Origin of the sequence: Xylophilus rhododendri, from assembly GCF_009906855.1 — a bacterium.
Lineage (GTDB): Bacteria > Pseudomonadota > Gammaproteobacteria > Burkholderiales > Burkholderiaceae_C > Xylophilus > Xylophilus rhododendri.
On sequence record NZ_CP047650.1, the window covers coordinates 3144169 to 3198865 of the forward strand.

Annotated in this window: 57 protein-coding genes and 1 tRNA gene (2 of these 58 running past the window's edge); 39 read left to right on the plus strand and 19 right to left on the minus strand. The window is 68.8% G+C overall.

What is annotated here, in order from left to right; all coding sequences use genetic code 11:
* The 5 genes from rpsC to GT347_RS14485 form a co-directional block, all read left to right on the plus strand.
* Positions 1 to 273, plus strand: the 3' portion of a protein-coding gene (rpsC, locus tag GT347_RS14465) for a 30S ribosomal protein S3 (protein WP_160552863.1). The gene continues 654 nt to the left of window position 1, outside the view; 273 of the gene's 927 nt are visible here — the last part of the coding sequence; the start codon falls outside the window, past its left edge; its stop codon occupies positions 271 to 273.
* Positions 274 to 297: 24 nt separating this feature from the next.
* Positions 298 to 714 carry a 50S ribosomal protein L16 gene (gene rplP, locus GT347_RS14470; protein WP_160552864.1) on the plus strand — a complete coding sequence of 139 codons (417 nt, stop codon included), beginning with the start codon at positions 298 to 300 and terminating at the stop codon, positions 712 to 714.
* 14 nt (positions 715 to 728) lie between these two features.
* Positions 729 to 926, plus strand: coding sequence for a 50S ribosomal protein L29 (gene rpmC / locus GT347_RS14475; protein ID WP_160552865.1), 198 nt, complete (start codon positions 729 to 731; stop codon positions 924 to 926).
* Positions 927 to 935: 9 nt separating this feature from the next.
* On the plus strand, positions 936 to 1205 hold the full coding sequence (rpsQ, locus tag GT347_RS14480) for a 30S ribosomal protein S17 (protein WP_160552866.1): 270 nt from the start codon (positions 936 to 938) through the stop codon (positions 1203 to 1205).
* 99 nt (positions 1206 to 1304) lie between these two features.
* Positions 1305 to 1817: a peroxiredoxin gene (locus GT347_RS14485; RefSeq protein ID WP_160552867.1), complete on the plus strand. Its 513-nt coding sequence runs from the start codon at positions 1305 to 1307 to the stop codon at positions 1815 to 1817.
* Here the strand turns inward: GT347_RS14485 and GT347_RS14490 are convergent.
* Positions 1814 to 2302, minus strand: coding sequence for a GNAT family N-acetyltransferase (locus GT347_RS14490; RefSeq protein WP_160552868.1), 489 nt, complete (start codon positions 2300 to 2302; stop codon positions 1814 to 1816). The two genes, GT347_RS14485 and GT347_RS14490, sit on opposite strands and share 4 nt — an antisense overlap.
* A gap of 55 nt (positions 2303 to 2357) precedes the next feature.
* A complete protein-coding gene (locus tag GT347_RS14495; protein WP_160552869.1) occupies positions 2358 to 2852 on the minus strand; it encodes a TlpA disulfide reductase family protein in 495 nt (164 codons plus the stop codon).
* A 128-nt stretch (positions 2853 to 2980) separates the two neighbouring features.
* Here GT347_RS14495 and GT347_RS14500 point away from each other — a divergent pair, with 128 nt between their 5' ends.
* The 4 genes from GT347_RS14500 (at position 2981) to ptsP (ending at position 6053) form a co-directional block, all read left to right on the plus strand.
* Positions 2981 to 3526, plus strand: a complete 546-nt coding sequence (locus GT347_RS14500; RefSeq protein WP_160552870.1) for a hypothetical protein — start codon at positions 2981 to 2983, stop codon at positions 3524 to 3526.
* A 63-nt stretch (positions 3527 to 3589) separates the two neighbouring features.
* On the plus strand, positions 3590 to 4036 hold the full coding sequence (locus tag GT347_RS14505; RefSeq protein WP_160552871.1) for a PTS sugar transporter subunit IIA: 447 nt from the start codon (positions 3590 to 3592) through the stop codon (positions 4034 to 4036).
* Positions 4005 to 4274 carry an HPr family phosphocarrier protein gene (locus GT347_RS14510; protein ID WP_160552872.1) on the plus strand — a complete coding sequence of 90 codons (270 nt, stop codon included), beginning with the start codon at positions 4005 to 4007 and terminating at the stop codon, positions 4272 to 4274. Before GT347_RS14505 ends, GT347_RS14510 begins: the two co-directional genes overlap by 32 nt.
* Positions 4275 to 4283: 9 nt before the next feature.
* Positions 4284 to 6053, plus strand: coding sequence for a phosphoenolpyruvate--protein phosphotransferase (gene ptsP / locus GT347_RS14515; protein WP_160552873.1), 1770 nt, complete (start codon positions 4284 to 4286; stop codon positions 6051 to 6053).
* Between the two features lie 13 nt (positions 6054 to 6066).
* Here ptsP and GT347_RS14520 read toward each other — a convergent pair whose 3' ends face one another.
* From GT347_RS14520 to GT347_RS14540, 5 genes are all read right to left on the minus strand, one after another.
* Positions 6067 to 6696 (minus strand): cysteine dioxygenase family protein, encoded by a 630-nt coding sequence (locus GT347_RS14520; protein ID WP_160552874.1) that lies wholly within the window; start codon positions 6694 to 6696, stop codon positions 6067 to 6069.
* A 106-nt stretch (positions 6697 to 6802) separates the two neighbouring features.
* Entirely contained in the window at positions 6803 to 7801 is a 999-nt protein-coding gene (lipA, locus tag GT347_RS14525) for a lipoyl synthase (protein WP_160552875.1), read from the minus strand.
* Positions 7802 to 7832: 31 nt separating this feature from the next.
* Complete coding sequence (gene lipB, locus GT347_RS14530; protein WP_160552876.1) at positions 7833 to 8522, minus strand: lipoyl(octanoyl) transferase LipB; 690 nt, start codon at positions 8520 to 8522, stop codon at positions 7833 to 7835.
* 5 nt (positions 8523 to 8527) lie between these two features.
* Positions 8528 to 8812, minus strand: a complete 285-nt coding sequence (locus GT347_RS14535; RefSeq protein WP_160552877.1) for a YbeD family protein — start codon at positions 8810 to 8812, stop codon at positions 8528 to 8530.
* An 8-nt stretch (positions 8813 to 8820) separates the two neighbouring features.
* Positions 8821 to 9999: an MBL fold metallo-hydrolase gene (locus tag GT347_RS14540; RefSeq protein ID WP_229722317.1), complete on the minus strand. Its 1179-nt coding sequence runs from the start codon at positions 9997 to 9999 to the stop codon at positions 8821 to 8823.
* A 177-nt stretch (positions 10000 to 10176) separates the two neighbouring features.
* On the opposite strand from GT347_RS14540, the gene GT347_RS14545 reads away from it, so the two are divergent.
* The 12 genes from GT347_RS14545 (at position 10177) to GT347_RS14600 (ending at position 22320) form a co-directional block, all read left to right on the plus strand.
* Entirely contained in the window at positions 10177 to 10656 is a 480-nt protein-coding gene (locus GT347_RS14545) for an ATP synthase subunit I (protein ID WP_160552878.1), read from the plus strand.
* A gap of 52 nt (positions 10657 to 10708) precedes the next feature.
* On the plus strand, positions 10709 to 11587 hold the full coding sequence (gene atpB / locus GT347_RS14550; RefSeq protein ID WP_160552879.1) for a F0F1 ATP synthase subunit A: 879 nt from the start codon (positions 10709 to 10711) through the stop codon (positions 11585 to 11587).
* Between the two features lie 108 nt (positions 11588 to 11695).
* Complete coding sequence (gene atpE, locus GT347_RS14555; protein ID WP_160552880.1) at positions 11696 to 11944, plus strand: F0F1 ATP synthase subunit C; 249 nt, start codon at positions 11696 to 11698, stop codon at positions 11942 to 11944.
* A gap of 34 nt (positions 11945 to 11978) precedes the next feature.
* A complete protein-coding gene (locus GT347_RS14560; protein ID WP_160552881.1) occupies positions 11979 to 12449 on the plus strand; it encodes a F0F1 ATP synthase subunit B in 471 nt (156 codons plus the stop codon).
* Between the two features lie 12 nt (positions 12450 to 12461).
* On the plus strand, positions 12462 to 12995 hold the full coding sequence (locus tag GT347_RS14565; RefSeq protein WP_160552882.1) for a F0F1 ATP synthase subunit delta: 534 nt from the start codon (positions 12462 to 12464) through the stop codon (positions 12993 to 12995).
* A 41-nt stretch (positions 12996 to 13036) separates the two neighbouring features.
* Positions 13037 to 14590, plus strand: a complete 1554-nt coding sequence (atpA, locus tag GT347_RS14570) for a F0F1 ATP synthase subunit alpha (RefSeq protein ID WP_160552883.1) — start codon at positions 13037 to 13039, stop codon at positions 14588 to 14590.
* Positions 14591 to 14626: 36 nt separating this feature from the next.
* Positions 14627 to 15496: a F0F1 ATP synthase subunit gamma gene (atpG, locus tag GT347_RS14575; RefSeq protein ID WP_160552884.1), complete on the plus strand. Its 870-nt coding sequence runs from the start codon at positions 14627 to 14629 to the stop codon at positions 15494 to 15496.
* A gap of 37 nt (positions 15497 to 15533) precedes the next feature.
* On the plus strand, positions 15534 to 16958 hold the full coding sequence (gene atpD, locus GT347_RS14580; protein WP_160552885.1) for a F0F1 ATP synthase subunit beta: 1425 nt from the start codon (positions 15534 to 15536) through the stop codon (positions 16956 to 16958).
* Between the two features lie 74 nt (positions 16959 to 17032).
* Complete coding sequence (locus GT347_RS14585; protein WP_160552886.1) at positions 17033 to 17452, plus strand: F0F1 ATP synthase subunit epsilon; 420 nt, start codon at positions 17033 to 17035, stop codon at positions 17450 to 17452.
* A 222-nt stretch (positions 17453 to 17674) separates the two neighbouring features.
* Complete coding sequence (locus GT347_RS14590; RefSeq protein WP_160552887.1) at positions 17675 to 19573, plus strand: hypothetical protein; 1899 nt, start codon at positions 17675 to 17677, stop codon at positions 19571 to 19573.
* 63 nt (positions 19574 to 19636) lie between these two features.
* Positions 19637 to 20668, plus strand: a complete 1032-nt coding sequence (locus GT347_RS14595; RefSeq protein WP_160552888.1) for a ligase-associated DNA damage response exonuclease — start codon at positions 19637 to 19639, stop codon at positions 20666 to 20668.
* Positions 20665 to 22320 (plus strand): ATP-dependent DNA ligase, encoded by a 1656-nt coding sequence (locus GT347_RS14600; protein ID WP_160552889.1) that lies wholly within the window; start codon positions 20665 to 20667, stop codon positions 22318 to 22320. Before GT347_RS14595 ends, GT347_RS14600 begins: the two co-directional genes overlap by 4 nt.
* A gap of 12 nt (positions 22321 to 22332) precedes the next feature.
* Here the strand turns inward: GT347_RS14600 and GT347_RS14605 are convergent, their stop codons facing one another.
* The gene (locus GT347_RS14605; protein ID WP_160552890.1) at positions 22333 to 26175 is read right to left on the minus strand and encodes a hypothetical protein; all 3843 of its coding nucleotides are present in this window, start codon (positions 26173 to 26175) and stop codon (positions 22333 to 22335) included.
* A 105-nt stretch (positions 26176 to 26280) separates the two neighbouring features.
* On the opposite strand from GT347_RS14605, the gene GT347_RS14610 reads away from it, so the two are divergent.
* On the plus strand, positions 26281 to 29040 hold the full coding sequence (locus tag GT347_RS14610; protein ID WP_160552891.1) for a ligase-associated DNA damage response DEXH box helicase: 2760 nt from the start codon (positions 26281 to 26283) through the stop codon (positions 29038 to 29040).
* A 120-nt stretch (positions 29041 to 29160) separates the two neighbouring features.
* On the plus strand, positions 29161 to 30120 hold the full coding sequence (locus GT347_RS14615) for a PDDEXK nuclease domain-containing protein (protein WP_229722318.1): 960 nt from the start codon (positions 29161 to 29163) through the stop codon (positions 30118 to 30120).
* A gap of 12 nt (positions 30121 to 30132) precedes the next feature.
* Here GT347_RS14615 and GT347_RS14620 read toward each other — a convergent pair whose 3' ends face one another.
* Positions 30133 to 30669, minus strand: a complete 537-nt coding sequence (locus GT347_RS14620; RefSeq protein ID WP_160552893.1) for an RBBP9/YdeN family alpha/beta hydrolase — start codon at positions 30667 to 30669, stop codon at positions 30133 to 30135.
* A gap of 77 nt (positions 30670 to 30746) precedes the next feature.
* Here GT347_RS14620 and pdeM point away from each other — a divergent pair, with 77 nt between their 5' ends.
* Complete coding sequence (gene pdeM, locus GT347_RS14625; protein ID WP_160552894.1) at positions 30747 to 31415, plus strand: ligase-associated DNA damage response endonuclease PdeM; 669 nt, start codon at positions 30747 to 30749, stop codon at positions 31413 to 31415.
* Between the two features lie 2 nt (positions 31416 to 31417).
* Here pdeM and GT347_RS14630 read toward each other — a convergent pair whose 3' ends face one another.
* From GT347_RS14630 to GT347_RS14640, 3 genes are read right to left on the minus strand one after another with little or no spacing between them, the layout of a single operon-like run.
* Complete coding sequence (locus tag GT347_RS14630; RefSeq protein WP_160552895.1) at positions 31418 to 31957, minus strand: TPM domain-containing protein; 540 nt, start codon at positions 31955 to 31957, stop codon at positions 31418 to 31420.
* Positions 31958 to 31962: 5 nt separating this feature from the next.
* On the minus strand, positions 31963 to 32961 hold the full coding sequence (locus tag GT347_RS14635) for a TPM domain-containing protein (RefSeq protein ID WP_229722319.1): 999 nt from the start codon (positions 32959 to 32961) through the stop codon (positions 31963 to 31965).
* Positions 32962 to 32975: 14 nt separating this feature from the next.
* A complete protein-coding gene (locus GT347_RS14640) occupies positions 32976 to 33581 on the minus strand; it encodes a LemA family protein (protein WP_160552896.1) in 606 nt (201 codons plus the stop codon).
* A gap of 111 nt (positions 33582 to 33692) precedes the next feature.
* On the opposite strand from GT347_RS14640, the gene GT347_RS14645 reads away from it, so the two are divergent.
* Genes GT347_RS14645 through GT347_RS14655 form a run of 3 tightly spaced genes read left to right on the plus strand, consistent with a single transcriptional unit; the run spans position 33693 to position 35796 of the window.
* Complete coding sequence (locus tag GT347_RS14645; protein ID WP_407704096.1) at positions 33693 to 34235, plus strand: YybH family protein; 543 nt, start codon at positions 33693 to 33695, stop codon at positions 34233 to 34235.
* Positions 34236 to 34240: 5 nt separating this feature from the next.
* Positions 34241 to 35233 carry a YheT family hydrolase gene (locus tag GT347_RS14650; RefSeq protein WP_160552897.1) on the plus strand — a complete coding sequence of 331 codons (993 nt, stop codon included), beginning with the start codon at positions 34241 to 34243 and terminating at the stop codon, positions 35231 to 35233.
* Positions 35234 to 35268: 35 nt separating this feature from the next.
* Positions 35269 to 35796, plus strand: a complete 528-nt coding sequence (locus GT347_RS14655; RefSeq protein WP_160552898.1) for a DUF2946 family protein — start codon at positions 35269 to 35271, stop codon at positions 35794 to 35796.
* Positions 35797 to 35805: 9 nt separating this feature from the next.
* Here the strand turns inward: GT347_RS14655 and GT347_RS14660 are convergent, their stop codons facing one another.
* The 5 genes from GT347_RS14660 to GT347_RS14680 form a co-directional block, all read right to left on the minus strand.
* Entirely contained in the window at positions 35806 to 36894 is a 1089-nt protein-coding gene (locus GT347_RS14660) for a glycosyltransferase family 4 protein (protein ID WP_229722320.1), read from the minus strand.
* 165 nt (positions 36895 to 37059) lie between these two features.
* On the minus strand, positions 37060 to 37965 hold the full coding sequence (locus GT347_RS14665) for a c-type cytochrome (RefSeq protein WP_160552900.1): 906 nt from the start codon (positions 37963 to 37965) through the stop codon (positions 37060 to 37062).
* A 124-nt stretch (positions 37966 to 38089) separates the two neighbouring features.
* Positions 38090 to 39556, minus strand: coding sequence for an efflux transporter outer membrane subunit (locus tag GT347_RS14670; protein WP_407704164.1), 1467 nt, complete (start codon positions 39554 to 39556; stop codon positions 38090 to 38092).
* On the minus strand, positions 39549 to 42731 hold the full coding sequence (locus tag GT347_RS14675; RefSeq protein ID WP_160552902.1) for an efflux RND transporter permease subunit: 3183 nt from the start codon (positions 42729 to 42731) through the stop codon (positions 39549 to 39551). The genes GT347_RS14670 and GT347_RS14675 overlap by 8 nt, the downstream gene beginning before the upstream one ends.
* Before the next feature lie 14 nt (positions 42732 to 42745).
* Positions 42746 to 43993: an efflux RND transporter periplasmic adaptor subunit gene (locus tag GT347_RS14680; RefSeq protein WP_160552903.1), complete on the minus strand. Its 1248-nt coding sequence runs from the start codon at positions 43991 to 43993 to the stop codon at positions 42746 to 42748.
* 204 nt (positions 43994 to 44197) lie between these two features.
* On the opposite strand from GT347_RS14680, the gene GT347_RS14685 reads away from it, so the two are divergent.
* Complete coding sequence (locus tag GT347_RS14685; RefSeq protein ID WP_160552904.1) at positions 44198 to 44872, plus strand: TetR family transcriptional regulator; 675 nt, start codon at positions 44198 to 44200, stop codon at positions 44870 to 44872.
* Between the two features lie 37 nt (positions 44873 to 44909).
* Positions 44910 to 44985, plus strand: a tRNA-Arg gene (locus GT347_RS14690).
* Positions 44986 to 44994: 9 nt separating this feature from the next.
* Here the strand turns inward: GT347_RS14690 and GT347_RS14695 are convergent.
* Positions 44995 to 45987 (minus strand): LysR family transcriptional regulator, encoded by a 993-nt coding sequence (locus GT347_RS14695; protein WP_229722321.1) that lies wholly within the window; start codon positions 45985 to 45987, stop codon positions 44995 to 44997.
* Positions 45988 to 46065: 78 nt separating this feature from the next.
* Here GT347_RS14695 and GT347_RS14700 point away from each other — a divergent pair, with 78 nt between their 5' ends.
* The 9 genes from GT347_RS14700 to GT347_RS14740 are packed head-to-tail and all read left to right on the plus strand — an operon-like array spanning position 46066 to position 52969.
* Positions 46066 to 47046 (plus strand): Bug family tripartite tricarboxylate transporter substrate binding protein, encoded by a 981-nt coding sequence (locus tag GT347_RS14700; protein ID WP_160552905.1) that lies wholly within the window; start codon positions 46066 to 46068, stop codon positions 47044 to 47046.
* Entirely contained in the window at positions 47043 to 47282 is a 240-nt protein-coding gene (locus GT347_RS14705) for an AtzG-like protein (RefSeq protein WP_160552906.1), read from the plus strand. Before GT347_RS14700 ends, GT347_RS14705 begins: the two co-directional genes overlap by 4 nt.
* A complete protein-coding gene (locus GT347_RS14710) occupies positions 47279 to 48697 on the plus strand; it encodes an AtzE family amidohydrolase (protein ID WP_160552907.1) in 1419 nt (472 codons plus the stop codon). The genes GT347_RS14705 and GT347_RS14710 overlap by 4 nt, the downstream gene beginning before the upstream one ends.
* 15 nt (positions 48698 to 48712) lie before the next feature.
* Entirely contained in the window at positions 48713 to 49117 is a 405-nt protein-coding gene (hpxZ, locus tag GT347_RS14715) for an oxalurate catabolism protein HpxZ (RefSeq protein ID WP_160552908.1), read from the plus strand.
* Positions 49118 to 49121: 4 nt separating this feature from the next.
* Positions 49122 to 50354 (plus strand): GTP-binding protein, encoded by a 1233-nt coding sequence (locus tag GT347_RS14720; RefSeq protein WP_229722322.1) that lies wholly within the window; start codon positions 49122 to 49124, stop codon positions 50352 to 50354.
* Positions 50341 to 50973, plus strand: coding sequence for a nitrile hydratase subunit alpha (locus tag GT347_RS14725; RefSeq protein ID WP_160552909.1), 633 nt, complete (start codon positions 50341 to 50343; stop codon positions 50971 to 50973). The genes GT347_RS14720 and GT347_RS14725 overlap by 14 nt, the downstream gene beginning before the upstream one ends.
* Positions 50966 to 51598 carry an SH3-like domain-containing protein gene (locus GT347_RS14730; RefSeq protein WP_160552910.1) on the plus strand — a complete coding sequence of 211 codons (633 nt, stop codon included), beginning with the start codon at positions 50966 to 50968 and terminating at the stop codon, positions 51596 to 51598. The genes GT347_RS14725 and GT347_RS14730 overlap by 8 nt, the downstream gene beginning before the upstream one ends.
* A gap of 3 nt (positions 51599 to 51601) precedes the next feature.
* The gene (locus GT347_RS14735) at positions 51602 to 51976 is read left to right on the plus strand and encodes a cupin domain-containing protein (RefSeq protein WP_160552911.1); all 375 of its coding nucleotides are present in this window, start codon (positions 51602 to 51604) and stop codon (positions 51974 to 51976) included.
* 24 nt (positions 51977 to 52000) lie between these two features.
* Positions 52001 to 52969 (plus strand): tripartite tricarboxylate transporter substrate binding protein, encoded by a 969-nt coding sequence (locus GT347_RS14740; RefSeq protein WP_160552912.1) that lies wholly within the window; start codon positions 52001 to 52003, stop codon positions 52967 to 52969.
* 52 nt (positions 52970 to 53021) lie between these two features.
* Here GT347_RS14740 and GT347_RS14745 read toward each other — a convergent pair whose 3' ends face one another.
* On the minus strand, positions 53022 to 53942 hold the full coding sequence (locus GT347_RS14745; RefSeq protein WP_160552913.1) for a LysR family transcriptional regulator: 921 nt from the start codon (positions 53940 to 53942) through the stop codon (positions 53022 to 53024).
* Positions 53943 to 54199: 257 nt separating this feature from the next.
* On the opposite strand from GT347_RS14745, the gene GT347_RS14750 reads away from it, so the two are divergent.
* A protein-coding gene (locus tag GT347_RS14750) for an NAD(P)H-dependent flavin oxidoreductase (protein WP_160552914.1) crosses the window boundary here: on the plus strand, positions 54200 to 54697 show its 5' portion. The gene runs 474 nt beyond the window's last position; the window shows 498 of its 972 coding nt (coding positions 1–498); its start codon is at positions 54200 to 54202; its stop codon lies off the right edge, out of view.

Genomic DNA, 54697 nt, shown 5'->3' on the forward strand with positions numbered 1-54697 from the left:
CCCCGTGACGAGGAACGCCGTCCGCGCGGTCCCCGCCGCGATGGCCGCCCGGGCGACCGTCCGGGTTCCGACCGCCGTGGTCCGGGCGCTGGTGCTCCCCGCCGTGATGGCGGCCGTGCCGACGCGCCCCGCGCCTTCGGTGGCAATGTCGCCCCTGCCGATGGCAGCGACAAGCCCGCCGGTGCCGGTGGCGCCGCCGATCCCTCTTCCGTTAAGCGCGTCCGCAAGGTAGCCGCGCCCGCTGCAGCAGCGGACGGTGCACAGGCCGAGTAATCGGTCTTTTAAGGAACCAACATCATGCTGCAACCCGCTCGCCGCAAATATCGCAAAGAGCACAAGGGCCGCAACACCGGCATCGCCACCCGAGGCAACTCGGTGGCGTTCGGTGACTTCGGTCTGAAGTGCACGGACCGCGGCCGCCTGACGGCCCGCCAGCTCGAAGCCGCACGTCGTGCGATTTCCCGTCACGTCAAGCGTGGCGGCCGTATCTGGATCCGTGTGTTCCCCGACAAGCCGATCTCCACCAAGCCCGCAGAAGTGCGGATGGGTAACGGCAAGGGCAACCCCGAGTACTACGTCGCTGAAATCCAGCCCGGCAAGATCGTTTTCGAGATCGTCGGTGTTCCGGAAGAACTGGCCCGTGAAGCGTTCAAGCTGGCAGCCGCCAAGCTGCCGCTGCGCACCACGTTCGTCGCACGCCAGCTCGGCGCCTGATCAGGAGAATGGAAATGACCAAAGCTGCTGACCTGCGCCAAAAAGACGTTGCCGGCGTGGAAGCCGAAATCAAGGACCTGCAGAAGGCCCATTTCGGTCTGCGCATGCAGAAAGCCACGCAACAACTCACGAACGTCCGTTCGCTGCGCATCACGCGCCGTGACATCGCTCGTGCGAAGACCATCCTTGCTGAAAAGCAAGCCGCCAAGTAAGGAGCCGACATGACGGAAGCTAAAAAATCCCTCAAGCGCACCTTGATTGGCAAGGTGGTCAGCGACAAGCGTGCCAAGACCGTGACTGTGCTGGTCGAACGCCGCGTGAAGCACCCGGTGTACGACAAGATCGTCGCCAAGTCGAGCAAGTACCACGCTCACGACGAAACCGGTGAATTCCACACCGGCGACGTCATCGAGATCACCGAGAGCCGTCCGCTCTCCAAGACCAAGAACTGGGTTGCGACCCGTCTGGTCCAGAAGGCTGGCCTGGTCTGATCGAGACCTGCCGCACTTTTGTGCTGATCTGAAAAACGGCCCACCTCGTGTGGGCCGTTTTTTATTGTCCAATCGGTTTTTCAACCAGAAGGAAATCACATGATCAAGGTAGGCGACAAGCTGCCCGGCGGCACGCTGATGGAGTACTCGGAAGTCGAAGGCAACGGCTGCAGCATCGGCCCGAACGCGGTGGACATCGAGAAGGCGCTCGCAGGCAAGACGGTCGCGATCTTCGCGGTGCCCGGCGCCTTCACCCCGACCTGCTCGGCCAAGCATGTGCCGGGCTATGTCGAGAAGGCCGCCGAATTCAAGGCCGCGGGCGTGGACGAGATCTGGTGCCTGGCCGTCAACGACGCCTTTGTGATGGGCGCCTGGGCGCGGGACCAGAAGACCGGCGACAAGGTCCGCATGCTGGCCGACGGCAGCGCCGTGTTCGCCCAGGCGCTCGGCCTGACGCTGGACCTGCAGGCGCGCGGCATGGGCGTGCGCAGCGCCCGTTATTCGATGCTGGTGAAGGACGGCGTGGTCAAGACGCTGAACGTGGAAGCCGCCGGCAAATTCGAGGTGAGCGACGCCGACACCATGCTCGGCCAGGCCAAGGCCGCTGCCTAGATCTCGGCCTTGAGGTAATGGGCCCCGGCAATGGGGTTGTGGTAGTAGGGCGGAATGTCCTCGAAACCCAGGTCGGCGTAGAGCACACGCGCCGACTCCATTTCGTCCAGCGTGTCGAGCAGCACGTTGGCATAGCCTGCGCGGCGCGCCAGGTCCAGTGTGGCCTCGGCCAGCTGCCGGCCCAGGCCGAAGCCACGGAAGGCGCGGCGCACGAAGAGGCGCTTCATCTCGCAGGCGTTGGGATAGTCGGACAGATCCATAGGCCGGATCGCGCAGCAGCCGGCGACTTCACCATCGACCAGGGCCAGCAGCAGGCCGCCACGCGGTTCGGCGTATTCGCCGGGCAGGGCGATGAGCTCGGCCGAGACGTCCTGGAACGTCAGGTCCACGGCGAGGCTCTCGACGTATTCCTGGATGATTTCGCGCGCGGCATCCAGCTCCTGCGGAGTGGAGGGGGAAATCAGTTCGATCTGGGGTCTGGACACCGGTGGACGACGGAGGCTGGCGGAAGCGCAGTTTAGCGCCCTCGCATGACAAGGCTCAGGCGGCCAGCAGCTTCTCGATCAGGCTGTGCAGTTCCGCGAAGTCCGGCTCGCCCACGTAGCGCTTGACGATACGGCCCTGCTTGTCGACCAGGTAGCTGGTGGGCGTGAGCTGCACGTCGCCCCAGGCCTTGGCCACGGCGCCGGTGTTGTCGATCGCCACCTTGAAGGGCAGTTTGCGGGTCTCGGCGTAGTTGACGACGTAGGCCGGCGGGTCGTAGCTCATGGCCACGGCCAGGGTTTCGAAGCCCTGGCCCTTGTACTGGTCGTAGGTGGCGATCACCTTGGGCATCTCGGCCACGCAGGTGACGCAGCTGGTGGCCCAGAAGTTGACCAGCGTGACCTTGCCCTTGAGGTCCTCGGTGCTGTGCCTGGAACCGTCGAGCAGCACGAAGGTCGAGGCGGGCGCCGCCGCCGCGCCGCCGCTGAAGAAGGCTGCCGCGCCCAGTGCGATGACGGCGGCGCCGACGACGGCATAGATCGATTTTTTCATGGCGGCAATGGCGAGGACGGCGCCGGTGAGGCGGAGTGGCGCAGTTTAGGTGTTTGCGGGCTTTCCTGCTTTCAGAGGGGATCGGCGGGATTTGGTTCCTGCGCTGTGCGGGTTTGGATAATGGCCGCATGCGTCTGTGTCTCCACCTTCTGGCCCCTGCCTTCGCCTGCATGGGCCTGGCCGCCTGCAGTCCCGAGTTCAACTGGCGCGAGGTGCGCCCCGCCGGCACCCGCCTGCAGGCGCAGATGCCCTGCAAGCCCGAGGAAGCCACCCGCGCCGTGCCGCTGGCCGGCACCACGGTGCAGATGCACCTGGCGGGCTGCGACGCGGGTGGCGCGACCTTTGTCATCGGCTGGACTTCCCCGGCCGCATCACGCGTGGGGGCCGTGCTGGGCGACTGGCAGGACTCGACCCTGTCCAGTGCCGGCATCGCGGCCGGGCCGGATGCTCCCGTGGGCCGTCCTTTCGGCCCGCCGGGCGCCATGGCCCTGCCGCAGGCGGTGCGGCTGAAGGTCCAGGGCCATGCGCCGGACGGGGCGGCCCTGCCGCTGGAGGCCGCCTGGTTCGCCGCCGCCGGCGAGGCCGGCCCCGAGGCCCTGTTCGCAGCCGTCTACCGACAGCCCGAACGCCCCGAAGCCAGCGACACCTTCTTCACCGGCTTGCGCCTGCGCTGAAGAAGCCGCAGCAAGCGGCGATGCCGCACCTCATAATGCTGCGCTGCCCCCCAGCAAGCCCTCATGACCAACCGCATTTTCCTGATCGCCCATGCCCCCCTGGCCCATGCCCTGCGCCAATGCGCGCTGCATGTGTTTCCCGACTGCGGCAATGGCGTGCTGGCGCTGGATGTTCAGCCCAATGTCTCGCCCGAGGAAACGCTGGCTTCGGCCCGCATCATCATGTCGCAGCACCGCGGCGGCGGCACCCTGGTGCTGACCGATGTCTTCGGCGCCACGCCGTGCAACGTCGCCCAGCGGCTGGTCGACGGCGTCCACTCCAAACTCGTCACCGGCGTCAACCTGCCCATGCTGCTGCGTACCGTCAGCTACCGCCACGAACCGTTGGACGCCCTCGTCTCGCGCGCCGTGGTCGGCGGCACGCAGGGCGTGATGCAGGTCGCCATCACCGCGCCGCAGAACCAGGCCCGCAGAAAACATGATCCAGAACACCATCACCATCAGCAATAGGCTGGGCCTGCATGCCCGCGCCTCGGCCAAGCTCACCAAGCTGGCCGGCAGCTTCCCCTGCGAGGTCTGGCTCTCGCGCGGCGAACGCCGGGTCAATGCCAAGAGCATCATGGGCGTGATGATGCTGGCCGCGGGCATCGGCACCCAGGTGATGGTCGAGACCAACGGCGCTTCCGAGCAGGAAGCCATGACCGCCTTGCTGGCCCTGATCAACGACAAGTTCGGCGAAGGCGAATAAGGTTCCGGCATGACATTCGCCGTCCACGGTCTTCCTGTCGCGCGTGGCATCGCCATCGGCCGGGCGGTGCTGGTGGCGTCGAGCCGCGTCGATGTGGCGCATTACTTCGTCGAGCCCGGCAACGTCATGCGCGAGATCGGCCGGCTGCGCGATGCGCGCGATGCGGTGGTCGAGGAGATCCAGCGCATGCAGGCCAGCGTCGCGCAGATGAGCCCCAAGGACGCGCCGCAGGAACTCTCGGCCATCCTCGATGTGCACCTGATGCTGCTGCAGGACGAGGCGCTGGAAGAAGGCGTCAAGCACTGGATCACCGAGCGCTTCTACAACGCGGAATGGGCGCTGACCACCCAGCTCGAATCGGTGGCCCGCCAGTTCGACGAGATGGAAGACGCCTACCTGCGCGAGCGCAAGGCCGACCTGGAACAGGTGGTCGAGCGCATGCTGCGTTTCATGCGCGGCGTGGCTTCCCCGGTGGCGCCGCCGCCCACCGCCCGCCCGCCGCGCAGCCAGGACCTGAAGCTGGCCGACACCGCCGACGTACCGCTGGTGCTGATCGCCCACGACCTCTCGCCGGCCGACATGCTGCAGTTCAAGCAGAGTGTGTTCGCCGGCTTCGTCACCGACGTGGGCGGGCGCACCTCGCACACCGCCATCGTGGCGCGCAGCATGGACATCCCGGCGGTGGTCGGCACCCGCAGCGCCAGCCAGCTGGTGCGCCAGGACGACTGGGTGATCATCGACGGCGACGCCGGCCTGATGATCGTCGACCCCTCGCCGATCATCCTGGCCGAATACGGCTTCAAGCAGCGCCAGGGCGAGCTGGAGCGCGAGCGCCTGGCCAGGCTGCGCCACACGCCGGCCATCACCCGCGACGGCGAGCCGGTGGAGCTGCTGGCCAATATCGAGCTGCCCGAGGACGCCATCGGCGCGGTCAAGGCCGGCGCCGCGGGCGTGGGCCTGTTCCGCAGCGAATTCCTTTTCATGGGGCGGCACGGCAAGCTGCCCGACGAGCAGGAGCAGTTCGAGGCCTACCGGCGCGCGGTGGAGAACATGGAGGGCCTGCCGGTCACCATCCGCACCGTGGATGTCGGCGCCGACAAGCCGCTCGATGCCTCGCACCGCGACGACGCCCACCTCAACCCCGCGCTCGGCCTGCGCGCGATCCGCTGGAGCCTGGCCGACCCGGGCATGTTCCGCACCCAGCTGCGCGCCATCCTGCGCGCAGCGGCGCTGGGACCGGTCAAGCTGCTGATCCCCATGCTGGCCCACGGCAGCGAGATCCGCCACACCCTGGCCCTGATCGACCGCGCACGCGCCGAGCTGGACAACGCCGGCATCGCCTACGGCAACCCGCAGCTGGGCGCCATGATCGAGATTCCGGCGGCCGCCTTGTCGCTGCCGCTGTTCCTGCGCTATTTCGACTTCCTGTCGATCGGCACCAACGACCTGATCCAGTACACCCTGGCGATCGACCGCACCGACGAGTCGGTGGCCCATCTGTACGACCCGCTGCACCCGGCCGTGCTGCGCCTGGTGGCCGACACCATCGCCGCCTGCCGCGCGGCCGGCAAGGATGTCTCGGTGTGCGGCGAGATGGCCGGCGATACCGCCATGACCAAGCTGCTGCTGGGCCTGGGCCTGCGCAGCTTCTCGATGCACCCGGCGCAGATCCTGTCGGTCAAGCAGGAGGTGCTGCGGGCCGATGCGCTGCGCCTGGCGCCGTGGGCGCAGGAGGTGCTGGTCGCCGAGGATCCGGCCGGGGTGCTGGCCGGTCTCTGAACAAGGCTCGCGGTCAGGCGGCCGCGGCTTCGCTCGGCTTCATCTGCGTGGCGTTGTAGTTGACGACGGCGCCCGTGTCCGGATCCACGCCGATGCGGCCCGTCAGCGTCTCCAGCGGCCGGCCGTACAGGTGGAAGTGCAGCGTGGGCGTATCGCCTGCCACATGGATGCTGTGCAGGTCCTGCGCCAGAAAGGCGATGGGCGTGCCCGGCTCCACCGTGAGTTCACGCTCGACCTCCAGCCGGATGACGGAGCCGTCGGCGTTCTGCCCCACCCGGCGGTAGACGCGGTTGAACTCCTGCCCCTCGATGGCCACGATCACCGCCCAGGTGTCGTGGTTGTGGGGAATGGTCTTCTTGCCCGGGTTGATCGAGTTCAGGTAGAGGGCGATGTCCTCGTCGCCGTCGTCCGGATTCAGGCGATAGCGGGTGGAGGCGCCCACGCCGGCTTCGGCTGCCGGTGGCGGGAAGTCGGCGCGGGAGAAGAGTTCGGCCCGGGCGGCCAGGACGGCCAGCCGCGCGGCGATGCGATCGAGTGCCGCGCGGTCAATCTGCGCGGCAGAGAGCCGGCGGATGTCGGCGAGGGTGTCGGCCACGGCGCCGCGGCGGGCCTGGCGCAAGTCTTCGGGGGAGGCGGCTGTCATCGTGGGCTCCTTGGGGCGAAGCGGCCATCTTGGGACGCCCGGCTCGGCCCGGTCAAGGAGGATTTCCTGATATGCCCATGCGGAGCCCGTTGGCCCGCGCGGGTCCTCAGGCGCCGCGGATGGCTTCGAGGCCGGCGGCGTGGGCCTGCTCGTCGGCGTGGTAGCTGGAGCGCACCATGGCACCCACGGCCGCGTGGGTGAAGCCCATTTCGTAGGCCTTCTCCTCGAACATCTTGAAGGTGTCCGGGTGCACGTAGCGGCGCACCGGCAGGTGGGAGTTCGAGGGCGACAGGTACTGGCCGATGGTGAGCATGTCGATGTCGTGGTCGCGCATGTCCTGCATCACCTGCAGGATCTCCTCGTCGGTCTCGCCGAGGCCGACCATGATGCCGCTCTTGGTCGGCACGCTGGGGTGCAGGGCCTTGAACTTCTTCAGCAGGTTCAGGCTGAACTGGTAGTCGCTGCCCGGGCGCGCTTCCTTGTAGAGGCGGGGCGCGGTTTCCAGGTTGTGGTTCATCACGTCCGGCGGGGCGGCCTTGAGGATCTCCAGCGCGCGGTCGTCGCGGCCGCGGAAGTCGGGCACCAGGATCTCGATCTGCGTGCTGGGCGAGAGCTCGCGGATGTTGCGGATGCACTCCACGAAATGGCCGCTGCCGCCGTCGCGCAGGTCGTCGCGGTCCACGCTGGTGATCACCACGTACTTCAGGCGCAGCTGGGCGATGGTGCGGGCGAGGTTGAGCGGCTCGTCCTTGTCCAGCGGATCGGGCCGGCCGTGGCCCACGTCGCAGAAGGGGCAGCGGCGGGTGCACTTGTCGCCCATGATCATGAAGGTGGCCGTGCCCTTGCCGAAGCATTCGCCGATGTTGGGGCAGGAGGCTTCCTCGCACACCGTGTGCAGCTTGTTGGCGCGCAGGATGTCCTTGATCTCGTAGAAGCGGGTGCTGGGGCTGCCGGCCTTCACACGGATCCACTCGGGCTTCTTCAGCACCTCGCCCTGCACCACCTTGACGGGGATGCGCGAGAGCTTGGCCGCGGCCTTCTGCTTGGCCAGCGGGTTGTAGGTGTCGAGGGATTGAACCTCGCGGACGACGTCGGTGGTGCTCATGGGGCGGGTCGGGATGGGCTTGTCTGGACGGTCAGGGCATCAGGTAGATGCCCAGCTTGCCGGCCAGCACGAAAGCGGCCTCGTCCCAGGTGGCGGAGATGCCGATTGTAGAAAGGTCCACCGTCTTCAGTCCGGAGTAGCCGCAAGGGTTGATCCGCGAGAAGGGTTCCAGGTCCATGGCCACGTTCAGCGCCAGGCCGTGGTAGGTGGTGTGGCGGCTGACCTTGATGCCGAGCGCGGCGATCTTGCCCAGGCCGCGGAAGGGGTCGCCCTCGGGCTGCGGGCCGGTCAGCGCGGCGTGGGAAAACGGGTCGTCCAGCCGCACGTAGATGCCCGGCGCGCCGGCCACGCGGTGGCCGGTGGCGCCGAAGTGCGACAGGGTGGCGATCACGGCTTCTTCGAGCCGGTGCACGTACTCCTTGACGAAGTAGCCGGCGCGCCGCAGGTCGATCAGCGGATAGGCCACCACCTGGCCGGGCCCGTGGTAGGTGACCTGGCCGCCGCGGTTGGTGGCGATGACGGGGATGTCGCCCGGCATCAGCAGATGGTCGGGCTTGCCGGCCACGCCCTGGGTGAAGACGCGGTCGTGCTCGCAGATCCAGAGCGCGTCCGCATCGTCGGCCTGCCGCGCGGCGGTGAAGGCCTGCATGGCGGCGTAGGTCGATGCGTAATCGACCCGGCCCAGATGGGTGGCCGGCAGCGCCGCGACGGTCGTGTCCATGGCGGCTACAGCACCACCTTGACCATCGGGTGCTGGCTCAGCGCGGTGTAGAGCGCGTCGAGCTGCTCGCGGCTGGTGGCGGTCACGTGGATGGTGATGCCCAGGTACTTGCCGCCGCTGCTGTCGCGCAGCTCGATGGTGGCGGCGTCGAAGAAGGGATCGAACTCCCTGGCGGTGGCGGTGACGGCATGCACGAAGCCGTCGGTCTTCTCGCCCATCACCTTGATGGGGAACATCGACGGGTATTCGATCAGCGAGTCCTTGCGGGCGACGGGTTCCGGTGTGTCCATGGTGGTTCTCAGGCAGGGTTTTGAATGGGGGTGCGGCGCGGCAGGCGCAGGGTCTGGCCGATGGGCACGGTGCCGAAGGCGCCCTCGGGCAGGCCGGCGGCGCGGCTGGCCGTGGCCAGGTCCTTCGGTGGCTGGTCCGAGGGCTCGTCGGTCAGCGCGAAGGTGCCCCAGTGCACGCCGATGCTGCGCTTGGAATCGACCTCGCGATGGATGCGCACGGCCTCCTCGGGGTTCACATGCTGCTGGGCCATGAACCAGCGCGGCTCATAGGCGCCGATGGGGACCAGGGCCAGGTCGAAACCGCCGCCGTTCGCGGGTGTGTGGCGGGCGGCGAAATGGGCACCGATGTCGGCGAAGTCGCGCGAATAGCCGGTGTCGCCGGCGAACCAGAAATGGAAGTCCGGCGCCAGCAGGGCGTAGCCGCCCCACAGGGTCTGCAGCCGGTCGCCCAGCCCGCGGCCGCTCCAGTGTTGGGAGGGGGTCAGCGTGACTTCTGCGACGGCGCCGTCGCGCTCGATGCGGTGGCTGTCGAACCAGTCGAGTTCGACCGCGCCCGGCACGCCGTGCGACTGCAGCCAGGCACCGATGCCCAGCGGCACCACGAAGAGCGGCGGGCCGCCGGCCTGCGCGGCCAGCGCCCGCACCGAGGCTTCGTCGAGGTGGTCGTAGTGGTTGTGGCTGATCAGCACCAGGTCGATGTGCGGCAGATCGCCCAGCGCCATTCCCGGCGCCTGCGCACGTTTGGGGCCGATGAAGCTCAGCGGCGAGGCGCGCTCGGAGAACACCGGATCGGTCAGCACCTGCAGGCCGTGCTCGCCCAACGGGATCTGCAGCAGCGTGGTCGCATGGCCGATGAAGGTGATGCTGGGCTGCATGGCCGCGCCCGCCCTGGCGTTGGCCTGGATGAAGGCGAGGTCCGGCGTGGTGGTCGGTGGCGGCGCGGCGGGCGGGCGCGGCAGGTCCTGGCGCCAGGCATCCCAGCGCCAGCGTGCCAGCTCGGCCAGGCCCTTGGGCTGGAACTCCAGATAGCGGTTCTGGAAACCATCGGGCCGGTGATGCGGCTTGCTCGCGTCGTAATAGGGGTTCACGTGTTGGCATCCGGCCAGGAGCGGCATGGTGGCGGCCAGCGCGCAGGCGGCCAGGAGCCGCAGCAGGCTGCGCGCAGGACGAGGGGGCGCAAGTGGCATGCGGGACAATGAAGGTGGGTTCGCGACTGCTATGGATCGACCATTGTCATCCGCACAAAACCGCCGCGAGACGAAGCAATTCCGAAAACCCGCTCGGGCATGGCGGGAGCCGCTGTAGTTCTACCTATAATCAATGGCTTTGCTGAACTTTTGCAAACGTAACAGGCTTTGGAAAACATGAGACCTGTAACGGATTGGGAAGAGCTAGAGGCAGATGCCCCGGATTTCAAGCCGCTGACCGCCGAAGAGGCGCGACTGCTGCGAGAACGCCATCCATCCGTATCGCCGTGGTGGGTCATCCTGGGGCAGGCGACGGTGGGTTTCCTGGCCGCATGGGTGGCCTGGGCGATCACCGGGGAGGCCCGTACGGGGTGGTCGGCAGCCTGGGGCGCGCTGGCGGTGGTTCTTCCGGCCGCTGTCTTCGCGCGGGGTGTCACCCGCCGGCGGGAGGGATCGAATCCGGCTGCTGCGGTAGCGGGATTCTTGGGATGGGAATTCGTCAAGATTGCGTTGACGCTCGCCTTGCTGGCCTTGTCTCCCAAGGTCGTGCCGGGTTTGAGCTGGCTGGCCCTGGTGGCCGGCATGGTCGTGACGGCGAAGACCTGGTGGCTTGCATTTCTGGTTCGCGCCGCCCTCCGCAAAAGGAGGGGGCGATGAACGACAACGCATCATGGATTGGTGCCCCCGAGGGCAAGAAGGATGGAATTGAATGGCTGCTGAAGAACACGGGCAAACCGCTGGCCAGTACATCGTTCACCACCTGCAGCATCTGCAGAACGTGAAGCAGGGAAAGATCGTCGACTTTTCCGTCATCAACTACGACTCGATCGTCGTGGGCGGGCTGCTGGGCCTGTTCGCCATCTTCGTGCTCTGGCTGGCCGCCCGCAAGGCGACCTCCGGCGTGCCCGGCCGCTTCCAGGCGGCCGTCGAGATGCTGGTCGAGATGGTCGACAACCAGGCCAAGGCCAACATCCGCAACGCCGAGAGCCGCAAGTTCATCGCCCCCCTGGGCCTGACCGTGTTCGTCTGGATCTTCCTGATGAACGCCATGGACATGCTGCCGGTCGATCTGCTGCCCAAGCTCTGGGGCCACGGCTACGAAGCCGCCGGCATGAACCCGCACGAAGCCTTCCTGCGTGTCGTGCCCACCGCCGACCTCTCCACCACCCTGGGCCTGGCCCTGGCGGTGCTGCTGCTGCGCTTCTGGTACAGCCTCAAGATCAAGGGCGCCGGCGGCTGGGCCCACGAACTCGTCTCGGCGCCTTTCGGCACGAGCAAGAACCCCATCTTCGCGATCATCCTGGGTGTCATCAACCTGGTGATGCAGATCATCGAATACACCGCCAACACCGTCTCGCACGGCATGCGGTTGTTCGGCAACATGTACGCCGGCGAGCTGGTGTTCATGCTGATCGCGTTGATGGGTGGCGCCGCCGCGCTGTCGATCTCGGGCACGCTGCTGCCGCTGGGTCACATCATCGCCGGCACCATCTGGACCTTGTTCCACATCCTGGTGATCACGCTGCAGGCCTTCATCTTCATGATGCTCGCGCTGATCTACCTCGGTCAGGCACACGAGCACCACTGAAAAAGGGGCGCCACGGACCGCAGGCGGCTTTTGGCCGCACGGTCCGCCGGACGCTCGCGCATCTGTTTCCCTTTCACTAAACCAACCTTTTCATCTCAAGGACTCATCATGGAAAACGTTCTCGGCTTCGTCGCTCTGGCTTGCGGCATCATCGTTGGCCTGGGTGCCATCGGCGCCTCCATCGGCATCGCCATCATGGGCGGCAAGTTCCTCGAGTCGTCGGCTCGCCAGCCGGAACTGATCAACGAACTGCAGACCAAGATGTTCATCCTGGCCGGCCTGATCGACGCTGCATTCCTGATCGGCGTCGCCATCGCCCTGCTGTTCGCCTTCGCCAATCCCTTCGTTGTCGCCTGATACCGGTCCGACGTCTTTCTAGAAAGGTGTTGCCGTGAGCATCAACGCGACCCTGTTCGTTCAGGCGATCGTCTTTCTGATCCTGGTGTGGTTCACGATGAAGTTCGTGTGGCCCCCGATCGCAAAGGCGCTCGATGAACGGGCCCAGAACATCGCCGAAGGCCTCGCTGCCGCCGATCGCGCCAAGTCCGACCTGGTCGCCGCCAACCAGCGCGTCGAGAAGGAACTGGCCGAGACGCGCAACGCGACCGCCACGCGCCTGGCAGACGCCGAGCGCCGCGCCCAGGCGATCATCGAGGAAGCCAAGGCCCGTGCGTCCGAGGAAGGCAGCAAGATCGTTGCCGCCGCCCACGCCGAAGCCGAGCAGCAATCCGTCCGTGCACGCGAAGCGCTGCGCGAACAGGTCGCGGTGCTGGCCGTCAAGGGCGCCGAGCAGATCCTGCAGAAGGAAGTCGACGCGAACGTTCACGCCGACCTGCTCGCCCGCCTGAAGACCGAGCTCTAAGGAGACGCACGCATGGCCGAAATCGCCACCATCGCGCGTCCCTACGCCGAAGCGCTGTTCCAGGCCACGCCTGCGGACCAGCGCGACGCGGCCCTCGCCTGGGTCGATGAGCTCGGCGCCATCGCGGCCGATCCGCAGATCGCGCAGCTGGCGCACGACCCCAAGGTCGACGCCGCCCAGCGCTTCGAGCTGATCGCTTCCGTGGCCCGTACGCCGCTGCCGGAGGCCGCCCGCAATTTCCTGCGGGTGGTCATCGACAACGGCCGGCTGGCCGCGCTGCCCGAGGTGGCGCATCAGTTCCGTGCACTGCGCAATGCGCAGGGCGGATCGTCCGATGCCGTCGTCTACAGCGCCTTCCCCATCGGGGATGCCGCCCTGGCGGACCTCGGCGCGACGCTGCAGAAGCGTTTCGGCCGTCCGCTCAACCTCAGCGTGGTGATCGATTCCTCGTTGATCGGCGGCGTTCGCGTCGCCGTCGGCGACGAAGTGCTCGACACCTCGGTACGCGCCCGCCTCGACCATATGAAGGCTGCCCTGGCCGCGTAAGCGCCAGGTCCGGCCGCAACCCCTAAGAGAAGGAAAGAGTCATGCAACTCAATCCCGCAGAAATTTCAGAACTGATCAAGAGCCGCATCGAGGGGCTCGCGGGCGGTGCCGACATCCGCAACCAGGGCACCGTCGTGTCCGTGACCGACGGCATCTGCCGCGTGCACGGCCTGTCCGACGTGATGGCCGGCGAAATGCTCGAGTTCCCCGCGGGTTCCGACGGCCAGCCCTCCTACGGCCTGGCGCTGAACCTCGAGCGCGACTCGGTCGGCGCCGTGATCCTGGGCGAGTACGAGCACATCTCCGAAGGCGATGTGGTCAAGTGCACCGGCCGCATCCTGGAAGTGCCCGTCGGCCCCGAGCTGCGCGGCCGCGTGGTCAACGCCCTGGGCCAGCCGATCGACGGCAAGGGCCCGGTCAACGCCAAGCTCACCGACGTGATCGAGAAGGTCGCGCCCGGCGTGATCGCCCGCAAGTCGGTCGACCAGCCCCTGCAGACCGGCCTGAAGTCCATCGACTCGATGGTGCCGATCGGCCGTGGCCAGCGCGAGCTGATCATCGGCGACCGCCAGACCGGCAAGACCGCCGTGGCGATCGACGCGATCATCAACCAGAAGGGCCAGAACGTCACGTGCATCTACGTGGCCATTGGCCAGAAGGCTTCCTCGATCAAGAACGTGGTGCGCTCGCTGGAGCAGGCCGGTGCGATGGACTACACCATCGTCGTCGCCGCCTCGGCTTCCGAGTCCGCCGCCATGCAGTACGTGTCGGCCTACGCCGGCTGCACCATGGGCGAGTACTTCCGCGACCGCGGCGAAGACGCGCTGATCGTGTACGACGACCTGTCCAAGCAGGCCGTCGCCTACCGCCAGGTCTCGCTGCTGCTGCGCCGCCCGCCGGGCCGCGAAGCCTTCCCCGGCGACGTGTTCTATCTCCACAGCCGCCTGCTCGAACGCGCAGCCCGCGTGAACGCCGACTACGTCGAAGCCTTCACCAAGGGTGAAGTCAAGGGCAAGACCGGCTCGCTGACCGCACTGCCGATCATCGAGACCCAGGCCGGCGACGTGTCCGCCTTCGTCCCGACCAACGTGATCTCGATCACCGACGGCCAGATCTTCCTGGAAACCTCGCTGTTCAACGCCGGCATCCGTCCCGCCATCAACGCGGGTATCTCGGTGTCGCGTGTCGGTGGCGCAGCCCAGACCAAGATCATCAAGAGCCTGTCGGGCGGCATCCGTACCGACCTGGCCCAGTACCGTGAGCTGGCTGCGTTCGCGCAGTTCGCTTCCGACCTGGACGACGCCACCCGCAAGCAGCTCGACCGCGGCGCCCGCGTGACCGAACTGCTCAAGCAGCAGCAGTACAGCCCGCTGTCCATCAGCCTGATGGGCGCGACCCTGTTCGCGGTCAACAAGGGCTTCATGGACGACATCGAAGTCAAGCAGGTGCTGCCCTTCGAACACGGCCTGCACCAGTTCCTGAAGACCAGCCACGGCGCCCTGCTCGACAAGATCGAGGCGGCCAAGGCCATGGACAAGGACGCCGAAGCCGAAATGACTGCTGCCGTCACCGCCTTCAAGAAGTCGTTCGCCTAAACGCGGACGTCGAAACTTCAAGGCATAGGAGCACACATGGCAGCAGGCAAGGAAATCCGGGGCAAGATCAAATCGGTGGAGAACACCAAGAAGATCACCAAGGCCATGGAAATGGTGGCCGCCTCGAAGATGCGCAAGGCGCAGGACCGCATGCGTGCCGCTCGTCCCTACAGCGAGAAGGTGCGCAACATCGCGGCCCATCTGGGCCAGGCGAATCCGGAGTACGTGCATCCGTTCATGAAGACGAACGACGATGCCAAGGCTGCCGGTTTCATCGTGGTCACCACGGACAAGGGCCTGTGCGGCGGCATGAACACCAACGTGCTGCGTGCGGTCACCGCCAAGTTGCGCGAGCTGCAGTCCCAGGGCGTCAAGTCCGAGGCCGTGGCCATCGGCAACAAGGGCCTGGGCTTCTTGAACCGCATCGGCGCGCACGTGGTCAGCCACGTGACCGGCCTGGGCGACACGCCGCATCTCGACCGCCTCATCGGCCCGGTCAAGGTGCTGCTCGACGCCTATGCCGAAGGCAGGCTGTCGGCTGTCTACCTCTGCTACACCCGCTTCATCAACACGATGAAGCAGGAGTCGGTGGTGGAACAGCTGCTGCCCCTGGCACCGCCGGTGGCCGACGAGAGCGCCAGCAAGTCCAGCTGGGACTACATCTACGAACCCGACGCGCAGAGCGTGATCGACGAACTGCTGGTGCGCTACGCAGAGTCGCTGGTGTTCCAGGCAGTCGCCGAGAACATGGCTTCCGAGCAGTCCGCCCGCATGGTCGCGATGAAGGCTGCCACCGACAACGCCGGCAGTGTCATCGGCGAGCTGAAGCTGGTCTACAACAAGACCCGCCAGGCCGCGATCACCAAGGAACTCTCCGAGATCGTCAGCGGCGCCGCAGCCGTCTGACGACCGTCTGGTCCCGAACACCTATTTGGAGCAAACAATGGCTCAAACGCAAACTCAAGCTGGCACCCAGGGCAAGATCGTCCAGTGCATCGGCGCCGTGGTCGACGTGGAATTCCCGCGCGACAAGATGCCGAAGATCTATGACGCACTCAAGCTCGAAGGCTCCGCGCTGACGCTGGAAGTCCAGCAGCAGCTGGGCGACGGCGTGGTGCGCACCATCGCGCTGGGCTCGTCCGACGGCCTGCGCCGTGGCCTGATGGTCACCAACACCGCGGCCGCCATCACCGTGCCGGTCGGCAAGGCAACCCTGGGCCGCATCATGGACGTGCTCGGCGCGCCCATCGACGAACGCGGCCCGGTCAGCCAGGAACTCACCGCCGGCATCCACCGCAAGGCTCCCGCGTACGACGAACTGTCGCCCTCGCAGGAACTGCTGGAAACCGGCATCAAGGTGATCGACCTGGTCTGCCCGTTCGCCAAGGGCGGCAAGGTGGGCCTGTTCGGCGGCGCCGGCGTGGGCAAGACCGTCAACATGATGGAGCTCATCAACAACATCGCCAAGGCGCACTCGGGCCTGTCCGTGTTCGCCGGCGTCGGTGAGCGCACCCGCGAAGGCAACGACTTCTATCACGAGATGGCCGACTCCGGCGTCGTGAACCTGGAGAACCTGGAAGAGTCCAAGGTCGCCATGGTCTACGGCCAGATGAACGAGCCCCCGGGCAACCGCCTGCGTGTGGCCCTGACCGGCCTGACCATCGCCGAGTCGTTCCGCGACGAAGGCCGTGACGTGCTGTTCTTCGTGGACAACATCTACCGCTACACCCTGGCCGGCACCGAAGTGTCCGCACTGCTGGGCCGCATGCCTTCGGCCGTGGGCTACCAGCCCACGCTGGCCGAGGAAATGGGCCGCCTGCAGGAGCGCATCACCTCGACCAAGGTCGGCTCGATCACCTCCATCCAGGCCGTCTACGTGCCTGCCGATGACTTGACCGATCCCTCGCCCGCGACCACCTTCGCCCACCTGGACTCCACCGTCGTGCTGTCCCGCGACATCGCCTCGCTGGGTATCTACCCCGCGGTCGATCCGCTGGACTCCACCAGCCGCCAGTTGAGCCCCGACGTCGTCGGCGAAGAGCACTACGCCGTGGCCCGCGCCGTGCAGGGCACCCTGCAGCGCTACAAGGAACTGCGCGACATCATCGCCATCCTGGGCATGGACGAATTGGCGCCGGAAGACAAGCTGCTGGTGTCGCGGGCTCGCAAGATCCAGCGTTTCCTGTCGCAGCCTTTCCATGTCGCCGAAGTCTTCACCGGCTCCCCGGGCAAGTACGTGCCGCTGGCGGAAACCATCCGTGGTTTCAAGATGATCACGGCTGGCGAATGCGACCACCTGCCCGAGCAGGCCTTCTACATGGTCGGCACCATTGACGAAGCTTTCGAGAAGGCCAAGAAGCTGGCTTGAGCTGGAGAGGCGGTCGCCGCAAGGCCGCCGCCATTCCCGCCCCAACCCTTCCAGCCCACTCCTAGGAATCCCAGATGGCCAACACCATTCACGTCGACGTGGTCAGCGCGGAAGAGTCGATCTTCTCCGGCGAAGCACGCTTCGTCGCGCTGCCGGGTGAATCCGGCGAGCTCGGCATCTATCCGCGCCACACGCCGCTGATCACCCGCATCAAGCCCGGCACCGTGCGCATCGACATGGCCGACGGCAGCGAAGAGTTCGTCTTCGTCGCCGGCGGCATTCTCGAAGTGCAGCCGGATGTGGTCACCGTCCTGTCCGACACCGCCATCCGCGGCAAGGACCTGGACGAAGAGAAGGCCAACAAGGCCAAGGTCGCCGCCGAGGAAGCCCTCAAGCACGCCAAGAGCGACCTCGACCTGGCCAAGGCCCAGTCGGAACTGGCCGTGATGGCCGCGCAGATCGCCGCGCTGCGGCGCTTTCGCGACAAGCGCTGAAAACAGCGCTCCGGCGCTTCGAAAAGCCACCTTGCGAGGTGGCTTTTTTTATATGCGACGGGTTTGTGTGACGTTTTGATGAAAATATCGGATGCGTTTCCAAATTAATCAAAAAATGCCCGCTGGCGAATTTCGGGTGATTCGATCTGCATTCGGCTTGGGGGTATTTTGAAAATCCCGCCGGGTTCATCTTTGTGCATTTGATGCAGAAAGAGAAAACCCATGCTGACCATTGCCACGTTTTCGCCGAGGGCCGCACCGGTCAAACCGGGCGATGAAAAACCGCCGCCGGACGACGAGGTCTGGTACGAATGCGAGCTCGGCAGCTCGGAGCCCTCGGAAGCGGACGCCGAAGTCTTCCAGCTGCCGGCGGGCAAACCTGCATACCGGGCACTGCCGCCGGGCCGTCCTCATGCGACCCCGGGGCAGCTGCAGGCCTGCCAGGATGCGCTGCAGCAGGAAACCGAACGCCGGGTCGATGCCGCCGCCGCGGCCCTGATCCTCTCGGGCGTCCTGGCCCGCATCGCGGTCAAGGAATGCGAACGCGGCCGCCCGCTGGACCTGGCGGAAAGCATCGCCCTGGTCGAAGACGGCGATGTGCAGGGCTTCATGCTGGCGGCCGGCCTGCAGGCCGGGCAGATCGACCGGGGCCGCGTCGGGCAGGCGCGCGCGGCGGCGCTGGCCTCGCTCGCCACCCTGCCGACCGCCTTGCTCGGCACCAGCCTTTCCAGCGCGGTCAATGCCTTTTTCCCCGGAAACGCGACGGCGCGCCTGGTGGGTTTCATTCTCAACGTGGCGATATTGGCGCTGACGCCCTGGCTGAACGCATGCCTGATCCAGCCATTCGGTGCATGGGCGGACCGCTGGCGCGCGGCCGATTATGTGGTGCGTGTGGACCGGTTCCGCATTCACGACCGCCAGGATAAACCGGCGCTGACCCGCCATATTCGCCGGGCCATGGCCGAATATCGTCGGACACACGCCGCCATCGCCCGCTGCCTGGAGCAGCCCGGCAGGCTGGCGCGCCTGCCCGATTTGCGCTGGCGCCATGCCCGCGCGACCGAGGCGCTGCGCAAGCTCTTGCCCGCCGTCCGCGCCAAGCAGGCGGCCGATACCCGTGTGCATCTGGAGAACCGCTTCCAGAATCTCGCCCGCTATCCCAAGCTGGTGCTGGCTCCGGTCGGCCAGCTGCTGCGCGCGGCGCGCTGGATCTCGGCCTGGGCCTCGGCCGCGCTGCAGGTGGGTGTCTCGCTGGGGGCGGCGGGCATCCAGGCCTGGCTCGCCGGCCGCGACGAGGGCCACAAGCAGGCCTTCACCATCCGCTTCCACATGCTGTACGACCCACCGCTGAACGCCCTTGGAGATAGCCGCCTGGCCCGCGGATCGCCGCTGCGCCCGCAGGACATCGACGAGACCCGTCTGCGCGACTTCTTCACCGGCCCGAACCGCAGCCGCGTCGCCATGCTCGCCACCTGCCTGCGCGCCCATGCCGGCGGCTACGAACGCCGGCATTCCGGCGCGGTGGCCGATGCCGCCGCCAACCTCGAAGCCGGCGATGGCTGCCATGCCGAGCTGCAGCGCCTGCGCGCCGACCTCGCCCGCGTGGAAAGCCAGCAGCTGACCGAGCTGGCGCTGGACGGGGTCGCCGCCCGGCTGCTGCTGCCCGGCGGCCGCTGCGATCCCCTGCTGTGGGCCGAGGTCAGCGCGCGCCTGCAGAAGCAAGGCGAGGTCTCCAGCCAGTTCTGCAAGTTCCTGGGCCAGCAATGGCAGGTCGGCGTCGGGCCGGGCTATTACGTCTTCGTGCCCAAGCTGCTGAACCTGGCCTGGCAAGGCAGCCCACCGCTGCCGGGCATGGTGGCCTGTGCCGGGCTGGCGGCGCTGTTCGGCCTGGCGGGCTACAACACGCATCCCAAGGTCGCCATCGAACGCAACGAGCTGCAGGTGCGCATCGACCACGGCGAGGTCGGCACCGGCTTCCTGGACACCATGCGCCAGGCCGGTGTCGCGATGGTGGCGCTGCCGCGTCAGCTGCAGCAGGGCCGGCAGTTCGGCGCGGCGGTGTGCGCGCTGCTCGAATGCCTGGGCCAGGCCGCGGAAATGGAGCGCCGGCTCGGCGCCTGAGGTTCGGGTGCTGTTGCCATTTGTTCCCGGTCGCGGCGGCCGCGCGCCGAAGATGATCCGACCATGGAACTCATCGTCGCCCGCCCCGAAGGCCTCTACTGCACCGCCGGGGATTTCTACATCGACCCCTGGCGGCCGGTGGACCGCGCCGTCATCACCCACGCCCATTCCGACCATGCGCGTGTCGGCCACGGCCACTACCTGGCCCACACCGACAGCGAAGGCACCCTGAGGGCCCGCCTGGGCGCCGACATCCCGCTGCAGACCCTGCCCTACGGCGAGGCGATCGAGCACAAGGGCGTGCGCATCTCCCTGCACCCGGCCGGCCATGTGCTGGGCTCGGCCCAGGTGCGGCTGGAGCACGGCGGCCGGGTCTGGGTGGCCTCGGGCGACTACAAGCTCGAAGACGACGGCACCTGCGCTCCCTTCGAGCCGGTGCGCTGCGACACCTTCATCACCGAATCCACCTTCGGCCTGCCCATCTACCGCTGGCCGGCGCAGCCGGTGCTGTTCGCCGAGATCGATGCCTGGTGGCGGACCAACGCGGCGGCGGGCCGCGCCTCGGTGCTGCTGGGTTATGCCTTCGGCAAGGCGCAGCGCATCCTGCACGGGGTGGACAGCAGCATCGGGCCGATCGTGGTGCATGGCGCGGTCGAGCCGCTCAATGCCGTCTACCGCGCGGCCGGCGTGCGCCTGCCGCCCACGCTGCGGGTGACCGACCCGGGAGTGGACGCCGCCCTGCTCAAGACCGCGCTGGTGGTGGCACCGCCCTCGGCCCAGGGCACGCCCTGGATACGCCGCTTCGGCAACTATTCGGACGGTTTTGCCAGCGGCTGGATGCAGCTGCGCGGCACCCGCCGGCGGCGCGGCGTGGACAAGGGTTTCGTCATGTCCGACCACGCCGACTGGCCCGGCCTGCAGCGCGCCATCGGCGCCACCGGCGCGGAGTGCGTGTACGTCACCCACGGCAGCGTGGCGGTGATGGTGCGCTGGCTGGCCGAGCAGGGCCTGGACGCCCGCTCCTTCAAGACCGAATACGGCGACGAGGACGGCGAGACCGCGCCGGCGGCCGAGCCGGCGGGGCAGGGCGCATGAAGGCCTTCGCCGCCCTCTACCGCGCCCTGGACGCCACCACCTCCACCCTGGCCAAGCAGGCCGCCCTGCAGCAGTACCTGGCCGCCGCGCCGGCCGAGGACGCCGCCTGGGCCGTCTACTTCCTGGCCGGCGGCAAGCCGCGCCAGCTGGTGCCCAGCAAGCTGCTGCGCGAGATCGCCCGCGATGCGGCCGGCTTGCCCGAATGGCTGTTCGCCGAGAGCTACGACGCGGTCGGCGACCTGGCCGAGACCATCTCCCTGCTGCTGCCCCTGCCGTCCGGCGCACACGAGCTGGGCCTGGCCGCCTGGATGCAGCAGCATCTGCTGCCCCTGCGCAAGACTCCGCCCGAGGCCCTGTCCGCCGTGCTGGGCGCGCAGTGGGACCTGCTGGCTCCGGAAGACCGGCTGGTGTATTTCAAGCTGATCACCGGCAGCTTCCGTGTCGGCGTCTCGCGCCTGCAGGTGACGCAGGCGCTGGCCGTCACCGCCGGGCTGGACCCGAAGCTGATCGCCCAGCGCCTGATCGGCTACACCGCCATCGGCGGCGCGCCGGATGCCGACGATTACCGCCGGCTGATCGCCACGGCGGAAGAGGGCGCGGCCGATCCGCATGGCAGCGGCCATCCCTATCCCTTCTTCCTGGCCCATCCGCTGGCGCTGCCGGTGGCGCAGTTCGAGGCGACGATCGGCCCGCCCTCGGCCTGGCAGGTGGAGTGGAAATGGGACGGCATCCGTGCCCAGCTGGTGCGGCGCGCGGGCGATGTGTGGATCTGGTCGCGCGGCGAGGAACTGGTCACCGACCGTTATCCCGAACTGCAGGCCCTGGGCGGCGCGGTGCCGGACGGCACGGTGATCGACGGCGAGATCGTGGTCTGGCGCGACGGCCGGGTGCAGCCCTTCGCCGAGATGCAGAAACGGATAGGCCGCAAGACCGTGGGCCCCAAGCTGCAGCGCGAGCTGCCGGTGGTGCTGCTGGCCTACGACCTGCTGGAGGAAGGCGGCGTGGACCTGCGTGCCCTGCCCCAGCAGGAGCGCCGCGCCCGGCTCGATGCGCTGGTGGCACGCACACCGCATCCGTCGCTGGTGTCCAGCCCGCTGCTGCAGGGCACCGACTGGGCAGACCTGGCCGTGCAGCGCGAGCAAGCACGCTCGCTGGGCGTGGAGGGCATGATGCTCAAGGCCTTGTCCGCCCAGTACGGCGTGGGCCGCACCAAGGACGTGGGCACCTGGTGGAAGTGGAAGATCGACCCGCTCTCCATCGACGCGGTCCTGATCTACGCCCAGCGCGGCCACGGCCGCCGCGCCAGCCTCTACAGCGACTACACCTTCGCCGTCTGGGACGGCCCGGCGGAACAGGAGGACCGCAAGCTGGTGCCCTTCGCCAAGGCCTATTCGGGCCTGACCGATGCCGAGATGGCCCGGGTCGACGCGGTGATCCGCAAGACCACGCTGGAGACCTTCGGCCCGGTGCGCAGCGTCAAACCCACGCTGGTCTTCGAGCTGGGCTTCGAAGGCATCGCCCGCAGCAGCCGCCACAAGAGCGGCATCGCCGTGCGGTTCCCGCGCATGCTGCGCTGGCGCGAGGACAAGCCGGTGGCGGAGGCCGACACGCTGCAGACCCTGGCCGAGCTGCTGCCGCATTCCGATCCCTGACGCCGGCGCCGTTCAGAACCAGCTGGCCTGCTCGGTGTCCAGGCGCGAGTTCAGCGCCACGCCGGCGACGGCGAGCATGCCGGCCAGCTTGTCGCGGTCGGCCTGCGTCTGCTGGAAATGGTGCCGTGCGTACTTGGCAAGGCTCAGGTCGTACCAGTAGAGGCGCGGGTCCAGATTGCCGATGCGGGTCCGCCAGCCGCGCCGGGCCATGGCCTGGCCCAGCTTCCAGCATTGCTGGTCGGAGGCGGACAGCAGCTCGAAATCCGCGGGCGCGGCCAGGGTGCGGTCGATGCGCTGCTTGAGCTGCTGGCTGCCGCCCATGGCCAGCAGCATGGCCAGCACTTCCTCGACCCGCGGCGCATCCGCTGGCCAGTGGCCGGCGTGCTGGTGGAACTGCGCCAGATCCCGCGCGCAGTGAGCCACCAGCGCATCGAAGGAGGCATCGTCCGGGGCGTAGCCGCCGCGCCAGGACTGGATCTGCGCCGCGGTCTGGAAGGTGGCCGGCCCGCTCTGCGGCTGAATCGCGTTCATCAGGTTGGAGGCCAGCGGGCTGGCCAGGCTGCTCAGGCGCGGCGCGAACTGCAGCTGTTTCAGATGGTCCGGCGACAGCATGCTGAGCTTGAACTCGCCGAGGTGGTGCACGCTCTGGGCGATGGCCAGCGCGCCGCCGGCCAGCACCACCACCGCGGCGGCCGCACCCTGCCAGGTGACGGGGATGACCTGGCCGGCGAATCGCGCGGTGCCGCGGGTGAAGGCCAGGAACCACAAGTCTCGGTTGACCCGGTAATGGCGCGAGATCTGGCCGGCGGCCGAGAAGCTGCGCAGCGAGGCGCCGACGATGCCCAGCGGGTCCTGCACCCGGTCGAAGCGGCCGCTGCGCAGGGCGAGCAGGTCGCGCGCCAGGATGCACATGGCGCGGCGGTGTTCCTCGACGCGGGCGGCGCGGCTGCGGTAGTCGCGGTACAAGGCTTCCAGGCGCTGCGGCGACAGGCCCGACCAGCGCAGGTGCAGCGGCTCGTCGCCTTCTTCGAGCTGGCCGCGTGTCTGCAACTTCACTTCCACCTGCGCCAGCCAGATTTCGGTGTCGTTGTCGGCGAAGGGGGTGCGCAGGGCGGTGGCCAGGGCGGCCAGCTCACCGCGCGACAGGGCGAAGCCGGGCGTGTGCCGGTGGCGCTGCAGGAAGCCATCGACCTGGCCACGCGCCCGCGCAAGCAGGGCGGCGATGCGCAGGCGCGCCGGGATGCGGCCGCCTTCGCCGGGGAAGAAGCCGGCATGGCGCTCCTGGTACTGGAAGGCCTGGCGGATGCCGTAGCGGTCGCGCTCCTGCCGGTAGTCGCGGGCGATCTGTTCGATGGCGGGGCTGGGTGTCTGCACCACCCGCTGGGCTGCCTCGGCGGCGCAGTCGAGCAGCCGGATCGAATCCCGGTGGGCATCGAGCAGGGCCTGGTGCTTCAGCACCGAGGTGGCCTCGTGCATCGCGTCCAGCGAGTGCGCGGCGAGCTCGGCCACGCAGCGCCGCCGCCAGTGCGCCAGCGGGTCCTGCTCCAGCGCATGCAGCAGGTTCCAGCCCATCTGCGACTGCTCGGTGCTGCCGTCGACCAGCTCGTTCTCCCAGGCCGCGCGCAGCGAATGCGTCATCTGCAGGATGCGGCGCAGGTAAAGCGGCACATGGTTGTCCAGCACCGCCTTCTCGATGCTGGCGAGCCAGCGCGCCCGGTCGCCGGTGAGGGCATGGGCCTCGAGCGATCGCAGCAGGCGGTAGAGCTGGCCGTCGGTCTGGCCCTGGCGGTCCTTGCGGTACCAGGCCACGGCAGCAGCGTCGCGCGGTGCCGCGCCGACGACGAAGGCGGCCAGCGCGAAGGCCACCGCCACACCGAAGCCGGCCGCCGCCCCGCCCGAGGCGGCCGCGGCGCTGATGCCGAAGAAGGCGGCCACGCCGATCGCCATCGTCACCACCAGCCCGAACACCGCGTTCACATACAGGCCGCGGTACTGGGCCATGAGGAAGCAGCGCGATTCGAACAAGGCCTGCTCCTGCAGGCTGCAGGATCGCAGCAGCTGCAGGATCAGCCCATGGAAGGCCACGCCGCCGGCGTGCAGGGCCACGCTGTCCGGCGCCATCCAGGCGCCCCAGGCGGCGCGGTCCATGTCGGCCTCTTCCAGCACCGCCGCGGCATGGGCCAGGGCGCGCTCGGCGATGACGGCGGCCTCGGCCGGCGGCTCTTTGCAGGCCTTGCGGTTGATGGCTTCGACCAGGGCCAGGACCACCGAACGGCGCAGTTCCTCGTCCAGCGCATCGGGGCTTTCTTCCAGTCCGGCCGGCAGCGGCGGCAGCGCCGCCACGAATTCCAGCAGCAGCTGCGCGATGCGGATCGGCGCGGGAATGGCCTGGTCCAGCCCGCCGGTTTCGCGGCCGAGCATATGGGCCTGGTAGTCACACAGGGCCAGCAGTTCGGGCGCCAGGGCGCAGCGGGCGTTCAGGCCGTAGCCCCGGGATTCTTCCAGCCGGCGCACGCTGCGCCGGCACTCGGCCGCCGCCGGATTGCCGGGCTGGGTGTAGAGGTGCAGGGCCTCGCGGGCAATGGCGGTCACCGCCTGGCTGAGGCGGCGCTGGTTCCAGTAGAGCTGCGGATCGACCTGCGGCCGGGCCTGCACCGCCGAATCGAAAGGCCGCAGGTCCACATTGGCCGCGCCGGTGGCGCCGGCGCTGGCCTGGGACAGCACCGCGCCGCCGTACTGCAGCACGGCGGTCGAGATCACGGTGACCGTGGCCGCCACCGCCGCGCTGCCGCCCAGGGCGGTCAGTCCGGCCGTCACCACCCGCGCCACCATGGACCAGGTCGCGCCGGGCACCAGGATGCTGCGGTAGTACTCGGTATTGCAGTTCTCGCGCACCTGTTCGCTCAGGCTGTTGTAGCCGAACTCGCCGCCGTTGCGCCGCCGGAACTCGTCGAAGGCCTGCTTGCGTGCGTTGGCGATGCGGCGGCTGGTGGCGCGGGCGTTCCTGCGCACCAGGGCGTGGAGCGCGGCGGGGGGCGCATCCGGGCCGAGCCGGGAGCTCTCGGCCACCAGCCTGTGCATGGCGTCGAGGTGGATGGCGTCGAAGCGGCGCTGCAGCGCCTCGCCCAGCTCGGCGATGAGTTCGGCGGTCTTGCGGGCCGCGGCGGGGCTGGGGCGCATCAGCTCGTCCATGGTGGCGGCCGACAGGCGCAGCACCCAGTCGCGGCCGGCCAGGCCCGCCAGGTCCCGGGGCGGGCGCTGGCCGTCGCGTTTCAGGGCCCGCAGGGCGCGCCGCAGAGCCGAGTCGTCATGGCGCAGATCGGTCATCTCGGCGATCAGCTGCGCCCGGGTGCGGGTGAGGTCCTGGTCGTCCTGGCTGACGAACTGCCAGAGCAGGCCGCAGCCCTTGTCCACATTGCGCCGCAGGTTGGTGAGGAAGGCGTCGTCCATGTGGCCGAGCAGCTGCTCGACCACCTCGGCCAGCAGGCCGGGCGTCAGCGGCGCCATGCTGAAGTTGCGCCGCAGCAGCAGGGTCTGGTTGTGGCGCTGCACCTTCTGCAGCGTGGGCGATATGTCGCTCACCCGCCGCGCCACCGCGGCGCTGCAGCCGTGCAGTTGGCGCGAGGCCTTGCGCCAGCGGCCGTTGACGCCGGAATCGAGAAAGCCGGTGTGGCGGAATTGGGTGGCGAGCGGGGCGGCGGCGAAGTCGCTGTCGGGCGCGGCGGGCCTGTCTTCATCGCCCGCGCAGTCGTCGCGCGGTGCATCGTCGGGCCGCTCGAGGTCGTCGGGTGGGGGTGGGGGAATGAGCCGTGGCGATGGACATCCACCGGTCGGGATCGGGTTTGCCGGCAACATGGGGTCTCCTGTCTTTTGCGGCCGAGATTCGCAGCCGGCCTCTGCGCTGTTGACGTGAACACGAAGCTACGCGCGGTAAATCCGAGCGCCCCACAATCGCTGCCGATGAAGTCCCACAGCCGTCCGCTCGCCATCCGCCGCGCCATCGCCGGCTGGTTCTCCGAGCGCGGCTGGAAGGCTTTCGGCTTCCAGAAGGAAGTGTGGAAGGCGCTGGCCGAGGGCCGCTCCGGCCTGCTGCATGCCACCACCGGCGCGGGCAAGACCTATGCGGTGTGGCTGGGCGCGCTGCAGGCCTTCTCGCAGCGCGCCGCCGAGGGCGAGGAGCCCGGCTCGCGTCGCCGCTCCACGCCTTCCGTGCCGCTGACGGTGCTGTGGATCACACCGATGCGTGCCCTGGCCGCCGACACCCTCACGGCGCTGCGCCGGCCGCTCGACGAGCTCGCCGGACGCCATCCCGGCATCGCCCGCTGGACCGCCGGCGCCCGCACCGGCGACACCGACAGCGGCGAGCGCAGCGCCCAGTCGCGCCGCCTGCCGACGGTGCTGGTGACCACGCCGGAGAGCCTGTCGCTGATGCTGGCCCGCGCCGATGCCCAGGAACTGCTGCGCGGCGTGGAACTGGTGGTGGCCGACGAATGGCACGAGCTGCTGGGCAACAAGCGCGGCGTGCAGCTGCAGCTGGCCATCGCCCGCATCCGCGGCTGGAACCCGGCGCTGCGGGTGTGGGGCATGTCGGCCACGCTGGGCAATCTGCAGGAGGCGATGGAAACCCTGCTCGGCCCGCGCCAGCCCGGCGACGAAGGCGTGCTGGTGCAGGGCAAGATCGACAAGCGCCTGGTCGTCGACACCCTGCTGCCCGGGAACGCCGCCCGCTTCAGCTGGGCCGGCCACCTGGGCCTGCGCATGCTGCCGCAGGTGGTGGCGGAGCTGGACCAGAGCGGCACCACACTCGTCTTCGTCAACGTGCGTTCGCAGGCCGAGCTTTGGTACAAGGCCATCCTCGAAGCGCGGCCGGACTGGGCCGGCGTGCTGGCCATCCACCACGGCTCGCTGGACCGCGGCGTGCGCGACTGGGTGGAGCAGGGGCTGAAGGCCGGCTCGCTCAAGGCGGTGGTCTGCACCAGCAGCCTGGACCTGGGCGTGGATTTCCTGCCGGTGGAGCGGGTGGTGCAGATCGGCTCGCCCAAGGGCGTGGCGCGGCTGCTGCAGCGCGCCGGCCGGTCGGGCCATGCGCCGGGCCGGCCGTCCCGCATCACGCTGGTGCCCACGCACAGCCTGGAGATCATCGAAGCCGCCGCAGCACGTGCCGCCATCCGCGCCGGCCATGTGGAGCGCCGCAGCTCGCCGCACCAGCCGGTGGATGTGCTGGCCCAGCACCTGGTCACGGTCGCGCTCGGCGGCGGCTTCGAGCCCGAGGCGCTGTATGCCGAGGTGCGCCGCACGGCCGCCTACCGCGAGCTGCCGCGCGCGGTGTGGGACTGGTGCCTGGACTTCGTCTCGCGCGGCGGGCCATCGCTCGCGGCCTATCCGGACTACCACCGCGTGGCGCCGGACGAACAGGGCATCTGGCGCCTTTCCGACAAACGCCTGGCACGCCGCCACCGCAGCAATATCGGCACCATCGTAAGTGATGCCTCGATGGTGGTACAGATCAAGAACGGCGCGCGGCTCGGCACCATGGAGGAGAGCTTTCTCGCCCGCCTGCAGCCCGGCGACTGCTTCCTCTTCGCCGGCCGGGTGCTGGAGATGGTGAAGATCGAACAGATGACGGCCTACGTCAAACGCGCCACCGCGGGCCGGCCGACGGTGCCGCGCTGGAACGGCTCGCGCATGGCGATCTCCTCGGTGCTGGCCGAATCGCTGGTCGAGCAGATGGCCCTGGCCGCGGCACACCGCTTCGATTCGCCCGAGCTGAAGAGCGTGCGGCCCTTGCTGGAGGTGCAGCAGCGCTGGTCGGCCCTGCCCACGCCCGGCACCCTGCTGGCCGAGACCTTGCGTACGCGCGAGGGCTGGCATCTCTTCCTCTATCCCTTCGCCGGCCGCCATGCACACATCGGCCTGGCCAGCCTGTTTGCCTGGCGCGCGGCGCAGCACGAGCAGGGCACCTTCTCCATCGCCATCAACGACTACGGCCTGGAGCTGATCAGCGCCACACCGCGCGACTGGGCTGGCCTGCTGCCCGATCTGCTGCGCCTGGACGACGCGCCCGGCGGTGGCGAGCACGGCGCCCTGCTGCAAGAGGTGCTGGCCAGCCTGAACGCCACCGAGATGTCGCGCCGGCGCTTTCGCGAGATCGCGCGGGTGTCGGGCCTGATCTTCCAGAGCCATCCCGGCGAGCGCCGCAGCAACCGCCAGCTGCAGGCCTCGTCGCAGCTCTTCTTCGAGGTCTTCCAGAAATACGACAGCGACAACATGCTGCTGCGCCAGGCCGACGAGGAGGTGCTGAGCCAGGAGCTGGACATCGCCCAGATCCTGGGCAGCCTGCGCAAGATGCGTTCGCAGGAACTGGTGGTCAAGCACCTGGAGCGGCCCAGCCCCTTCGCCTTCCCGCTGATGATCGAACTCTTCCGCGAGAAGCTGACCAACGAGAACCTGGCCGACCGCATCGCGCGTATGGTGCTGCAGCTGGAAGACGCGGCCGATGGCCGGGCGCCGGATGCGCAGGCGGCCGAGGAGAAACAGGCCCGGCGCCCGCGCAACGGCCCGCCTCGCGCGAAGCCGCCCGAGCCGCCCAGCGCGGCGGAACAGGCGGCGGCGGCGGAGATCAGGAAGGATCTCGATTTCTCGCTCACGCCGGTGGAAGGCGGCGAGCCCCGCAAGCCGCGCCGGGAGCGCAAGCCTTCGCGGCCCCTGCCTCTGTTGTAAGTGTTCGCTTGCTTATGATGCGGGTCTTGTGCAGCTGCAGGGTTGGCAATGCCTCGTTCAAAAGTTCCCGTTCCCACCCGGACCAAAGGGCCGGAAACCGGCTTTGTCGAAATCGCCGGCTTGATCCAGTCCGCCAAGGCGCAGACCTACCAGGCGGTCAACACCGCCTTGATCGAGCTGTACTGGCAGGTCGGCGGAGCGATCAGCCGCCGGATCGCGGCAGCGGAATGGGGCGAAGGGATCGTCCGGCAGCTGGCGGTCTACCTGGAGGAAACGCAGCCCGGCCTGCGCGGATTCACCCGGGCCAACCTGTTCCGCATGCGGCAGTTCTACGACGCGTATGTCGACGACGAGAAAGTCACACCACTGGTGCGACATGTCCCCTGGTCGCATAACTTGGTCATCCTCAGTCAATGCAAAGGCATGGCGGAGCGCGAGTTCTATCTCCGCGCAGCAGCCCGGGAAAAGTGGAGCCGCCGCGAACTCGAACGCCAGCTGCAGTCGGCCCTGTTCGAGCGCATCCAGCTCAGCCCCGCGAAAGTCTCACCAGTGGTGCGACAAAACAGCCCCGAGGTGCTGAACGTCTTCAAGGACGCCTACATGGTCGAATTCCTCGACCTGGCGGACACCCACAGCGAGGCCGACCTGCACCGCGGCCTGCTCGACCGCCTGAAGAACTTCATGATCGAACTGGGCCGGGACTTTTGCTTCGTCGGCTCCGAGTTCCCCCTGCAAGTCGGCAAGCAGGACTTCGCGCTGGACCTGCTGTTCTTCCACCGCGGCCTGAACTGCCTGGTCGCCATCGAGCTGAAGGTCGGCCGCTTCGAGCCCGAATACCTGGGCAAGCTGGCCTTCTATCTCGAAGCGCTGGACCGCGACGTGAGGAAGAAACACGAGAACCCCGCCATCGGCGTGCTGCTGTGCGCCAGCAAGGACGACGAGGTGGTCGAGTACGCGCTGAGCCGCATGGCCTCGCCCGCGCTCATCGCCCAGTACCGCACCCAGCTGCCGGACAAGGCCTGGCTGCAGGCCAAGCTGCATGAGTTCTACCAGCAGAACCTGGCCGGATCGGCGGGCTGACGGGGGCGCGGCTCACAGATGCGGGTCGATGGCCGCCAGCAATTCCGGAAACTCCGCCATCGGATAGAAATGCCCCCGGTTGGCCACCTCGTGGTAGTCGCTGCCGAGCCGCTCGTGCAGGAAACGCGCCTCCTCGATCGGGATGTAGGGGTCGCTCGGCGAGTTGAGTTGCACGATCCACTGCTGGTTCGCGCGGATGCGTTCCCAGTCCCAGGGCTGGTCGAAATAGCCGCTGACTTCCTCGGTGCGCAGGCCCAGCGTGGTGTGGTAGCCGGCCACCAGCACCGAGCCCAGGATGCGGTGCGTCTGGGCATGGCGCATGGCGGCGATGGCGCCGGAGGAGAAGCCGACGAGGATGGTGTTCTCGTCGGCGCCGAGCTGCTCCAGGTAGGGCAGCCAGTATTCGGCCCGGGCCAGCTCGGCATCGGGCCAGGTGCCGGGCGAGACCACCTGCAGGCCGCGTGCGCGCAGCCCCTCGGCCACGTAGGGAAACCAGTCGTCGTGGGTGGAGCCGCCGCCGTTGCCCGGAATCAGGATGGCTTTTTTCATCCGGCCCATGCTAAGCCCGCACCGGCGTTACCGCTGGCCACGCGGGCTCTTTCGGCGGCTGGCCTAATCGGTGCCGAATGTCCGACCTGATCCTTGCCGGCGAAGCCGTCCAGTTCCTGCCCGACCCCGCCCTGTGGTGGCCTGCCGGCGGCACCCTGTTCGTGGCCGACCTGCACATCGGCAAGGCCGCGGTGTTCCGCGCGCGCGGCCTGCCGGTGCCCTCGGGCACCACCCGCATCAACCTGGATCGCCTGAGCTCGCTGCTGTCGCGCCATGCTGCCCGGCGCCTGGTGGTGCTGGGCGACTTCCTCCATGCCCGGGAAAGCCGCACACCCTCGGTGCTGACGGCGCTGCAGGCATGGCGGCTGGCCCATGCCGCCGTCGAGATGGTGCTGGTGCGCGGCAACCACGACAGCCATGCGGGCGATCCGCCAGCGTCGCTGGGCATCGCGGTGGTCGACGAGCCCTGGTCCGCCGGCCCCTTCGCCTGCTGCCACCATCCGCAGCTGCAGCCCGGCCGCCATGTGCTGGCCGGCCATGTGCATCCGGCGGTGCGGCTGCGCGGTACGGGGCGCGATGCCTTGCGATTGCCCTGCTTCAGCACCGGCGCCGGCCTGACGCTTCTGCCGGCCTTCGGCGACTTCACCGGCAGCCATGTGCTGGCGCCGGAGACAGGGCGGCTGCTGTTCGCGGTGGGTGGCGGGCGGGTGTGGCCGGTGCCCGCATCGACAGCGCTGCCGGCCTGAGTTCAGTCCAGCAGCAGGTCGCCCTGCAGCACCGGCGCGTCCGGCAGCTCGTTGGGGCGCATGCTGCCGTCGTCCGGCGCGGGGAAGTAGGCGGCCAGCAGCTTGCCGACATCGTCCAGCGCCTGGGTCAGGCCGTCCTCGTAGCGGCCGGCGCCGAAGGCGTCTCCCATGTGGGCCACCAGGTGCTGCCACTGGCCGGCGCCGACATGGCGGTTGAGGCCGCGGTCGGCCACGATCTCGATCGCATGGTCGGCCAGCAGCAGGTAGACCAGCACGCCGTTGTTTTCCTCGGTGTCCCAGACACGCAGCTTGCCGAACAGCATCACCGCCCGCTCGCGCGGCGTGGCGCCGCGCCAGAGGTAGCTGGTGGGCAGGCCGGCCTCGATGCACAGGCGGATCTGGCCGGTGTGCCGGCGTTCGCTCTCGGCCACGCGCTGCTGCAGCCGGGCGACCAGATCGGGCGGAATGGCCTTGCGGATATGGCCTTCGTCGCGCCAGCGGTGGCGCACGATGCGGATGAGCCTGGAGAAGAGATTTGCCATGCCGTTCACCAGTCCCCGGACGCGCCGCCGCCACCGAAATCGCCGCCGCCGCCCGAGCGGAAGCCGCCGCCGCCGCTGCTCGATCCGCGTGAGCTGCCGCCGAGCACATTACCGAAACCGCTGCCGGCGATCACGCCCGGCAGCCCGCGCATCCCCGGGCGCGAGGACAGCCCGCTCCAGCTCAGCATCGCCAGCACCCAGGCCAGCACGGCGGCCACGCCCGCGGCCGGCACGCTCCAGGTGAAGAGGAAGGCCAGCCCGCCGACGATCGCCGCCGCCAGCACCGAACCGAAGCCGCGTCCCAGCAGCCGCCGCAGCACGCCGCCCAGCAGCGGCACGGCGATGAACAGGAACACCGCCAGGTCGTACCACTGGAAGCCGTTGGGATTGCGGCCGGCCAGCGCGTCGTCGCCGTCGATCGAGGCCTGGGCGGCATCGGGCGCGGGCGGTGTCGGCGAGGGCAGGGCCTCGGCGCGGATGCGGGTCTCCAGCCGGTCTAGCGCGTTGCTCAGCCCGCCGACGTAATCACCCGCGCGGAAGGCCGGGGTGATGGCTTCGTCGATGACTTCCTTGGCGGCCAGGTCGGGCACCGCGCCCTCCAGCGCCTTGGCGACCTCGATGCGCACCTTGCGGTCGCGCTTGGCCACGATGATGACCAGGCCGTCGCCGATGGCGCGGCGGCCGATTTTCCAGGTGTTGCCCACCCGGTTGGCATAGGCGGCGATGTCCTCGGGCGCGGTGGTCTGCACCATCAGGATGGCCACCTGCGAGCCGGTGGCCTGCTCGAAATTCACCAGCCGCGCCTCCAGCGCGCTCTTCTGGCGCGCATCGAAGGTGTTGGTGTTGTCGGTCACATGCATGGCCGGCGCGGGGATAGGCTGCAGCTTCTGCGCCTGCGCCAGGCCGGGCGCGAACAGCGCCATCAGCAGCAGCGCGGCCGCGGCCAGCCAGGCACGCACCGGGCGGGACAGCTTGGAAAACGAAACGAAAAAGGCCAGGGGCAAGAAAAAGACTCCTGTCAGCGCGCGGGCTGCGGGTTGGGGTTGCCGAAATCGACCTTGGGCGCCACGCCGCTCTGGGCGTCGCCGCTGGCGGTGAAGGCCGGCTTGGGCGCGTAGCCGAAGACACGCGCGGTGATGTTGGTCGGGAAGCTGCGTGCCTTCACGTTGTAGGCCTGCACCGCCTGGATGTAGCGGTTGCGCGCCACGGTGATGCGGTTCTCCGTGCCTTCGAGCTGCACCCGCAGGTCGCGAAAGCTCTGGTTGGATTTCAGGTCCGGATAGGCCTCCGACACCGCCAGCAGCTTCGACAGCGCGCCGCCGAGCTGTGCCTGGGCCTGCTGGTAGCGTTCGAAGGCCTGCGGGTCCTTCAGCGTCTCCGGCGTGACCTGGATGGCGGTGGCGCGGGAGCGCGCCTCGATCACCTGGGTGAGCGTGTCCTGCTCGAATTTCGCCTCGGCCTTGACGGTGGCGACCAGGTTGGGCACCAGGTCGGCGCGGCGCTGGTACTGGTTCTGCACTTCGCTCCAGGCGGCGGTGGACTGCTCGTCCAGGCTCTGGAAGTCGTTGTAGCCGCAGCCGCCGAGCAGCAGCGTCAGCAACAGGGTGAGGATGAGTGGGCGCATGGCGGGGCGGGTGGCCGGCAGAAGGACAAGGCGGAAGTCTGACACAGGCTCATCCCCCCACGAACAGCCGTCTGCATCAACCGGTATCCAGGCTGAGGCTATGCTCGGCTTTTGCACCGCGCCCAGGCGCAGGAGACCCGCCATGCCCTCAGCCACCGCCGCCGCATCCTGTCCGCCGCCAGGCTGCGTCTGACGATGCGCAGCGATCGCATGTCTTCCACCGCCGCGGTGGGCGGGCGGCCGGACGATGTCGAGGCCGAGTTCTACGAGGCGCTGCGGGTCGGCGACCTGGCGCGCATGATGGCCTGCTGGGCCGACGAGGACGACATCGTCTGCGTGCATCCGGGCGGCCCGCGGCTGGTGGGCACCGGCCAGATCCGCGCCAGCTTCGAGGCCTTGTTCGAACGCGGCACGCCGCCGATCCGCCACGAGACCCTGCACCGTGTCGAGACCCTCGTCAGCAGCGTGCACAGCGTGCTGGAGAAGGTGGCGCTGACACTGCCGGACGGCGCGGTCGAGGCGGCCGTGATCGCCACCAATGTGTTCCACAAGACCGCCCAGGGCTGGCGCATGGTGGCGCACCATGCCAGCCCCGGCACGGTCGCCGAGACGACGACGGACCCCCGGCCCGAGGTGTCGCCGACCCTGCACTAGTGGCGGTGGATTTCGGGGACTACCGCGCGCCCTGGTGGCTGCCGGGCGGCAATCTGCAGACGGTGTGGCCGGCGCTGTTCGGGCGGCGCGGCGATGGCCGGGCGCCTGTGTATTCGCGGGTGCGCTGGGACACGGCGGACGCGGATTTCATCGACGTGGATTTCGCCGCCGGCCCCGAGGCGCCCGCGGCCGGGCAGCAACCGCTGCTGGTGCTGTTCCACGGCCTGGAGGGTTCCTCGGCCAGCCACTACGCCCAGAGCTTCGCGGCGGCCGCGGCGGCGCGCGGCTGGGCCTTCGCGGTGCCGCATTTCCGAGGCTGCGGCGGTGAGCTGAACCTGGCGCCGCGCGCCTACCACTCGGGCGACCATGAAGAGATCGGCTGGATGCTGCAGCGCCTGCGCCAGGCGCATGGCGCAGGCCCGCTGCTGGCCGTGGGTGTGTCCCTGGGCGGCAATGCACTGCTGCGCTGGGCCGAGGAAGCCGGCCAGGAGGCCGGGAAGCTGGCCAGCGCGGTGGCGGCGGTGTGTTCGCCGATCGACCTGGCGGCCAGCGCGCGGGCGATCGGGCGCGGCTTCAACCGCCATGTCTACACCCGCATGTTCCTGGCCAGCATGAAACCCAAGGCGCTGGCCAAGCTGGTCCAGCATCCGGGGCTGTTCGACGGCATCGCCCTGGCCGCGGCGCGCGACCTGCATGGCTTCGACGATGCGTTCACCGCGCCCCTGCACGGCTTTCGCAGCGCCGAGGACTACTGGCGGCGCTGCTCCGCCGGGCCGCACCTGGGAGAGATCCGGCTGCCTGCACTGGTGCTCAACGCCGTCAACGACCCCTTCGTGCCGGCCGCGTCCCTGCCGGCGCCGGTCGATGGGACATGGGTGAAGTTCTGGCGGCCGGCGCAGGGCGGGCATGTGGGTTTCCCGCAGGGTGCGCTGCCGCCGGGCGATGTCAATGCCATGCCGCGCGCCGTCTGCGGCTGGCTGGCCGGTCACATCCGCTAGCCGGACGCTTGCCGCGCACCGGGAGAATCGAACCCATGGACGACCTCGTCAAACAAGCCATGGCCAAATGGCCCAACGTGCCCGACTGCTTCGGCTGGCTGGGCCTGGACGCCCGCGGCGACTGGTACATGCGCGACGACGCGGTGCAGGCGGCAGGCGTGTTCGGGCAGGCACCCGCCGCGCGCGGCGCGGTGCTGCGCCACGAGAAGCTGCTCGGCTTCATCGCCCGCAACTACGGTAGCGACGAGCAGGGCCGCTGGTTCTTCCAGAACGGGCCGCAGCGGGTGTATGTGGAACTGGAGGCGGCGCCCTATGTCTGGCGCGTGGCGCCCGATTTCGCGGTGACGGCCCACACCGCCCAGCCGGCGGGCGAGGTGACGCAGGCGCTGCTGGACGAAGACGGCCGGCTCTACCTGCTCACGCCGCTGGGCTGCGGCCTGGTGCACAGCCTGGACATGGTGCATGCGGCCGATGCGGTGGAGGCCGGCATCTGGCGGCCGCTGGAAGTGCGCGCCGGGGAGCTGGAGCAGCGCTGCGGCTTCCAGCGCCACCCGCGGCCTTGAACCAGCGCGCTAGTTCGAAAGCTTGAAATACTTGTCGTGAATCGCCGCCACCGAAGAGGAGAAGGTGGCGAGCGAGAAGCGGCTCTCGTAGGCCTTGCGGCCGTTGAGCCCCAGCAGGCGGCTGAGTTCTTCGTCGTTCAGGGCATCGATCAAGGCGTCCGCGATCGCCTTGACATCGCCAGGGTTCACGAAAAGCGTGTCGATCCGGCTCTGCAGCACGGTGGGAATTTCGCCGACCGGCGTGCAGATCGTCGGGATGCCGTGCGCCAGCGCTTCCAGAATCACCAGCGGCAGGCCTTCGTCGTAGGAGGGCAGGATCAGCACGTCGGCGGTCTTCAGGATGTCGGTGGCCTTGGTCTGGTCCACCCAACCCAGAAAACTCACCAGCTTCTCCAGGCCCAGGCTGTCGGACAGGCGCTGGAATTTCTCCACGTCGCCGCCACCGACCACCAGCACCTCCACCGTGGCCGGATCGAAGCGGGCATCCGTCAGCGCATGCAGCAGGTCGGCCAGACCCTTGCGGTCCCATAGATTGCCGAGGAACAGTACCCGCTTGCGGGCGCGGTCGTGGGGACGCTCCACCAGGGTGGCGGGCCCCGGTACGCCGTTGATGACCACGCTGACCTTGTCCGGCCGGATGCCGATGACATCGATCAGGAAACGCCGGGCGTTGTCGCCCAGCACGATGTTGTGGGTGGTCAGGTGGAAAACCGTGCGGGTGAACAGCTTGGCCGGCGCCGACAGGGAGCGGTAGTAGCTCTCCATCTGCGCCGCATGCAGGTGCAGCACGGCGGGCACGCCCAGCATGCGCGCGAACAGCAGCAGGATGCCCTTGCGGAACACACTCAGGCGCTCGGCCATGTTGACATGCAGGCCCGCCAGGCTGCCATTGAGCTTGCTCTTCAGGATCGTGCCCATCGCCTTGCCCAGCATGACGAAGGAGCCGGCCGCACTGCCGGTGCCGCGGGTGTCGAGCTTGACCATCTGCGCGCCCTGGTAGCAGTCGAAACCACTCTGGGCCTGCATCAGGTAATCGACCACGCGCAACATGCCGCCGCCCATCGGCCCCAGCGGCCCCGCCATATAGATGTACTTCATTTGACCTGTGACGAAGGAGGATCGCGAGGCCGGCGTGCCTTTGCGAAAACATCCCATCGTAACAAACGATAACTAAAGCATCATCCAGCAGGCGTTTTACGGGGACTGGCGACTGCGGGTTCTCACCAGGGTCGATGCGGCCACGCAGGTCAGCGTGGCGGCTAGCTACTTGGCCGCATCGACCATGTATTGGACGGCGGCGCGCACATCCGCATCCGGCGCGGTGGAGCCGCCCTTGGGCGGCATGGCGCCCATGCCGTGGAGGGCAGCGTTGACCAGGGTGTCCATGCCGGTGGCGATGCGCGGCGCCCAGGCAGCCTTGTCGCCGAACTTCGGCGCGTTGGCCACGCCGGCGGCATGGCACATCTGGCAGGTTTGTTTGTAGAGCGCTTCACCGGCCCCGCCGCCTGCGGCGGTGGTGGGCGCTGCTGTCGCCGTGGCGGCCGCCACCACCGGCGCCGCGCCGGTCACCGCTGCCGGACTCGGGGCCGCCGCGGCAGCCGTGGCGGCCGGCGCGGGCGTCGCGGCGGCACCCGCATTCGCGGTGGGCGCGGCCGCCGGCCGGTCCGGCACCGGGAACTTGGCGCCGCCGGCATTGGCCATGTAGACCACCGCCCGGCCGATCTCCACGTCCTCGAAGTCGCCGCCGCCCTGCGGGGGCATGGCGTCCTTGCCGGCCAGGGCCGAATGCAGCAGGGTCTCGTAGCCCTTGGCGATGCGCGGCGCCCAGTCTGCGCTGTCCTGGAACTTTGGCGCGCCCATCATGCCGGTGCCATGGCAGGTGATGCACTGGGCCTTGAAGACGTCCTCGCCGGACTTGAGCGGCCGGTTGGCATCGCGGATCTCCACCGTGCCGATGCGCTGTATGCGCGCCTGCAGCGCCTTCTGCGCGTCCGGCCCGCTGACGCCCGGCGCGGGCTTGTTGGCCGAGGTGACGAACAGCACCAGTCCGATGATCACGAAGATCGGCACCACGAAAGAAAAGAGCACCGCGATCAGCAACTGCTTGGGATTCTTGATCGGGCCGGAATGCGCCTCCTGGTGTTCTTCTGCCGGATTTGTCTCGCTCATGGGCTTGGCGTCCTCAGCTTTTTCATCGGGGCTGTCGCGGGCTGGAGCGCCCGGAATCAGCGATCGATTATAGGGAGCCACCCCCTTTGCAGAGCCTGTGCAAAGGGGGGGTTTCCCATGAGGCTCAGCGTGTTGCCGGGCTGCTGGAGGCCGCGCTGGCGGCCATTTCCGGCTGGTCGGTCCAGCCGCCGCCCAGGGCCTTGTACAGGCTGACCTGGTTCTGCCGCTGCAGCAGCCGGGTCTGCACCACGGCCTGCTGGGCGCCGAACAGCGAGCGCTGGGCGTCGAGCAGGTCGAGGTAGGTGGCCACGCCGTTGCGGTAGCGCAGGTCCGACAACTCGAAGCGGCCGGACTCGGCCTGCGCCTGCGCCTGCAGGGCGCGCAGCTGCTCGGCCAGGGTGGCGTCGCCCGCCAGGGCGTCGGCCACTTCGCGGAAGGCGGTCTGGATCGACTTCTCGTACTGCGCCACCGCGATGTCGCGGCCGGCTTCGGACGAGGCCAGCCCGGCGCGGTTGCGGCCCGCGTCGAAGATCGGCAGCACCAGCGAGGGCGCGATGCTGAAGGCCGAGCTGCCGCTCTTGAACAGGCCCGAGAGCTCGTTGCTGGCGGTGCCGGCCTGCGCGGTCAGGCTGATGCGCGGGAAGAAGGCCGCGCGCGCCGCGCCGATGTTGGCGTTGGCGGCGATCAGCTGCTGCTCGCTCTGGCGGATGTCCGGACGGCGCACCAGCAGATCGGACGGCAGGCCGGCCTGCAGCGCCGGGAAGGGCGGCACGTCGGCCAGGCGGTCGCCGGCCAGGCTGCTGCGGATGTCCGCGGGCAGCGGCTGGCCGAGCAGCAGCACCAGCGAGTTCTCGTCCAGCGCGCGCTGGCGCTGGGCCTGGGCCAGGGTGGCGCGGGCGCTCTGGGCGAGCGAGTCGGCCTGCTGGAAGTCCAGCGCGGAGGACACGCCGTTGTCCAGCCGCAGCTTGGTCAGCCGCACCGAGTCTTCCCGGGTGGCGACGGTGCGGCGCGACAGGTCGAGCAGCTCCTCGTCGGCCTGCAGCGCCAGCCAGCCGTTGGCCACGCCGGCGACCAGGCTGGTCTGCGCGGCGCGGCGCCCTTCCTCGCTGGCGAGGTAGGTGGCCAGGGCCTGTTCCTTCAGGCTTTGCAGGCGCCCGAAGAAGTCGATCTCCCAGGAGGTGACGGCCAGGCCGACCTGGAAGGAGTTGGTCAGGGCGCCGTTGATGACGTTGGGCGCGCGGCTGGCATTGGCCGCCAGCCCGACTGCCGGGTACTGGTTGGCGCGGGTGATCTGGAACTGCGCCCGCGCCTGCTCGATGGCCAGGCTGGTGGCGCGCAGGTCGCGGTTGCTCGACAGGGCGATGCCCACCAGCTGCACCAGGCGCGGATCGGCGAAGAACTGCTGATAGCTCAGCTCGCTGGCCACCGCGCCGGTGGCGGCCTGCGGCTGGGCGCCGTCGATCGCCGGCGGCGGCGGGAAGGACGCCTCCACCGGCGCGGCCGGGCGTTCGTAGGTCGGGATCAGGCTGCAGCCCGACAGCAGCAGCGCCGCCGCGGCGAGCGCTGCCAGGGGGAAGGTCTTTTTACGCATGGTCATGTGCGTCCTTGGAGTCTGTGTCGCCGCCGACGCCGGCTTCCTTGGCGTGCTGGGCGTAGATCTGCTGCTGGCGCTTGCTGCCCTTGAACACGCCGCGCACCACCACGAAGAAGACCGGCACGAAGAACACGGCGAGCGCCGTGCCGGTGATCATGCCGCCGATCACGCCGGTGCCGATGGCGCGCTGGCTCGCCGAGCCGGCGCCGGAGGCGATGGCCAGCGGCAGCACACCCAGCATGAAGGCCAGCGAGGTCATCACGATGGGCCGGAAGCGCAGGTGGGCGGCGGCCAGGGCCGACTCGATCACACCCTTGCCGGTGGCCTGCAGGTCCTTGGCGAACTCGATGATCAGGATGGCGTTCTTCGCCGACAGGCCGATGATGGTGATCAGGCCCACCTGGAAGTACACGTCGTTGTTGTAGCTGCGCAGCAGGGTCGCCAGCAGCACGCCGAGCACGCCCAGCGGCACCACCAGGATCACCGACAGCGGGATCGACCAGCTCTCGTACAGCGCGGCCAGGCAGAGGAACACCGCCAGGATCGCGAAGCCGTAGAGGATGGAGGCCTGCGAGCCGGCCAGCTTTTCCTCGCGGGTCAGGCCGGTCCATTCGTAGCCGAAGCCCGCGGGCAGCTTGGCGGCGAATTGCTCCATCTCCTTGATCGCGTCGCCCGAGCTGTAGCCCGGCGCGGCGGCGCCGTCGATACGCATGGCCGGATAGCCGTTGTAGCGCACCGTCTGCGTCGGGCCGGTCACCCAGCGGGTGGTCGCGAAGGTCGACAGCGGCACCGTCTTGCCCTGCGTGTTGACCGCGTTGAGCTTGAGCAGGTCTTCCGGCTGCATGCGGAAGGGCGCGTCGGCCTGTATCACCACCCGCTGCAGGCGTCCCTGGTTGGGGAAGTCGTTGATGTAGCTCGATCCGAGCGCGGTCGACAGCGCGGTGTTGATCGCCGCGAAATCCACGCCCAGCGCCTGGGCGCGGTCACGGTCGATCTCCAGCCGCAGCTGCGGCGCGTCTTCCAGGCCGTTGGGCCGCACCTGGGCCAGCACCTTGGACTGCGCGGCCATGCCCAGCATCTGGTTGCGGGCCGCCAGCAGCGCGTCGTGGCCCTTGCCGCCGCGGTCCTGCAGGCGGAAGGTGAAGCCGGTGGCGGTGCCCAGTTCCGGAATCGCCGGCGGCGACAGCGGATAGATGAAGGCATCGCGCACGCCCATCAGCGCACCGAAGGCGCGGCCGGCCAGCGCCTTGGCGCTGTGCTCCTCGCCGTGGCGCTCTTCCCAGGGCTTGAGCGTCACGAAGGCGAGCGCCGCGTTCTGGCCCTGGCCCGAGAAGCTGAAGCCCAGCACGCCGACCATGCTGCGCACTTCCGGCTGCTTGAGGATGAAGCCTTCGACCTGCTCGATCACCGAGCGCGTGCGCTCCTGCGTCGCGCCGGAGGGCAGCTGGATGTTGACGATGATGTTGCCCTGGTCCTCGTCCGGCAGGAAGGAGGACGGCAGGCGCAGGTACACGACCACCAGCACGCCGACGATGGCCGCGTAGATGATCAGGTAGCGCGCCGCGCGCTTCAGGATGCGCGCCACCAGGCTCTCGTAGCCCTTGGCGGTGCGGGTGAAGCCGCGGTTGAACCAGCCGAAGAAGCCCTTCTTCTCGTGGTGGCTGCCCTTCTCGATGGGCTTCAACAGCGTGGCGCACAGGGCCGGCGTCAGCGACAGCGCCAGGAAGGCGGAGAAGCCGATTGAGCTCACCATCACCGCCGAGAACTGGCGGTAGATGTTGCCGGTGGAGCCGCTGAAGAAGGCCAGCGGCACGAACACCGAGATCAGCACCACCGTCACGCCGATGATGGCGCCGGAGATCTGGCCCATGGCCTTGCGGGTGGCCTCCAGCGGCGGCAGGCCCTCCTCGGACATGATGCGCTCGACGTTCTCCACCACCACGATCGCATCGTCCACCACGATGCCGATCACCAGCACCATGCCGAACATGGTCAGCACGTTGATCGAGAAGCCCAGCGCCAGCAGCGCGCCGAAGGTGCCCAGCAGGGCCACCGGCACCACCACCGTCGGGATGATGGTGTAGCGGATGTTCTGCAGGAACAGGAACATCACCAGGAACACCAGCACGATGGCTTCCAGCAGGGTCTCGGCCACCTGTTCGATCGAGATCTTCACGAAGTCCGAGCTGTCGTACGGGATGTCCCACTTGATGCCCGAGGGGAAGAAGCCCTGCAGCTCGCCCATGCGCTTGCGCACGGCGGTGGCGGTGGCCAGCGCGTTGCCGCTGGGCGCCAGCTGCACGCCGATGCCGATGGCCGGCTTGCCGTTCAGGCGCGCCGAGGTGGCGTAGGCCTGCGCGCCCAGCTCGATGCGGGCCACGTCCTTCAACTTGACGGTGGAGCCGTCGGTGTTGGCGCGCAGCACGATGTTGCCGAAGGCCTCGGTGCTGGAGAGCTGGCCGGTCACTACCACCGTGGCGGAGATGCCCTGGCCGGAGATCGCCGGCAGATCGCCGATGCTGCCCGAGGCGACCTGGGCGTTCTGGTTGCGGATGGCGGTGGCGACGTCGCCGGCCGACAGGGCGAAGCCGGTCAGCTTGGCCGGATCGATCCAGATGCGCATGGAGCGTTCGGTGCCGAAGAGCTGGGCCTGGCCGACGCCGGCGATCCGCTGGATCTCGGGCACCACGTTGCGCGAGGCGTAGTCACCCACGCCGAACACGTCGATCGCCGGGTCTTCCGAGGACAGGATGACGAACATCAGGAAGTTCGAGCGCGACTTGTCGACCCGCACGCCCTGCTGCGTCACCGCCGCCGGCAGGCGCGGCGTGGCGCGCGACAGGCGGTTCTGCACATCCACCTGCGCCAGGTCGGGATTGGTGCCCGGCTCGAAGGACGCGGTGATGGTGCCGGTGCCGTCGGCCTGGCTGACCGACTCCATGTAGATCATGCCGGGCGAGCCGTTCAACTCGCGCTCGATCACGCTGATCACGCTGTCTTCCAGCGTCTGCGCCGAAGCGCCGGGATAGGCCACGGTCACCACGATGGCGGGCGGCGCCACCGTGGGGTATTGCGAAATCGGCAGCTGGGTGATCGAGACCGCGCCGAGCACGATCAGGAACAGTGCGATCACCCAGGCAAAGATCGGCCTGTCGATGAAAAACTTGGCCATTCAGGCGCTCCTCGTTACTTGGCCGCCGGGGCGGCTGCCGCGGCCGGGGCTGCGGATGCCGGCGCGGCAGGCGTCCAGGGAACCGCCTTGACCGGGGTGCCCGGAGGCGCCATCTGCAGCTTCTGGAAGCCGTCGACCATCACCTGGTCGCCGGCCTTCAGGCCGTCGGTGACCACCCAGTTGTTGTCCTTGGACCCGTTGATCTTGACGGTGCGCGGCGAAATCTTGCCGTCCGCCGCCACGATGGACACCGTGTCGCCCTGCTGGGTGCGGGTGACCGCCTGCTGCGGCAGCAGCACCGCGTTCTGCACCTGCGCCTGCTCGATGCGCACCCGCACGTACAGGCCCGGCAGCAGCGCGCCGCCGGCATTGGGCACCTCGGCCCGCAGGGTGACCTGGCCGGTGGTGGCATCCACCGACAGGTCGGTGAACAGCAGCTTGCCGGTCTGCGGCAGCACCGAGCCGTCTTCCTGCACGATGCGCACCACGGCGGATTCGGCGCCGCCGGCCCGCTGCAGCTGGCCCTTCTGCATGGCCGCGCGCAGGCGCGACACCTCGGCCACCGACTGGGTGAAGTTCACATACACCGGGTTGATCTGCTGGATCAGCGCCAGCTGGGTGGCCTCGCCCTGGCCGACCAGCGCGCCTTCGGTCACCAGCGAGCGGCCGATGCGGCCGGAGATCGGCGCCGTCACCTGGGCATAACCCAGCGTGATCTGCGCATTGGCCACCGCCGCCTTGCCCACGGCCACATCGGCCTGGGCCTGCTTCTCGGTGGCCTGGGCGTTGACGTAGTCCTGCTTGCTGATCGCGTTGACTTCCACCAGCGGCTTGTAGCGCTGCACCGTGGCGCTGGCCTGCGCCAGGTTGGCCTCGGCGCGCTGCAGCGAGGCGGCGGCGCTCTGGGCGCTGGCGGCGTACGGGCCCGGATCGATCTGGTAGAGCACCTGGCCGGCCTTCACGTCCGAGCCTTCGGTGAACAGGCGCTTCTGCAGGATGCCGGCGGCGCGCGCACGCACCTGGGCGACGCGCGAGGCTTCCACGCGGCCGGGCAGCTCGGTCTCGATGCCCACATTGCCGGGCTGCACCGTCACCACGCCCACTTGCGGAGGCGGCATGCCGCCGCCCGGAGGGCCGCCGGCGGCCGGTGCCGCGTCTTTCTTGCCGCAGGCCGAAAGAGCGATGGAGGCGACGATGGCGAGCGCGATCGATGAAAGTACGGCGGAGCGGGCCGGAAACGGGGCTTTCCACGAGACAGACATGGAGGGTCCTTCCAGAGACGGGAGAGAGGGATGCAGAGAGAAACGGGGGCGGCGCGCCGGTGGGTGTACCAGGCACATTCCGCAGCGTAACGCAGGGTTACGGCCGGAGGAGCGCGCCAGTATACATACAATGATGAATGTAAAACGACAGTCCGGACGCCTCTTCAGGCTTGCCGGCCGATCCTCGAAAGCAAGGCAAGAAAAATGGTCCGCCGTACCAAGGAAGCAGCCCAGCACACCCGCAGCCAACTGCTGGATGCTGCCGAGCAGCTGTTCCATGCGCAAGGCGTGTCGCGCACCTCGCTGCAGGAAATCGCCGCCGCCGCCGGCACCACCCGCGGCGCCATCTACTGGCATTTCAAGGACAAGGCCGACCTGTTCAACGCCATGATGGAACGCGTCACCCTGCCGATGGAGGAAACCATCCAGCACCTGGGCGAGAACCCGCGGGCCGACCCGGTGGCCGAGCTGCGCGAATCGGTGCGCGCCGCGCTGCTGCTGGTGCGCGACGACCTGCAGGTGCGCCGTGTCTTCGAGATCGCCACCCACCAGGTCGAATACGTCGAGGAACTCAAGGCGGTGAAGGAGCGCCACCTGCAGTGCCGCAACGACTGCCTGGTGAAGATAGAGCGCGGCCTCAACCAGGCCGCCGCGCAGCAGAAGCAGGGCCTGAGCCTGCCCGCCCCGGTGGCGGTGCACGGCCTGCACGGCCTGGTGGACGGCCTCATCCAGAACTGGCTGCTGGACGTGCAGGCCTTCGACCTGGTCGAGTACGGATGCCGCAGCGTGGATGTCTACCTGCGCGGCCTCGGCCTGATGCCGGATTTGCGGTCCTTGCCTGAGCCGGCCGAGGCCCTGGCGGAAGTGCTGGTGGAATAGGCCATAATCGCGCTCTTCGGCGCAATGCCGGAAATCAGCGGCTGTAGCTCAGTGGATAGAGTATTGGCCTCCGAAGCCAAGGGTCGTGGGTTCGATCCCCGCCAGCCGCACCACATCTCCCATCAGCATCGACTGGATCCCGCCTCCTGGGGCGCCAGTGCCGCCACCAGGTGGCCGAGATGCTTGTTCCCCTCGATGGCGCCCTTGCGCACGCAGATCCTGTTGTGCCGCGCCGCCCACGGGTCCGTCAGTTCGATCACGGCCATCTGGCTCCGTTCCCGCTTGCCGAGTGCCGAGGTGGGAACGATGCTGATGCCGGCGCCGGACGTCACCAGCCGGACCACGGCATTGAAGCCTGACACCTGCACCCGCACGTCCAGCCGGCCGCCGGTGGCCGCCGCCTGCCCCATCAGGTAGGTGTGCAGGGCGGAGCCGTTGGGCTGGCTGATCCAGGGTTCCCCGAAACAATCGACGAAACGCACCGAGGCCCGTCTGGCGAGCTTGCTGCCCAGGGGCGCGACCACCACGAAGCGGTCGTCCCGGTAGGGGTGGAATTCCAGGTCGGGGTGATCGGAATCGACGGCCACGATGCCGATGTCCGCGCGGCCCTGGGTCACCGCGAAGATGATGTCCGGCCCCATCCGTTCCTCCAGCTTGATGCGCACCGAGGGATGTGCCGCGAAGAAGCGCGCCAGGTCGTCCGGCAGGTGGAAGTTCACCACGTTGTTGTTGGCGAACAGCGTGAGATGCGTGGTGAGCCCCAGCGCATAGGGCGACAGGTCGGCATGCATCTGTTCCAGGCCGGCCAGGCAGTGGCGCACATGTTCCAGCATCACGGAGCCCGCGGCGGTCAGCGCCACGCCGCGGGCCTGCCGTGTGAAGAGGGTCACCCCGAGCGCGTCTTCCAGCCCCTTCAGGCGAAGACTGGCCGAGGAGGGCGCGAGATGGGCGCGCACCGCGCCGCGCGAGAGGCTGCCTTCCTCGGCGATGGCCAGGAAGGTCCGTAGGTCGACCAGGTCGTAGTGCATGGGTTTGCGTTCGTCGAATCGTGGGCTGGCCGCGGTCGCGGCGCCGATTTTCTGCTGCACCCGGGTTTCGAAGGATTCGGTTTTCACAAAGCCTCGGCTTGCGAGAACTCACTTGTCCGTGCCCGGGGGCGCTGCAGATACTGGACCGTCATCAGGAGTTGCCCCATGTCCCTAGCAAGAACCATTCGAGGCCTGCTTGTCGCCGCGCTGGCCGTCGGCAGCGCGGCGCTGTGGGCGCAGGCCTCCTACCCCGACCGGCCCATCACCTTCGTCTCGCCGTTCCCGCCCGGCGGCGCCACCGATCTGGTGGCCCGGGTCATGGCCAGGAGCCTGTCCGTGGCGATGGGCCAGCCCGTCGTGGTCGAGGACCGGGTCGGCGCCACCGGCCTCATCGGCGAGAGCTACGTCATGCGCGCCAAGCCCGATGGACTCACGGTGCTGATCGCCACCAACAGCAGCCATGTGGTCGCGCCCCTGCTGCAGGCGAAGAAGCCTTTCGATCCGGTGGCGGATTTCGAGCCCGTCACCCTGCTCGGCGGCTATCCGCTGGCGCTGTCGGTGCATCCCTCGGTGCCGGCGCGCAATGTGCAGGAACTGATCGCGCTGGCGCGCAAGTCGCCCGGCAAACTCAACTTCGGCAGCGTGGGCACGGGCAGCGTGATCCACCTGACCGGGGAGCAGTTCAAGCTCAGGAGCGGCATCGACATCACGCATGTCCCCTACAAGGGCACCGGTACCTTGTCGAACGCCCTGATCTCCGGCGAGATCGACATGCAGTTCGACAGCGTGGGCTCCACCCGGGTGCTGATGGACTCCGGCCGGATACGCCCCCTGGCCGTCACCGGCGAGAAGCGCTCCGCCGTGCTGCCCCAGGTGCCCACCCTGGCCGAGGCCGGCCTGCCGGGCCTGAACTCCATCGTCTGGCTGGGCGCGTTCGTGCCCAGGGGCACGCCGCCGGCGATCGTGGACAGATTGCGGCGCGAGATGGTCAAGGCGCTCCGGGAGGACGCCGATGTCCGCCGGGTGTTCGCGGACAACGGCATCGAGATCGTGGGCAACGACAGCCAGGCCTTCGCCGCCTCGCTGCAGCGCGAGCAGAAGAGCTGGGCGGAGCTGATCGAGGCCGCCCGCATCCCCCTCCAATGAACACGCAGAACCTCGCCAGGGAAATGAAGACCATGCACGAGCAGCCATCCGCGGACCGGCAAGCGGCCATCGACCGCCTCCTGTCCACCACCCTCGAAGTCTTCGGCCTGCCGGCCCGGGCGCCCTGGCACGAAGACGTGCGTTTCTTCGTCGGTGTCATCGCCGACTGCGCCGCGCTGGTGCAGTCGGTGGACCTGGGCGACCGCGCGGAACCTGCACCGGTGTACCAGCCATGAACACGGACCTCGATTTCACATCGCCCGCGGTAGCGTCGGCGCAGGCCATCGCGGGCGCCGTCTCGCGCGGCGAGTGGAGCGCACGTGCGGTGGTGGAGGCCAGCCTGCATCGTATCGAGGCGCTGAACCCCGTCGTGAACGCCTTCACCGACGTCACCGCCGAACGCGCCCTGCAGGCGGCCGACGCGGTGGACCGCCGCCGTGCCGCCGGTGAACGGCTGGGCGCGCTGGCAGGGGTTCCGTTCGCGGCCAAGAACCTGTTCGACATCCGCGGCATCCCCACCCGCGCGGGCTCGAAGATCAACCGCGAATTGGCGCCGGCCGCCGGCGATGCCTTCCTGATCGCCCAGCTGGAGCGGCAGGACGCCATCCTGCTCGGCGGCCTGAACATGGGCGAATACGCCTGCGACTTCACCGGCGAGAACGCGCACGACGGCCCCTCGCGCAACCCGCATGCCACCGAGCGCATGACCGGCGGCTCCTCCGGCGGCTCGGGCGCCGCGGTGGCGGCCGGCATGGTGCCGGTCGCCCTGGGGTCCGACACCAATGGCTCGATCCGCGTGCCTTCGTCCCTGTGCGGCATCTTCGGCCTGAAGCCCACCTACGGGCGCCTGTCGCGCGGCGGCAGCTTCCCCTTCGTGTCTTCCTTCGACCACCTCGGGCCCTTCGCCCGTTCGGTGGCCGACCTGGCCGCGGTGTACGACGCGATGCAGGGTCAGGATCCGCTCGATCCCATGCAGAGCGCGCGACCGGCCGCACCCACGCTGGCGGCGCTGGAAGCCGGCACCGCCGGCCTGCGCATCGCGGTGGCCGGCGGCTATTTCCGCCGCAAGGGCCTGCCCGAGGCATTCGAGGCGGTCGATACGGTGGCGAAGGCGCTGGGCGTCGGCCGGGTGCTGGACATCCCCCACGCCGACGTGGCGCGGGCCGCGGCCGTCGTCATCACCTCGGCCGAGGGCGCGGCGGTCCATGCCCGGCGGCTGCGCCAGCGCATCGAGGACTTCGATCCCGCCGTGCGCAACCGCCTGGTCAGCGGCCTGGCCACGCCCGCCGCCTGGGTCGAATCCGCCCAGCGCTTTCGCCGGTATTTCCGCGAGGAGATGCTGAAGCTCTTCGAGTCGGTGGATGTGCTGATCGCCCCGGCCACGCCCTGCCGCGCACCGCTGATCGGCCAGAAGACCATGGTGCTGGACGGCGAGACCCTGCCGGTGCGGCCCAACCTGGGCCTCTACACCCAGCCGATCTCGTTCATCGGGTTGCCCGTCGTGGCGGTGCCGGTGCGGGACGGCGCGGCCCAGCCGATCGGCGTGCAGATCATCGCGCCGCCCTGGCGCGAGGACCTGGCGCTGCGGGTGGCCCATGCGCTGGAGCGGCAGGGCGTGGCCGCCTGCCGCCCGGCGGCGCTGCAGCAATGACAGGAAGGAATGAACATGATCGTGAATGACCCCCGGGTGCTGGCCGAGGTGCAGGAAGCCTTCGGCCGCTACGAAACCGCGCTGATGGCCAACGACCTGGCCGGGATGGACGCCTGCTTCTGGCACGACGACAAGACCATCCGCTACGGCATCGCCGAGATCCTGCACGGCATCGGCGAGATCCGCGCCTACCGCCAGGGCCGTTCGCCCGCCGGCCTGCACCGGGTGCTGAGCCGCACGGTGATCACCACCTTCGGCAGCGACTGCGCCACGGCCAGCACCCTGTTCGAGCGCGAGGCGCAGGCCGGGATGATCGGCCGCCAGCAGCAGACCTGGGTGCGCCTGGAGGCGGGCTGGCGCATCGTCGCGGCGCATGTGAGTGTGGTGCCCGTCCCGGCCGCCGCCGGGGCCGCGGTGTAAGGCCATGGCGATGTCTGCCATCGTGGACCCGGCCCGCGAGGACCGCCGCCTGCCCGTCACCGTGCTGAGCGGCTTCCTGGGCGCGGGCAAGACCACCCTGCTCAACCACCTGCTGGGCACCCCGCACGGCATGCGCATCGCGGTCGTGGTGAACGACATGAGCGCGATCAACATCGACGCCCACCGGCTGCAGGACCGGGCCGCCGTCTCCCGCACCGATTACGCCCTGGTCGAGATGAGCAACGGCTGCATCTGCTGCACGCTGCGCGAGGACCTGCTCGGCGAGGTCGCCAGGCTGGCCGCCGCCGGCCGTTTCGACTACCTGCTGATCGAGTCCACCGGCATCGGCGAGCCGCTGCCGGTGGCCGAGACCTTCACCTTCATGGACGAACGCGGTCAGGTGCTGTCGGACGTGGCGCGGCTGGACACCATGGCGACCGTGGTGGATGGCGCGAACTTCATGGCGCAGTTCACGGCACCGTCCTCGGACCAGCCCGGGCTGCAGGCCCTGCTGGTCAACCAGGTGGAATTCGCCGACGTGATCGTCGTCAGCAAGAGCGACCTGATCTCGCCGCAGCAGCAGGGCACGCTGCAGGGCGTGCTGCGTGGCCTGAACAGCCGGGCGCGGATCGTGCTGGCCTCCGGCGGCGCGGTCGCCCCGGAATTGCTGCTGAACACCCACGCATTCGACATCGAGCAGGCCAGCGCCGCGCCGGGCTGGCTGGCCACCCTGCGGGGCGAGGAGCACTCCGAACAGGACGCCTACGGCATCTCCTCCTTTGTCTACAGCTCACGCATTCCCTTCCATCCGCAACGCTTTGCCCGCTTCCTGGCCGAGCACGGCAGCGATAAGGCATTGCTGCGCGCCAAGGGGTATCTGTGGCTGGCGCATCGCGTCACCGAGATGGGCGTGCTGGCCAAGGCCGGCGCGGCGCCCATGGCCTATGAATGGTCCGGGGCCTGGTGGCGTTTCCTCGACGAACGCAGCTGGCCGCCGGACGAGGCGCAGCGCGCTTTCATCCGCAGCCGCTGGTCCGAGGAGGTGGGCGACTGCCGCCAGGAGCTGGTGTTCATCGGCCAGCGGCTGGACCGGCAGGCCATCACCGCGGCGCTGGACGCCTGCCGGCTCAGCGACGACGAGATCCTGCAGGGGGCCGACGCCTGGGCCGCCTACGCCCCGCAAGAAGCGGATTCAACAGACACAACGGTGAAAGGAAAAGCAGATGCACTTCAATAACGAGAAGGAAAGAACGCTGGCGCTGCGCGACGCGCTGATCGCCAAGGGCATGCACACCCAGGCGGAAGTCGATGCCATGGAAGAGGGCTTCGAAACCTGGACGCCCGCCAACGGCGCCGCCGTGGTGGCCCGGGCCTGGTGCGATCCGGACTTCAAGCAGCGCCTGCTGGCCGATGCCCTTGGCACCGCCAACGAAGTGGTGCAGCCCGTGCCCTTCGGCGGCTGGGACGCCCTGGCCCTGGAGAACACCGACAAGGTGCACAACGTGCTGGTCTGCACGCTGTGCTCCTGCACCATCAAGTCGCTGATCGGCCAGCCGCCGCACTGGTACAAGAGCCTGGCCTACCGCGCCCGCCTGGTGCGCGAGCCCCGCGCGGTGCTGGGCGAGTTCGGCCTGACGCTGGCGCCCGAGGTGGAGATCAAGGTGTGGGACATCACCGCCGAAACCGGCTACATGGTGATCCCCGTCCGACCCGCGGGCACCGAGGGCTGGAGCGAGGCCGAACTGGCCTCCATCGTCACCAAGAAAAGCCTCATCGGCGTGGAGCAGCCCGATGTGCGCCTGGTCAGGCGCGACGGCCAGGCCGCCACATCGGACGTGGAGGTGCAGCATGCCTGATACCCACGACCTCGGCGGCATCGCCGGCTTCGGTGCCATCCCCCACCTGGAAAAGGACTACGAATACAACGAGCGCTGGGAATGGACCCTGATGGCGGTGCTGCGCCTGGGCGCGCAGAAGGGCTGGTACCGCACCGATGCCTACCGCCACGCGCTGGAGCGGCTGCCGCGCGACTTCTATCTGAGCAAGTCCTACTACGACCGGATGCTCAGCGGCATCACCAATGCCTACCTGGAAGCCGGCATCGTCACCGCCGGGGAGATCGAGCAGCATCTGGAGCCGCACATCCGCATCCCGATCTCCACGCCCCGGGGCCCCGGCCATGCGGGCGCGGAGCGGCCGGAACTGGTGCGTTTCCAGGCCGGCGACCGGGTCACCGTGCGCTCACCGCTGCCGGACGGCCATGTGCGCGCCCCCGCCTATGTGCGCGGCAAGACCGGCACCGTCGTCGATCGCGGCCGGCATGCGCTGCCCTTTCCCGGGCGGGTGGGCCACCGCGAGCCGGGTGCGGCCGAGTTCACCTACCGCGTCGAGTTCGAGCGCCGCGAACTGTGGGCCGACGCGCTCGATGCGGGCACGGTGATCGTCGACCTGTCCGACAGCTACCTGAACCCGGAGGCCTGAACCATGGACACCGCTCACAAGACCGGCACGGCCGGCGCAGCCTACGAAATGGACCGCCGGGTCAAGCTCATCGAGGAGCCCGACCACCGCCTGACCCAGATCAGCATGAGCGGCGACCAGCGCAGCCCCTGGCATGTGCATACCGAGGTCGAGGACCTCTTCTACATCACCGAGGGGGTGCTGCGGATCCGCATGCACAACCCTCCAGAGACCCGCGAAATACGAGCGGGCGAGTCTTTCTCCATCCAGGCAGGCCGTCCGCACTTCATCGAGGTGGCGGACAAGAAGACGGTGTCGTTCCTGCTGATCCAGGGCCTTGGTCGCTGCGACTTCAAGGTGCTGGATCCGCAGGAGCCGCCGACATGTGAAGGCAACTAGTCAGGACGCGAAATGAAAGCGCTTATGTTCCAACGTTTCCTGGTGGCCGCGGCGGCCGCCCTTTCCATCCTCGCACCGCAGGCGGGCCATGCCGGGGCCTTCCCCGAGCGGCCGATCAGGATCGTGGTGCCGTATCCGGCCGGCGGGTCTTCCGACGTGCTGATCCGGGTCATGGCGCCGGTGCTGCAGGGCAGGTGGGGCGTGCCGGTGGTGGTCGAGAACCGCGTCGGTGCCAGCACCATCATCGGCGTCAATGCGGTGGCCAAGGCCGCGCCGGACGGCTACACCCTGGGCGTGGTGACCAACGCCTTTGCCGTCAACCCGAGCCTGCGCGACAACCTGCCCTACGACACCCTCAAGGACTTCGCGCCGCTGACCCAGCTGACCTTCACGCCCAACGTGCTGGTGGCCCAGCCGGGCGCGTCCTTCAAGACCCTGCGCGGGCTGCAGGAGCTGGCCAGGTCGGGCAAGCGGGAGCTTTCCTCGGGCTCGATCGGCAACGGGACCGCCGCGCATCTGGCGCTGGAAAAACTCAAGGCGCTGTCGGGCATGAACATTCTTCATGTGCCCTATCCGGGATCGGCGCCGGGCGTGGTGGCGGTCATGGGAGGGCAGACCGACCTGCTGATGGCGCCCCTGCCGGATGTGCTGCCCTATGTGCGCAGCGGCAAGATCGTGGCGCTGGGGGTGGGCAGCGCATCGCGCGTGCCGCAGCTGCCGGAGGTCGCGACCTTCATCGAATCGGGCTTCACCGGTTTCGAGTCGGGCGCCTGGTTCGGCATGGTGGGGCCTGCCGGTCTCGATCCGCAGATCGCCCAGAAGTTGAGCGCCGACCTGGCCAGCGCCCTGGCGGATCCGGCCGTGCACGACAAGATCGCCGCACTCGGGCTGACGCCCACCAGCTCCACGCCGGAAGCGTTCAGGAAACTCATCGCCGCGGAGGTCAAGAGCAGCGGCGAGATCGTGCGCCGCGCCGGCATCCGGGTCGATTGATCGATTCCCGGCCCGGCTTCGGCCCGCCGGGTCCCGCGGGCGGCCGCGGGACTCAGTGCGAATACGCGAAATCCGCGGTCAGCGGAAACATGCTCGGCAGCTGCTGCGCCCGCTCCTCCAGGCAGCCCGCGAACTTGCGCAGGGCCGTGCCCTCGTAGGACTGCCGGCGGCGGATGAAGAAGGTCGGCGCCCGCGCGATGTTCACGTCCACCTGGTGGGCGATCACCTGGTCGGCGACGGCGCTGCGTTCCACCACCGAGCGCGGCAGCAGGGTCACACCCACGTCCGCGGCCACGCAGCCCAGGATGCCGTCGAAGGAGCCGAACTCGAAACGCTTGAAGGCGGGTTTGCCCAGCTGCACCATCAACTGCTCCAGCTTCTGGCGGTAGGAGCAGCCGGTGCGGAACATCAGGGCGCTGATCGGCAGGGCGTGGGCGCGCAGCGATGCCAGGTCCTGCCAGCGGCGCGAGCTCACCAGCACCAGCTCTTCCTCGAAGGCGCGCACGGCGCTCAGATCGGGATGGTCGATCGGGCCGGCGACGAAGGCGCCATCGACCTTGTTGTCCAGCACGCTCTGCATCAGGTCCGCGGTGGGGCCCGTCTGCACCACCAGGTTCACGGCGGGGCACAGGTCGTGGAAGGCGGCGAAGACGGGCGGCAGGCGGGTCGCCACCGTGGTCTCCATGGTGCCGATGGTGAGCGTGCCCTGCGCCTCGCCGTCGTCGCGCGCCATGGCGGTGGCTTCCTGCAGCAGGGCCACGGCCCGGGCCGCGTAGGGCAGCAGCCGCATGCCGGCGCTGGTCAGCACCACGCCGCGGCTGTGGCGTTCGAACAGGCGCACGCCCACCTCGTCCTCCAGGGCCTTGATCCGGTTGGTCACGTTGGACTGCACCGTGTGCAGCTCCCGGGCGGCCCGGGTGATGCCCTCGCATCGCGCCACGGCGGCGAAGGTGGTCAGGTCGGCTACTTCCACGGCGATCTCCTTGGGGGATGGGCAATACGAAATTGCCACGGAATTCGAGATGCACCAAGCGTGCCAGTCGTGGGTGCCATGGGCACAGGGTAATTGCCCCTGGTTTGGGGAGTTTTGCGTCTGGTCTGGTGCGTTTTACGGCCAAAGAAGTGCATCCGAAACCGATCTTCAAACCGGATGACTGGCATCCATATAAATCGTTTCTGGCGATCCATCCGGCTTCATAGCATGCGCTCCTCACACCTGCGGACCGCCCCATGCTCACCACCCGATTCACCGAACGCTTCGACCTGGCCTACCCGATCGCCCTGGCCCCCATGGACCCCGCATCCGGCGGCGCTCTGGCCGCGGCGGTCTCCCATGCCGGAGGGCTGGGCCTGCTCGGCGGCGGCTACGGCAACCACGAGATGCTGGAGCGCGAGTTCTCGCTCGCCGGCCGGGCCGCCATCGGCTGCGGCTTCATCACCTGGTCGATGGCGCGCGACACCTCCCTGCTCGACCGCGCCCTGGCCCACAGGCCGCGCGCCCTGATGCTGTCCTTCTCCGACCCCGCGCCCCATGCCCGCAAGGTCACCGATGCCGGCGTGCCGCTGATCTGCCAGGTGCAGACGCTGGAACATGTGCAGCGGGCGATCGACGTCGGCGCGACCGTGGTCGTGGCCCAGGGCACCGAGGCCGGCGGCCACGGCTTCGACCGGCAGGCCACCATGACCTTCACGCCGGAAGTCGCCGACTATCTCGCGGCCCGCTCGCCC

Excerpts from the sequence above, each read along its gene's own strand:
- GT347_RS14520 (WP_160552874.1), bottom strand. The coding sequence starts at position 6,696 with ATGACAGCCGCCTCCCCCGAAGACTTGCGCCAGGCCCGCCGCGGCGCC.
- GT347_RS14655 (WP_160552898.1), top strand. The coding sequence starts at position 35,269 with ATGGACGACCTCGTCAAACAAGCCATGGCCAAATGGCCCAACGTGCCC.
- atpD (WP_160552885.1), top strand. The coding sequence starts at position 15,534 with ATGGCTCAAACGCAAACTCAAGCTGGCACCCAGGGCAAGATCGTCCAG.
- GT347_RS14685 (WP_160552904.1), top strand. The coding sequence starts at position 44,198 with ATGGTCCGCCGTACCAAGGAAGCAGCCCAGCACACCCGCAGCCAACTG.
- GT347_RS14605 (WP_160552890.1), bottom strand. The coding sequence starts at position 26,175 with ATGTTGCCGGCAAACCCGATCCCGACCGGTGGATGTCCATCGCCACGG.
- GT347_RS14600 (WP_160552889.1), top strand. The coding sequence starts at position 20,665 with ATGAAGGCCTTCGCCGCCCTCTACCGCGCCCTGGACGCCACCACCTCC.
- GT347_RS14495 (WP_160552869.1), bottom strand. The coding sequence starts at position 2,852 with ATGAAAAAATCGATCTATGCCGTCGTCGGCGCCGCCGTCATCGCACTG.
- lipB (WP_160552876.1), bottom strand. The coding sequence starts at position 8,522 with ATGGACACGACCGTCGCGGCGCTGCCGGCCACCCATCTGGGCCGGGTC.
- GT347_RS14680 (WP_160552903.1), bottom strand. The coding sequence starts at position 43,993 with ATGTCTGTCTCGTGGAAAGCCCCGTTTCCGGCCCGCTCCGCCGTACTT.
- atpE (WP_160552880.1), top strand. The coding sequence starts at position 11,696 with ATGGAAAACGTTCTCGGCTTCGTCGCTCTGGCTTGCGGCATCATCGTT.
- GT347_RS14620 (WP_160552893.1), bottom strand. The coding sequence starts at position 30,669 with ATGAAAAAAGCCATCCTGATTCCGGGCAACGGCGGCGGCTCCACCCAC.
- GT347_RS14675 (WP_160552902.1), bottom strand. The coding sequence starts at position 42,731 with ATGGCCAAGTTTTTCATCGACAGGCCGATCTTTGCCTGGGTGATCGCA.
- GT347_RS14535 (WP_160552877.1), bottom strand. The coding sequence starts at position 8,812 with ATGGACACACCGGAACCCGTCGCCCGCAAGGACTCGCTGATCGAATAC.
- pdeM (WP_160552894.1), top strand. The coding sequence starts at position 30,747 with ATGTCCGACCTGATCCTTGCCGGCGAAGCCGTCCAGTTCCTGCCCGAC.
- GT347_RS14660 (WP_229722320.1), bottom strand. The coding sequence starts at position 36,894 with ATGAAGTACATCTATATGGCGGGGCCGCTGGGGCCGATGGGCGGCGGC.
- GT347_RS14725 (WP_160552909.1), top strand. The coding sequence starts at position 50,341 with ATGCACTTCAATAACGAGAAGGAAAGAACGCTGGCGCTGCGCGACGCG.
- GT347_RS14700 (WP_160552905.1), top strand. The coding sequence starts at position 46,066 with ATGTCCCTAGCAAGAACCATTCGAGGCCTGCTTGTCGCCGCGCTGGCC.
- GT347_RS14510 (WP_160552872.1), top strand. The coding sequence starts at position 4,005 with ATGATCCAGAACACCATCACCATCAGCAATAGGCTGGGCCTGCATGCC.
- rpmC (WP_160552865.1), top strand. The coding sequence starts at position 729 with ATGACCAAAGCTGCTGACCTGCGCCAAAAAGACGTTGCCGGCGTGGAA.
- GT347_RS14665 (WP_160552900.1), bottom strand. The coding sequence starts at position 37,965 with ATGAGCGAGACAAATCCGGCAGAAGAACACCAGGAGGCGCATTCCGGC.
- GT347_RS14595 (WP_160552888.1), top strand. The coding sequence starts at position 19,637 with ATGGAACTCATCGTCGCCCGCCCCGAAGGCCTCTACTGCACCGCCGGG.
- GT347_RS14500 (WP_160552870.1), top strand. The coding sequence starts at position 2,981 with ATGCGTCTGTGTCTCCACCTTCTGGCCCCTGCCTTCGCCTGCATGGGC.
- ptsP (WP_160552873.1), top strand. The coding sequence starts at position 4,284 with ATGACATTCGCCGTCCACGGTCTTCCTGTCGCGCGTGGCATCGCCATC.
- GT347_RS14485 (WP_160552867.1), top strand. The coding sequence starts at position 1,305 with ATGATCAAGGTAGGCGACAAGCTGCCCGGCGGCACGCTGATGGAGTAC.
- GT347_RS14710 (WP_160552907.1), top strand. The coding sequence starts at position 47,279 with ATGAACACGGACCTCGATTTCACATCGCCCGCGGTAGCGTCGGCGCAG.
- GT347_RS14610 (WP_160552891.1), top strand. The coding sequence starts at position 26,281 with ATGAAGTCCCACAGCCGTCCGCTCGCCATCCGCCGCGCCATCGCCGGC.
- GT347_RS14640 (WP_160552896.1), bottom strand. The coding sequence starts at position 33,581 with ATGCGCCCACTCATCCTCACCCTGTTGCTGACGCTGCTGCTCGGCGGC.
- GT347_RS14565 (WP_160552882.1), top strand. The coding sequence starts at position 12,462 with ATGGCCGAAATCGCCACCATCGCGCGTCCCTACGCCGAAGCGCTGTTC.
- rpsQ (WP_160552866.1), top strand. The coding sequence starts at position 936 with ATGACGGAAGCTAAAAAATCCCTCAAGCGCACCTTGATTGGCAAGGTG.
- GT347_RS14540 (WP_229722317.1), bottom strand. The coding sequence starts at position 9,999 with ATGCCACTTGCGCCCCCTCGTCCTGCGCGCAGCCTGCTGCGGCTCCTG.
- GT347_RS14730 (WP_160552910.1), top strand. The coding sequence starts at position 50,966 with ATGCCTGATACCCACGACCTCGGCGGCATCGCCGGCTTCGGTGCCATC.
- GT347_RS14705 (WP_160552906.1), top strand. The coding sequence starts at position 47,043 with ATGAACACGCAGAACCTCGCCAGGGAAATGAAGACCATGCACGAGCAG.
- GT347_RS14630 (WP_160552895.1), bottom strand. The coding sequence starts at position 31,957 with ATGGCAAATCTCTTCTCCAGGCTCATCCGCATCGTGCGCCACCGCTGG.
- atpA (WP_160552883.1), top strand. The coding sequence starts at position 13,037 with ATGCAACTCAATCCCGCAGAAATTTCAGAACTGATCAAGAGCCGCATC.
- lipA (WP_160552875.1), bottom strand. The coding sequence starts at position 7,801 with ATGAGCACCACCGACGTCGTCCGCGAGGTTCAATCCCTCGACACCTAC.
- GT347_RS14720 (WP_229722322.1), top strand. The coding sequence starts at position 49,122 with ATGGCGATGTCTGCCATCGTGGACCCGGCCCGCGAGGACCGCCGCCTG.
- rplP (WP_160552864.1), top strand. The coding sequence starts at position 298 with ATGCTGCAACCCGCTCGCCGCAAATATCGCAAAGAGCACAAGGGCCGC.
- GT347_RS14740 (WP_160552912.1), top strand. The coding sequence starts at position 52,001 with ATGTTCCAACGTTTCCTGGTGGCCGCGGCGGCCGCCCTTTCCATCCTC.
- GT347_RS14590 (WP_160552887.1), top strand. The coding sequence starts at position 17,675 with ATGCTGACCATTGCCACGTTTTCGCCGAGGGCCGCACCGGTCAAACCG.
- hpxZ (WP_160552908.1), top strand. The coding sequence starts at position 48,713 with ATGATCGTGAATGACCCCCGGGTGCTGGCCGAGGTGCAGGAAGCCTTC.
- GT347_RS14505 (WP_160552871.1), top strand. The coding sequence starts at position 3,590 with ATGACCAACCGCATTTTCCTGATCGCCCATGCCCCCCTGGCCCATGCC.
- GT347_RS14585 (WP_160552886.1), top strand. The coding sequence starts at position 17,033 with ATGGCCAACACCATTCACGTCGACGTGGTCAGCGCGGAAGAGTCGATC.
- GT347_RS14670 (WP_407704164.1), bottom strand. The coding sequence starts at position 39,556 with ATGCGTAAAAAGACCTTCCCCCTGGCAGCGCTCGCCGCGGCGGCGCTG.
- GT347_RS14545 (WP_160552878.1), top strand. The coding sequence starts at position 10,177 with ATGAGACCTGTAACGGATTGGGAAGAGCTAGAGGCAGATGCCCCGGAT.
- atpB (WP_160552879.1), top strand. The coding sequence starts at position 10,709 with ATGGCTGCTGAAGAACACGGGCAAACCGCTGGCCAGTACATCGTTCAC.
- GT347_RS14735 (WP_160552911.1), top strand. The coding sequence starts at position 51,602 with ATGGACACCGCTCACAAGACCGGCACGGCCGGCGCAGCCTACGAAATG.
- atpG (WP_160552884.1), top strand. The coding sequence starts at position 14,627 with ATGGCAGCAGGCAAGGAAATCCGGGGCAAGATCAAATCGGTGGAGAAC.